Consider the following 56587-nt stretch of genomic DNA (forward strand, 5'->3'; position numbering starts at 1 on the left):
CTCTACGGCGTGCTCGTGCGTGAGCTCGCCGACGACTGGGACCGCGGCGGTGTCGTGCGCGAGATCCTGCGGGGGCGGGAGGATGCGCCGGCCGGCGACATGGTCCAGCTGCGGCTGCTCGCCGGCATCCACCGGATCGTGCTGCGTGGCGAGGCGCCCGGGCTGGCCTGCTTCTATCCCTCTGTGGGTGGAACTGCCGACCGGTATGCCGTGTGGCCGGCGTTGGAGCCTGTCCTGCGTGCGCACGTGGCCGAGCTGCGCGAGGGGCTGGACGTGGCGCCGCAGACCAACGAGGTCGGCCGGTCGGTCGCGCTGCTCGCCGGACTGTCGGAAGCGGTGCGACGGACCGGTCTGCACCGGGTGCGGCTCCTCGAGCCCGGGGCGTCGGCGGGGCTCAACCTGCTCGTCGACCGGTTCCGGTTCGTCGGGGACGGGTGGACGGCCGGGCCGAGGGACGCGCACCTGGTGCTCGAGGGCTGCGAGGCGCCGGGGTTCACGCCCGTCGAGGTCGAGGTCGTCGAACGACGTGGGTGCGATCTCGACCCGTTCGACGCGACGACCGACGAGGGCGCGGCCCACCTCCGGTCCTTCATCTGGCCGCACATGCCCGAGCGCGACGGGCGTCTGGTGGCGGCGCTGGCGACCCTGCGCGAGACACCTGTGATGGTCGACCGGGCGGGTGCGGCCGGCTGGGTGCGGGCGCAGCTCGCCGAGCCGGCGCCCGAGGGGGTGCTCACGGTGGTGTGGCACTCGATCACCCGGCAGTACTGGCCGCCGCAGGAGTACGCCGCGATGCTCGATGCGATCGAGGAGGCCCGGGTGAGGATGCCGCTGGCGCGGGTGGCCCTGGAGGACCCGCACCCGCTGCCGACGACGAGCACGTGGCGGCCGCAGGTCGAGCTCGACGACGAGGTGCTCGGCTGGTGCACCCACCACGGCCCACCCCTCGAGCTGGCCCGCCGGTGATCAACTCACCAATTCCCCTCGTTCGTCACCGGTCAGGCTGGTGACGGAGGGGAGGAATTGGTGAGTTGATCACGTCCCTCGGGGGAGGGGTGCTCGGGTCAGAGGGCGGCGTCGGGGGCGAGCCGTCGGGCCTGGTCGGCGCTCGCGTCATCGGGCATCGTCTGGCTCGACATCTCGGCCTCGACCCGGCGGTGGTAGATGTCGATCTCCTCGGCGACCCGGGCGTCGTCCCAGCCGAGGATCGGCGCGGCGAGCGCTGCGGCGTGTGGAGCGGCGCTCAGCCCACGGTCCCGCGCCTCGATCGAGATGCGCGTCCTGCGGGTGAGGATGTCGGTGAGGTGCATCGCTCCCTCGGTCGCGGCGGCATACACGACCTCCGCCCTGAGGTGGGTCTCGCCGCCGGGCAGGAGCTCGCCGAGCTCGGGCTGGGCATTGATGATCGCGATGATCTCCTTGGTGAGCGTGCCGTAGCGCTCGAGCAGCGTCTCGACGTGCTCCTGGTCGATCCCGGCCGACCGGGCGAGGATCTGCGGTCGCTCGCTCAGCCACTCCCAGCCGACGGCGCCGGCGAGGGGGACCTTGTCGGTCGAGGACGGCGCCACCTCGACGCCGAGGTCCTTGACGGCCTCGTCGACGGCGTCCTTGGCCATGATCCGGTAGGTCGTGTACTTGCCGCCGGCGATGAGCGTGAGCCCCGGAACCGGTGTCGCGACGACGTGCTCGCGCGAGAGCTTGGTCGTCTCGTCGGTCTCGTCGCCCGAGATCAGGGGGCGCAGGCCGGCATACACGCCGTCGATGTCGTCCCGGGTGAGCGGCGTGACGAGGACCGAGTTGACCGTGGCGAGGAGGTAGTCGATGTCGGCCGCGGTCGCCGCCGGGTGCGCCTTGTCGAGGGTCCAGTCGGTGTCGGTGGTGCCGATGATCCAGTGCTCGTCCCACGGGATGATGAACAGGACCGACTTCTCGGTGCGCAGGATGACGCCGGTCTCCGAGGTGATGCGGTCGCGCGGCACGACGAGGTGGATGCCCTTGCTGGAGCGGACCTTGAGCGGGCCGTCCTCGCCGAGCATCTGCTGGATCTCGTCGGTCCACACGCCGGCGGCGGCGACGACCCGGCGGGCGCGGATGTCGAACTCCTCACCGGTGGCGTTGTCGCGAGCCCGGACGCCGACGACGCGCTCGCCGTCGTCGGAGCGCAGCATGCTCACGGCGGCGACGCGGTTGACGACGTGGGCGCCGTGCATGGCTGCGGTGCGGGCCAGCTCGAGCACGAAGCGCGCGTCGTCGACCTGCGCGTCGTGGTACTGGATCGCGCCCGTGAGCGCATCGGGTCGCAGGCTGGGCATGAGGCGGAGCGCGGCCTTCTTGCCGAGGTGGCGGTGGCGGGGGAGGCCGGCGGTCTGGCGCACCCCGAAGGCGAGCCCGTCGTAGAGCGCGATGCCCGACCCGACGTAGAAGCGCTCCCAGGCGGGCTTGCTCAGCGGGTACATGAACGGCACCGGCCGCACGAGGTGCGGCGCGATCGTCGTGAGGAGCAGCCGCCGCTCCTGGAGCGCCTCGTGGACGAGCCCGAAGTCGAGCATCTCGAGGTAGCGCAGGCCGCCGTGGATGAGCTTGCTCGAGCGCGAGCTCGTGCCGCTGGCGTAGTCGCGGGCCTCGATGAGACCGGTCGACAGGCCGCGGGTGACGGCGTCGAGCGCGACGCCGCAGCCGACGACGCCACCACCGACGACGAGCACGTCGAGCTCCTCGCCGGAGCGCAGCCGCTCGAGGGTGGATGTCCGTGCCGCAGGTGAGAGGGTCACAGAAATGAGCATAGGCGGCGACCTCCGCCTACCCTGTGGTCCATGTCTGCCTCCCGCCCGCTGAGTCGCCGACTCGTCGTCGAGTCCGCCCTCGCCGGTGCCGCCGTCGGTGTGCCTGCGTGGCTCGCCCTCGGCCCGTCCGCAGGCGCTGCCGCCACCCACCCCGCTCGCCCGGCGCTCCCCGCCGTCGCGACGCTCGACAGGGCCGCCCTCACCGCAGCGCTGGACGAGCACCGTGCCGCACGTGGCGGGACGATGGGCCTCGTCGTCCACGACCTTCGCACCGGTGGCCGGTTCGCGTGGCGCGAGTTCGAGAACCAGACGCTGAGCACGGTCAAGGTCCTCATCCTCATGGCTTGCCTCAAGCGGGTCCAGGACAGCGGCACCCCGCTCACCGACACCCAGCACTCGCACGCGCGCCGCATGATCCAGGCCAGTGACAACGACGCCACCGACGCCCTGCTCGGGTGGGTGAGGACGCCCAGCGTGCAGCAGGTCGCCGACCTGCTCGAGCTGAAGGCCACGACCGTGCGCGGCGGCGGTCCCGCCGGCTCGGGCACGTGGTGGGGCTACAGCACCTCGACGCCCTCCGACCTCGTCAGGGCCGTCGACGCGGTCGTCTCCGGCACCCCGGTCATCCACGGCGGGCACCGGGCCTACATCCGCCACCTCATGTCGGGCGTCATCCCGGACCAGCGGTGGGGGGTCGCCGACCCGCCCCTGCCGTCAGGCACCTACACCGAGACGAAGAACGGCTGGGGCCCGATGCCTGACGGCTACCGCCTCAACTCGATCGGTCGGGTCCTCGGCAACGGGCGCAGCCACTCGATGGCGATCCTCACGCGCAGCCCCCGGGGCTTCCGCCACGGTAAGGAGACGATCAACGGTCTGTCGAAGATCGTCTACGACGCCCTCGCCCAGCCGCTCGCACCGGAGTAGCCGCGCCTCAGTCGACGTCGACCCAGTCCAGCGTCCGCTCGACGGCCTTCCTCCACCCGGCGTACCCGTCGCGGCGCTGGTCGTCCGACCACTGCGGCTCCCACCGCTCGGCCTCGGCCCACTTGGACCTGAGCTCCTCGGTCCCGGACCAGAACCCGGCCGCCAGCCCTGCGGCATACGCCGCTCCGAGCGCGGTCGTCTCGGCGACCACCGGCTTGCTCACGGGCACGCCGAGGATGTCGGCCTGGAGCTGCATGCACAGGCGGTTGGCGGTGACGCCGCCGTCGACCCGCAGGGTCTCGATCCGGACACCGGAGTCGGCGGTCATCGCGTCGGCGACGTCGCGGCTCTGGTAGCAGATCGCCTCGAGCGTGGCCCTCGCGAGGTGGGCGTTGGTGTTGAACCGTGAGAGCCCGACGATCGCGCCGCGCGCGTCGCTGCGCCAGTACGGCGCGAACAGGCCGCTGAACGCCGGCACGAAGTAGACGCCGCCGGTGTCGTCGACCTGCGCCGCGAGCCCCTCGATCTCGGACGCGCCCGAGATGATGCCGAGCTGGTCGCGCAGCCACTGGACCGCGCTCCCCGTGACGGCGATCGAGCCTTCGAGCGCGTAGACCGGTGCGGCAGAACCGAACTGGTACGCCACGGTGGTGAGGAGGCCGTTCTCGCTGCGGACGAGCTCGGTGCCGGTGTTGAGCAGGAGGAAGTTGCCGGTGCCGTAGGTGTTCTTGGCCTCGCCGGGCTCGAAGCAGACCTGCCCGACCGTCGCCGCCTGCTGGTCGCCGAGGACGCCGGTGATCGGCACCTTCGCGGTCCCTCGCTCCCCGGACGTCGTCCCGTATGCCGTGTCGTCGCTGCTCGCGTGGATGTCCGGGAGCATCCGCCGCGGGATGTCGAAGAAGCCGAGGAGCTCGTCGTCCCAGTCGAGAGTCGTGAGGTCCATGAGCATCGTGCGGCTGGCGTTGGTGACGTCGGTGGCGTGGATGCCGCCGCGGGGGCCTCCGGTGAGGTTCCAGACGAGCCACGTGTCGAGCGTGCCGAAGAGGGCGTCGCCGCGCTCGGCCGCCTCTCGGGCGCCGTCGACGTTCTCGAGGATCCACTGGACCTTGCCGGCCGAGAAGTAGGTCGCCGGCGGCAGGCCCGCCTTGTGCCGGATCGTCTGCCCGCGCTCGTCCGCATCGAGGGCCTTGGCGATCGAGTCGGTGCGCGTGTCCTGCCAGACGATCGCGTTGTGGAACGGGCGGCCGGTGCGCCGGTCCCAGACGATGGAAGTCTCGCGCTGGTTGGTGATGCCGATGGCGGCGAGGTCGCTGCCCGACAGCCCCGCCCTCGTCAGCGCGCTGCCGATGACGGTCTGGGTGCGGTCCCAGATCTCCAGCGGGTTGTGCTCGACCCACCCGGCGCGGGGGAGCACCTGCTCGTGCTCGAGCTGGTGGCGCGCCACCTCGGCGCCGTCGTGGTCGAAGACCATGAACCGCGTGCTCGTCGTGCCCTGGTCGACCGCTCCGATGAAGTCCGCCATGCCGCCAGAGCCTAGGTGGCCCGGGCCGACCTCCGCTCACACTCGTGGGGAGGATCTCGGGGACCAGAGCCCCTCGGATCCTCCACCCGAGCGCCGAGCGCCGAGCTCCGAGCGCCGAAGAGCCGGGGCCGAGCGGGGCTGTGAGGGAACGCACGCGGCAGACCCGCGCGCAGACGGACGGTCGCAGGCGAGGATGGGGCGCATGCAGTTCGGACGCAGCTATGAAGAGTTCGAGGTCGGAGCGACCTACAAGCACTGGCCCGGGAAGACGGTCACCGAGTTCGACGACCACATGTTCTGCCTGTTGACCATGAACCACCACCCGCTCCACCTCGACACCAACTACGCCGAGGAGACGACGCAGTTCGGCAAGAACGTCGTCGTGGGCAACTACGTCTACTCGATCCTGCTCGGCATGAGCGTCCCCGACGTCTCCGGCAAGGCGATCGCCAACCTCGAGATCGAGAGCCTGCGCCACGTCGCGCCGACCTTCCACGGCGACACGCTCTACGGCGAGACCCGCGTCCTCGACAAGTGGGAGTCGACCTCCAAGGACGACCGCGGGGTCGTGCACGTCGAGACGATCGGCTACAACCAGGACGGCAAGGTCGTCTGCATCTTCCGCCGCAAGGTCATGGTCCCCAAGGACAGCTACCTGCAGGCGCGCGGTGGCGAGCAGCCCGGCCGCCCCACCCCGCAGCCCGACAGGAACTGGCCCGGCCCCGAGGCGACGGAGGGCTGAGTTCCCTTCTCGCGCAACGGAAGTGGACGGCATACCCAAGGCAGTGGGTATGCCGTCCGCTTCCGTTCGCGGGTCGGGTCACCCCGCGCTGAGGGGAGCCAGGCTCGGCGTGACCACGCCGCTCGGCGTGCACACCCTCGCCCGCAGCTCCAACGACCGGTTGGTGTCCGGCAAGGGCTGGAGCTGCAGGGTCCAGCCACTGTCGAGTGCGATGTCGGTCGCGTCAGCGAGGTTCTGGCGACCCGTGAGCTCGGTGCCGGAGAAGTCGACATCGCACACGTCCTGCCCGGCGGGCAGGAAGAACGCGGCCACGAGCTGGTCACCAGCGTGGACGAAGTCCCAGAAGGCTGCGGTCGGGACCTCGGGCACGTCGACCTCGAGGAGGACGCCGGCGGTGGGGTCGGTCGGGCTCAGGGGCCCCTCGGTCACACCCTCGCCGGTGCACCCCGCGCCGGGGTGGGCCCGGACCTCGACGGCGACGTCGGCCTTGCCGAGGTAGGCGGGGACGGTGTGCCGGGCCCAGGTCCGGGCCGAGTCCTGCGCCGTGCCGAGCTCGTCGAGGTCGCATGTCGCCGGTGCACCCGCGCGGTCCGTCTTGGCCCCGAGGTCGTGCTCGCTGATCTGGGGGAGGTCGCGCGTGACCACCGAGTCGCCCTTGCAGATGTCCACGGTTCCGCTGGAGGCAGCCTTGTTGAGCAGCGAGGTGTCGATCGGCTGGACGACGACGTCCCACTCGCCGCGGGTGACGGTCACGCCGGCGGGGAGCGAGTCGGCGAAGGAGTAGCCGCACGGTCGCTGTCCCTTGGGAAGGATGAGGACGGCGGCGTTCGCGACGATCCACGAGGCCGTCGTCGGCCGCTCGGTGAGTCCCAGGGTGACCTCGGTCGCCCCCTTGCCCTCGGCGCTCTCTGACTGGGCGAGCACATTGGTGGAGCAGCCCGAGAGGATCTCGGCCGTCACGGTGACCGCGCCACCCGTCGGGAGCACGCCGGGCGCGGTGGCCGTGAGCCACGGGGTCCGGCCCGCCGACGAGTCGTCGGGGAAGCACTGCGTGGTCGCCCGCGTCGAGACCGACGCGGAGGGCGATGGCGAGGTGGACACCGACCCGGACAGAGACGGGCCGGCAGGAGCCACGGACGCGCTCGGCGTGCCCGGGAGCACCAGGGCGAGGGCCGTCGCCGCGGCGGCGAGGCCGACCACGCCACCGCCCGCAGCAGCGAGGCGCCGGCGCGCCCGGATCCGCTGTCCGGTGCGAAGCGTCGCGTCGAGGTCGTAGTGGAGCCGCGGCGCGGGGGCGCCCACGAGCAGGTCGTGGATGTCGTCGTGCTGGTCGAGGTCAGACATGGTGGCCCTCCTTGAGTTCCTGGGCGGCGAGCGCCTCACGGAGCCGGGCGAGGCCGCGGGAGGCGCTGCTCTTGACGGTGCCGACGCTGACGTCGAGGAGGTCGGCGACCTCGGCCTCGGTCAGCCCGGCGTAGTGGCGCATGACGACGACCTGCCGCTCGCGAGTGGGAAGCGTGGCGAGGAGGCGGACGATCGCATCGGTGTCCTCCGGCTCGCGGTCGTGGTGCTCGCCCTCGGGCAGCACGCTCACCGTGGTCTCGCGCCTGCGGCGGCGGTGAGTGTCGATGTGGTCGTTGAGGATGCAGCGGCGTGCGTACGCCATCGGCTGGCGGCCGCGCAGCCACCCCCACCTCACGTAGACCTTGAGCATCGCCGACTGCACCAGGTCCTCGGCCTGGGTCGCGTTGCCACAGATCAGCCATGCGGTGCGGAGCAGCCGTGGGCTCGCTCCCGTCGCGAACTCTGCGAACTCGTCATCGTGCCTGCCTGCCATCTCACCCCCCGTTCTCTCGCGTCATCATTGCCCCCCTACGACGGAGCAGCACCGCCAAAGGTTGAGTGTCGGCAATCCGGTGGCCGCGGCGCGTTCCACGGTGCGACAGTGACGCCCATGACCTCACGCATCTCGCACACGTCCGTCGACTCCCGCAACGCCCACGACCAGTCGCACTGGTGGAGCGAAGTCCTCGGCTGGTCGCAGGACCCGAAGGACCCGAACCTCCCCGGCCACGAGGAGTGCATGATCTTCAGCCCCGACGGTCGCCAGCGGGTTCTCTTCATCGAGGTGCCCGAGGGCAAGACCGTGAAGAACCGTCTGCACCTCGACCTCACGCCGACCGACCGCACACGCGACGAGGAGGTGGAGCGCCTCCTCGCCCACGGTGCGACCCTCCACCAGGACCTGCGCGACCTGCCGGGACGTCCGCCCGGCTCGGGCTGGGTGACGCTGCTGGACCCGGAGGGCAACGAGTTCTGCATCCTGCGCAGCGAGTCGGAGCGTCCCGACCCGTACGCGCACCTCGTCGTCTGAGCCCTACTTCACCGCTTCGGTATGCCGGGTGCCCGCCGCGTCGGTCCAGCTCACCGCGGTGACGCTAGGTCCGGCGCCGGCGCCGGGTGCCGACGCCTCGGCGAATGCGACCTCCGCGCTGCCGAGTGAGCGGACGGTGACGTCGGTGGTGCGGGTGGCGTTGGCCCACTCGAGCCTCACGTCGCGCGCGCCCTCCGGCAGCAGCGTCACCGAGCTCCAGGACCACTCGCCGTCGTCGGGCTTCTGCCCGTAGCCCATCGTCGTGCTCTCACCGGTGGTGAGCGGACGCGTCGACCCACCGCTGCCGTCGGCCATGAAGACACCGATGGTGCTGGCGTCCTGCGCGACGAAGAACCGGTCGCCGTCGTTGGTCGGCACGCTCGGCAGGAGGGATCCGGTCGCCGTGCGCACCTCGTCGTCGGCGTTGGTCCAGATCGTGTCGACGTAGGAGTCGACCTCCTTGGGGTCGTCGAACTTCAGGGCGACGGCCTGGTACGCGGTCCCCGGCAGCGGCTGCTGGTCGGTCTCGATCCCGCCGTGCGTGCCGTCGCGCGTGATGGTGAGGAACGCCGTGGCGTCGGCGGGGGCCGTGCCGAGCATGACGCCCTCGGCGCCCGAGCCGGTGCCCAGGGAGACGACGGTGGCGTCTGCGCTCGACCCTGCGAGCTGCTGTCGTGACGTGCCGGAGCCCTTGTAGAACATGATGTTGGGCTGGTCAGCGGGGGCACCCGGGCGCACCTCGACGGACCAGTCGCCGTCGAACAGGGCGGCGGACACGCGCCGACCGGCGTCGACGGAGGTCGAAGGTCCGGCTGGCAGGGCCTCCCCGCCGAGGCCGGAGCCAAGGGGGGTGAAGGCGATCGCGGCGGCGGCGACCGCGGCACCGGCGCCGAGCCCGGCCCGGCGCAGGTTGCGGCGGCGCAGGCGACGCCGACCGCCGGTGTGCACGGCGTTCTCGTCGACCGAGAGCGCGGGCGACGGGGGAGCGGCGAGGAGCTCGAGGATCGGGTCAGACATGACGGTCTCCTTCGGGGACGAGCAGCGTGCGCAGGCGGGCGAGGCCACGGGAGGTCGAGGACTTCACGGTCCCCGTGCTGATGTTGAGCGTGTCGGCGACCTCGCGCTCGGAGAGGTCGGCGTGGTGGCGCAGGACGACGCACTGGCGCTCGCGGACCGGCAGCTGGGCGAGCGCGGCCGTGAGGTGGTCGGCGAGGACGACCTGGTCGGTGCGGTCGGCGAGCGCCGTCTCGGGCACGTCCGAGGTGAGCGACTCGCGCCAGCGTCGGCGGTGGCTGTCGGTGTGGAGGTTGACGAGCACGCGTCGCGCGTAGTTGTGGGTCCCCCCGGCCTCGATCCGTGGCCAGGCGACATAGACGCGCTCGAGCGTCTCCTGCACGAGGTCCTCGGCGCTGTTCGCGCCGCCCGTGAGCAGCCACGCCAGGCGCAACAGCCGTGGGGAGCTCGACCGCATGAACTCGTCGAACGACCCGTCATCCCGCTTGCTCACGACACCACCTCTTCTCCATCACCATCGAACCGGACGCCCTAGGTACGGGCGTCCGGTCCGAAAGGTTGTCATGGTCGGTCCGGGATGTCGTCAGAAGCTCGGGTCGTCGACGCCGAGTCCTCGCCCTCCACGGGCTCGCCATTTCTCAGAGGCGACGTCCTGCACGCCCACTCCGGCGCCGGGTCCCCTCACCCGGTGCATGGCCCGCCTAGGGTACGGAGCGTGAGGATCGACCTGCACACGCACTCGACCGCGAGCGACGGCACCCAGAGCCCGACCGAGCTCGTCGCCGAGGCCAGGGCCGTGCGGCTCGGCATGATCGCCCTCACCGACCACGACACGACCGCGGGCTGGGAGGAGGCCGTCGGGGCCGCCCTCCACCACGGTGTCCGGCTCGTGCGGGGCATCGAGATCTCGTGCAGCCGCACCCACCGCAGCATCCACCTGCTCGGCTACCTGCCGAACCCGGACGACCCGCGGCTCGTCATCGAGCTGGCCCGGGCCCGCGACAGCCGGGTGAGCCGGATGGACCGGATGATCGAGCGGATGGCCGCGGACGGCATACCGGTGTCGGTCGAGGAGGTACGTGCCCAGCTGGCGCCCGGCGCGACGCTCGGCCGGCCGCACCTCGCCGATGCTCTCGTGTCCGTCGGGGTCGTGGCCGACCGCGACGAGGCGTTCCGGGACCTGCTCCACGACCGCGGCAGGTACTACGTCGGCCACTACGCCCCCGATCCCGTCGACGCCATCGAGCTGGTGCGCAGCGCCGGGGGAGTGCCGGTCCTCGCACACCCGTTCGCGATGCGCGGCGCGACCGTCTCGGACGACCTGGTGGCCGAGCTGGCGGCGGCGGGCCTGGCCGGGATCGAGGCCCACCACCGCGACCACGAGCCGGCCGACGTCGAGCGCGCCGTCCGCCTGGCGCAGCGCCACGACCTCGTCGTCACGGGGAGCAGCGACTACCACGGGACCGGCAAGCTCAACCGTCTCGGAGAGCGCACCACGGAGCCGCGCGAGTGGTCACGTATCGTCGAGCAGTCCTCAGGCGTGAAAGTGGTGGAACCGTGAGCGATGCCGTGACTCGGCGCATCAACATCGAGGACGAGGGCGACCTCGTCCTCACCCTGTCGTGCCCCGACCGTCCGGGGATCGTCGCGGCGGTGAGCCAGCACCTCTTCGAGCGGCAGGCCAACATCGAGGAGAGCCAGCAGTTCAGCGACCACCGCACCGGCCGCTACTTCATGCGCGTGCGGTTCGCCACGGGGCAGGTCGACCTCGACGTCGAGGCGTGGAGGAGCGAGTTCGCCTCTGTCGCAACGGACTTCGACATGACCTGGGAGCTGCGACCGGCGTCCACGGCATACCGGACGCTCGTCATGGTGAGCCGGTTCGGCCACGTCCTCAACGACATCCTCTTCCGCTGGAAGTCCGGGCAGATCAACGCCGACATCGTCGGCATCGTGAGCAACCACACCGACCTCGAGCCGATGGCGCGCTCGTACGGCATCCCGTTCCACCACATCCCCGTGACGCGCGAGACCAAGACCGAGGCCGAGGCGCAGCTGCGCGATCTCGTCACCGAGCACGACGTCGAGCTCATCACCCTGGCCCGCTACATGCAGGTGCTCAGCGACGACCTCTGCCGCGATCTCGGAGGGCGGGTCATCAACATCCACCACTCGTTCCTGCCGAGCTTCAAGGGCGCCAAGCCCTACCACCAGGCCTACGCGCGCGGCGTCAAGGTCATCGGCGCGACCGCGCACTACGTCACGGCCGACCTCGACGAGGGCCCGATCATCGAGCAGGACATCCACCGCGTCGACCACCGCATGGACGCCGAGGACCTCGTCGCCGCCGGCGAGGAGGTCGAGTCGCGGGTGTTCGCGCGCGCGGTGCGGTGGCACTGCGAGAGCCGGGTGATCCTCAACGAGGACCGCACGGTCGTCTTCAGCTGAGCCTGTGAACGACTCGCGAGGGATGTCGGCGCGGCTGACTAGGTTGGCGTCGTGACGCAGGTGGGAGCCGGGCGACCGGTGCAGGACGAGTTCGCGGGCATGCCGCCGAAGCTGTATGCCGCGAGCCCCTCACGCCTGCTCGCCCTCGTCGACTGCCCGCGCCGCTACCGGATGCAGTACCTCGACCGGCCACGACCCGAGCAGCGCCCGCAGCGCGCCCACACGTCGTTCGGGCTCGCGGTGCACAACGCCCTGCGTGACTGGTGGGACCTGCCCCGTGACCGGCGCACCGCGTCCGCGGGGCGTGAGCTCGTGCGCGAGTCGTGGATCGACGTCGGCTTCCGCGACCCCGAGCAGTCCGCGCAGTGGCGCCGGCGCGCGCAGGAGCACGTCACGGCATACCTCGCGGGCGTCGACCCCGACGACCACCCCACCGGCATCGAGCGCACCGTGTCGTTCGTCAGCGGGGCGCTGCGGGTCACCGGGCGCATCGACCGGCTCGACGACCGTGACGGCGAGCTCGTCGTCGTCGACTACAAGACGAGCCAGAAGCCGCTCGGTGAGACCGATGCGCGCACGTCACTGCCCATGGCCCTGTATGCCGCGGCCGTCTGGAAGATGTTCCGTCGCCCCTGCCTGCGGGTCGAGCTCCACCACGTGACCTCCGGCGAGGTCGTAGAGCACACCCACACGCCGGAGTCGCTGACCCGCAAGGTCGACGAGGCCAAGTCGATCGCCCGCGACGCGCAGCGCGCCGACGCGGACTACGCCGAGCGGGGTGTCGAGTCGACCCTCTTCCCGCCGGTCGTCGGGCCGTTGTGCACGTGGTGCGACTTCCGTGCCCACTGCCCCGAGGGCCAGACGGCAGGCCCCGAGAAGTCCGGGTGGGCCGCGCTCGAGCCCACCGAGGTCCCGCGGGCCGTCGAGGTCGGCTGAGGGCTCAGCCCCCCACGGGTCGGAGACGAGCCCAGATCGTGACGTCGTCCGGTGACAGCCAAGGCGCCACGACCCGGTGGATCTCGGCCACGGTGGCGGGATCGGCCAGGGTGACGCTCACGCCCAGCCGCCCGTCCGCGCCGGGCCCGCCACCCAGCCACTGGCCGGGGTCCTGCGGTAGGGCCAACAGCGCCTTCTGGGCGGACACCATCTCAGCGCGGGTCGCCCCGTCTCGCTGCTCCACGCAGAGGCCGCCGGACCACAGGGTGCGTGCCTCGGCATGGGCTCTCTCGGGGTCATCGGTGACGAGCACGTTCATGGTGGCTCCTCGACGGCCGGACACCCAGGAGCCGACGTAGCCCTCCATCGTCTCGAGGTGTCGGCTCAGTGCGTCGCTCGCCCTGGTGTCGGCTCGCACCCCCGAGGCCCGGCTGTCGGCAGCGCCGCGCAGCGGGTCGTCACAGAGCTGTGGGAAGGGGTCGCGTGCCGCCGGTGCCTCCACCACCGCCCCGGCCGGTGGGAAGTCGCTCGGCGGACGCTTCAGGGTGAAGGTCCCCGCCGCGTAGGTCCCGGTGACATAGGTCGTGTCGATCCAGGTGACGTCCCCCTCGACGGTCTCGTTCGTCACCTGGTCCCAGTCCCAGCCGACGAGGCGCAGGCTCCCCGCGCACTGGGGTGGGTAGGACTCCAGGATCGCGCCGACACAGAGCACGGGCTCCTGCGTGGGGGAGCCCTGGATGACCATCGCCGAGGTCCACACCAGGTCCGCGCCAGGGGACGGGGAGGCGCCGGTGCCGACGGTGCCGCCAGCAGGGGACGCCGCGTCGGCCGACGCGTGCGGAGCGTGCGAGCCGGCGTCGCACGACGCCAGCAGTGCCGACAACAGCAGCAGCAGCACCCCCGCCGCTGCGGTCCTCGCCCTCGTCGACATGCCCCTTCGACGGGACTCGGCGTTCGACGGTTCCCTGTCGGCGGACGGTGCGAGGCTGGGCCCATGATCGTCGACCACATCGGTATCACCTGCGCCGACCTCGAGTCCTCCAAGCGCTTCTACGACGCGGTGCTCGCCACCCTCGGCCACCGCCGGGTCATGGACGTCGGCGTCGCCGTCGGCTACGGCAGCGAGAGCCCCGACTTCTGGCTGGCGGAGCCGGAGGTCGAGGGTCCCAACCGCGAGACCCACATCGGCTTCACGGCGTCGGGCGTCGACGCGGTGCACGCCTTCCATGCCGCAGCCAAGGGCCTCGGTGCCGAGACGCTGCACGAGCCCCGGCTCTGGCCGGAGTACCACCCGGGCTACTACGCCGTCTTCGTCAGGGACCCCGACGGCAACAACGTCGAGGCCGTCTTCCACGGCGCGACGCCGGCGGGGGAGTGAGGCCGGGCATGGAGCAGCGTGTCTCGTTCGTCACCCTGGCCGTCGCGGACCTCGCCGCCTCGCACCGGTTCTATGTCGACGGGCTCGGCTGGACCCCGGAGTTCCACGACCCGTCCGAGGTGCTCATGTTCCGGGCAGGGCCGTTGACGGTGCTCTCACTCTGGGACCGCGCGCACTTCGAGGCCGAGGTCGGTGCGCCGGCCCAGACCGGTCCCGGAGTCGTCCCGATCACGCTGAGCCACAACGTGCACGAGCGCGGCCAGGTCGACGACGTGCTCGCAGACGCCCGTGCCGCCGGCGCGAGCGAGGTCTCCGACGGCGTCGAGCGCGAGTGGGGCGGCTACACCGGCTACTTCGCCGACCCCGACGGGTTCCGCTGGGAGATCGCCTGGAACCCTGGGCCGGTCGGGCAGTTCGTCCTGCCGCCCGTGGCCGACACCACCCTCGGGGTGGACACCGGGACCGGCGCGGACTGAGAGACTGGGGCGCGGGTCCCACGCTCTGCGTGGGCCGGCATACCCACTCTTCCCGCTAGGACACCACGTGCCCCCTCGCAAGCGCGCCGCCGGCGCCACGATCCTCGCCGTCGCCAACCAGAAGGGCGGCGTCGCCAAGACGACCTCGGTCGCCTCGCTCGGCGCCGCGTTCGCCGAGCTCGGCAAGCGGGTCCTGCTCGTCGACCTCGACGCTCAGGCGTGCCTGACGTTCAGCCTCGGTGTCGACCCCGACGAGGTCGAGGAGTCGATCCACCACGTCCTGCTCGGGCAGGTCGAGATCAAGGACGTCGTCGTCGAGTGCGAGGACGGCGTCCACCTCGTCCCCAGCTCGATCGACCTCGCCGGCACCGAGGCCGTGCTGCTCGGGCGACCGGCCCGCGAGTACGTCCTGCAGACCGCGCTCGAGCCGGTGCGCAAGGAATACGACGTCATCCTCGTCGACTGCTCGCCGAGCCTCGGGGTGCTCACCCTCAACGCCCTCACCGCGGCGAGCGGGCTCATCATCCCGATGCCGTGCGAGATGCTCAGCCACCGCGGCGTCGGCCAGCTGCTCGACACCGTCGCCGACGTCAAGCGCTTCCTCAACAAGAAGCTCAAGGTCGTCGGCATCCTGCCCACCCTCTTCGACGGTCGCAGCAACCACGCCCAAGAGGTCCTGTCCGACGTGGGCGAGCGCTACCAGCTGCCGGTGCTGTCGCCGCCGATCCCGCGCACCGTGAGGTTCGCCGAGGCGCCCGCCGTGGGCCGGTCGATCCTCGCGACGTCGCGCACGTCCAAGGGCGCGCGCGCCTACCGCGAGGTCGCCAAGAGCCTGCTGCCGCAGCTCTAGCCGGGCCGAGATCCCGCCCTCGGCCGAATGTCGGAGGGGGTCGTGAGCGGGGTTACGGTGGAGGCATGCCCACCACCACACGAGCTCTGTCCGTCCCCTCTGCCGGCGCTCCCTTCGAGGCCGTGGACCTCGAGCGCCGCGACCTGCGCGACGACGACGTCCGGATCGACGTCGCCTTCGCCGGCATCTGCCACAGCGACATCCACACCGTCCGCGACGAGTGGGGTGCCGCGCACTACCCGATCGTCACCGGCCACGAGATCGCCGGCACCGTGAGCGCCGTCGGCGACGGCGTCACCAAGTACAAGGTCGGCGACCGGGTCGGCGTCGGCTGCCTCGTCGACTCCTGCACCGAGTGCGAGAACTGCAAGAACGGCCAGGAGATGTTCTGCTCCAACGGCTCGGTCGGCACCTACAACAGCCAGAACTACGACGGCGAGTGGGCTGCCGGCGGCTACAGCCAGCAGATCGTCGTCACCGAGCGCATGGTCCTGCGCATCCCCGACGGCATCGAGCTCGACGAGGCCGCGCCGCTGCTCTGCGCCGGCATCACGACCTACTCGCCGCTGCGCCGCTGGGGCGCCGGCCCGGGCAAGAAGGTCGCCGTCGTCGGTGTCGGCGGCCTCGGACACATGGCCGTCAAGCTCGCCGCCGCCATGGGCGCCGAGGTCTCGACGCTCTCGCGCTCGTCGGCCAAGGCCGACGACGCCAAGGCGCTGGGCTCGAGCAACCACATCGCCACGAGCGACGACGACGCGATGAAGGCGGCCAAGGGCAGCTTCGACCTCATCATCAACACGGTGAGCGCGGACCTCGACATGGAGACCTACGTCCGGCTGCTCCGTCCCAACGGCGCCCTCGTCAACGTCGGCCTCCCGCCGAACAAGCTCTCGGTCAACCCCGGTGCCCTCATCGGCGGCAACAAGGTGCTCACCGGCAGCAACATCGGTGGCATCGGCGAGACCCAGGAGATGCTCGACTTCTGCGCCGAGCACGGTCTCGGTGCGACGATCGAGACGCTCGACGCGAGCGACACGACGACGATCGACGCGGCATACGACGAGGTCGTGGCGGGCAAGGTCCGCTACCGCTACGTCATCGACACCTCGACGATCCCCGCCTGACCGGCACCCGCCACGGCGGGTCGTCACACGCGACCGTCGGCGTCCTTGGGACGCCGGCGGTCGCTGTGCGCGACGGACCCGACGCTCGACCCGCCCACCCGGATGGCGCCGCGCAACGCACGAGGCCCGCCCCGCACAGTGCGGGACGGGCCTCGTGTCGGGCGGGGCAACAGCGGCCGTATGCCGGCCGGTCACCCTCGCGGGGTGGGTCTCAGTCGGTCGCGCCGGCCGGCTTGCCACCGCGGGTGCGGCGACGGCTCCGGTTGCGGCGCGGGGCGTCGGAGCCCTCGGCGGACCCGCCGGTGCCGGTGCGCGCCTCGCCGCCACGGGACCGGTCGCCGTCGCGCGAGCCACCGTCGCGCGAACCGCCGTCGCGCGAGCCACGGCCACGGCCGCCGTCACGGGACCCACCGTCACGCGAACCGCCACGGCCACCGGCCGGGCGACGGCCACCGGACTTGCCGGTCTCGCCGAGGTCCTCGAGGGTCTCCGCGTCGAGTCCGGCGCGGGTCTGGGCCGACTTGGGCAGGCGACCCTTGGCGGTGCGCGGGATGTCCATCTGCTCGTAGAAGTGGTCCGAGGAGGAGTAGGTCTCCTCGGGGTCCGGGATGCCGAGGTCGAGGGTCTTGTTGATCATCGTCCAGCGGTGCAGGTCGTCCCAGTCGACGAAGGTCACGGCGATGCCGGTCTGGCCCGCGCGACCGGTGCGGCCGATGCGGTGGATGTAGGTCTTCTCGTCCTCGGGGCACTGGTAGTTGATGACGTGGGTGACGTTCTCGACGTCGATGCCGCGGGCCGCGACGTCGGTGGCGACGAGGACGTCGACCTTGCCGGAGCGGAACGCACGCAGGGCCTGCTCGCGAGCGCCCTGGCCGAGGTCGCCGTGGATGGAGGCGGCGGCGAAGCCGCGCTCGACGAGGTCGTCGGCGACCTTGGCGGCGGTGCGCTTGGTCCGGCTGAAGACGATGGTCAGGCCGCGGCCGTTGGCCTGGAGCATGCGGGCGAGCATCTCGACCTTGTCCATGGCGTGCGCGCGGTAGACGTGCTGGGTGACGGCCTTGACGGTCTGCGAGGTGTCACCCTCGCCCTCCTGCATGGCGCGGATGTGGGTCGGCTGCGTCATGTAGCGACGGGCCAGCGCGACGACGGCACCCGGCATCGTGGCCGAGAAGAGCATCGTCTGCCGGGCGGGGGAGGTCATCGCGAGCAGCTTCTCGACGTCGGGCAGGAAGCCGAGGTCGAGCATCTCGTCGGCCTCGTCGAGCACGACGGTCTTGCAGCGCGACAGGTCGAGGTGACCCTGCTTGGCGAGGTCGATGAGACGACCCGGCGTGCCGACGACGACCTCGACGCCCTTCTGGAGGGCCTCGATCTGCGGCTCGTAGGCGCGGCCGCCGTAGACGGTCAGGACGCGGATGCCACGGGTCTTGCCGGCGCGCTCGAGGTCCGCGGCGACCTGCACGGCGAGCTCGCGGGTCGGGGCGACGGCGAGCGCCTGCGGCTTGCCCTGGTGGGCGAAGCCCTCCCAGGCGTCGTCGCCGCGGGCGATGGTCTTGTTGAGCAGCGGGATGCCGAAGCCGAGCGTCTTGCCCGTGCCGGTCTTGGCCTGACCGATGATGTCGTGCCCGGAGAGCGCGACCGGCAGGGTCATCGCCTGGATCGGGAACGGCGTCGTGATGCCGTGCGCGGCGAGGGCCGACACGATGTCGGGGTGGATCGGGAAGTCGGCGAAGGTCTGCTCGACCGCCGTCGCCTGCTTGGTCGCCTCGATGGCGGCCTCGTCGGGGATGGCCTCCGCGGTCGCGGGGTCGGCAGGGATCGTCTGGCTGTCAGTCATGGGAACTCTCTGATCGGCGGCATCACGCGCGCAATGCTCGTCGCCGCTGTGGCGGGCCGATCGGAGGTCTTCGGGCGGGCGCTCACGTGAGGCCCTCACACTGATGTTCGTCGTGCCGACCGGGCACCGTGGACCTTCCCAGCCTACCGTGCGTATGCCGTCCGCCCGGCCACCGGCGGATCGCTAGGCTGCGCGTCATGGAGACGAACCCGCCCGAGGGACTGGACGACCCGGCATACCGCGCTGCCGTCGTGGACCTCCTCGGGGTGCTCGCCTACGGCGAGCTCACGGCCTGCCTCCGGATGGCGACCGACGCCGACCTCGCGCCGTCGCTGCGGATCAAGGCGCAGATGGCCGGGTTTGCCTCGACCGAGTACCGCCAGTACGAGCTGCTCGTGGAGCGGCTCGACGACCTGGGGATCGACGCCGAGGTGGCGATGCAGCCGTTCGTGGCGCCGTTCTCCGCCTTCCACGACCGCACCAGGCCCCGGAGCTGGGTCGAGGGACTCGTCAAGGCCTACGTCGGCGACGGCATCGCCAAGGACTTCTACCGCGAGATGGCCTCGTTCGTGGACCAGCGCACGCGCGACGTCATGGACCACGCGCTCGACGACGCTGGCACGGGCGAGTTCATCGTCGGTGTCGTGCGCGACACCCTCAAGACCGACCCCACGGCCAAGGGGCGGCTGAGCCTGTGGGGCCGTCGCCTGCTCGGCGAGGCGCTGAGCCAGGGGCAGTCGGTCGCCGTGGAGCGCGACGCCCTCACCGCCCTGCTCGTGGGTGGCGGAGCCGACCTCACCGAGATCGGTGAGATGTTCACCCGGCTCACCGACCGGCACACCGAGCGGATGGCGCGGCTCGGCCTCACCGCCTGACGCTTCGGGTCCGATCCTCGGCCCACGGCGTCGCACACACGTGTGCGACGCGCGCTAGGCGCTCCTTCGTCGCACACGCACGCATCGCCCACGTGTGTGCTCGTTCCCGCGGACGGCGAAGGCCCCAACCGTCTTGCGGTCGGGGCCTTCGTCATGCGTGCTGGTGTGCGCCGGAGCGTCAGACCTGCTTCTTGCCGGTGGCCATGCCGTAACCCACGATGAGGAGGGCGGCCACGACGATGCCGGCGAGGAACGGGATGAACTGGAACCCGCCGTTGCCGTTGTTGTAGCCCAGCTGGTAGACGAGCCAGGAGGCGATGAGCGAGCCGAGGATTCCGAGGATCACGGTCACCAGGACCGAGATGCTCTGTCGTCCCGGAAGGACGAGCCGCGCCAGCGCTCCGATGATGGCACCGACGATGATGGCGCCGATGATGGTTCCGATCACGGGAACCGCTCCTTTCTGGCCCTGTCGGGCACGAGGTCGGCCACCTGGATGGTGGCCTTGAACTCTTCGACCATATGCCACAAATTGCTCTGACGACGGGGAGCGCGTGGGCTCATTTTCGAGCCGGCGCGATCGTCATCGCGGCAGGTCAGGCCGGTTTTCCAGGAGCCGGTCTCACTCGTTGTGGTCGGGGCGGATCTGGCCGAAGCCGACCCGGCTCTTCTCGGACTCGCCGACCTGGACCCAGCCCAGCGCGCGGCCGGGGACGAGGACCTGTCGGCCCTTGGAGTCGGTGAGCCGGAGCACCCCTCCGTCGACGAGCGCGGCGTCGATGGCCTGCGCGACCTCGTCGGCGGATGCGTCGGTCTCGAGTGCGATCTCGCGTGCGACGTTCTGCACGCCGATGTTGACCTCCACGGTCTGCTTCCCTTCGGTTCGTGATGGTCGCGCGGCGAGGGCCGTGGACCTGTTCACGAGAGGCTAACCGTGCGCGGCCTCCGAACGTTCCCCGCCCGTCCGGGGCAGCGACCCGATGCCGCGCCACGCGAGGGCGCTCACGAGCGCGCAGGCGTCGTCACGGGCGAGGTCGGACTCTGCGGCGAGCCAGTGCCGGGCGGTGATCTGGGCCATGCCGGCGAGGCCGACACCGAGGAGCATCGCCTGCTCGTCGGGGATGCCGGAGTCCTCGGCGATGACGTCGGCGATGGCCTCGGCGCAGGACAGCTCGAGACTGTCGAGGCGGGCGCGGACCTGCGGGACGCTCGTGAGGTCGGACTCGAAGACCATCCGGAAGGCCGCACCCTCGCGCGACACGAAGTCGTAGTAGGCGCTGATCGTCGCCGCGACGCGGTCCTTGTTGTCCTCGGTGGGGCGGGCCAATGCCTCGCGGACGAGCCGCTCGAGGGTGTCGCAGTGCTGGTCCAGCAGCGCGAGGTAGAGCTCGAGCTTGCCGGGGAAGTGCTGGTAGAGCACGGGCTTGGAGACACCGGCGTGCTCGGCGATGTCGTCCATCGCCGCCGCGTGGTAGCCGCGCTCGACGAAGACTGCCTGCGCCGCCTCGAGGAGCTGGGCGCGGCGCTCGGATCGTGGCATGCGCTGGCCGCGGGGAGTGCTCGGGTCCATGACATTCCTGTCTGCCGTGTCGTTCTCCTGTGGTCCGCGTCATCGTACGGTCCGCGAAGGGGCCTGCGGAGCCAGCGACGTATCGTGACCTGTGTGGACGCCTCCGGCGGGCCGAGCGCCCGTATGCCGCTCGCCCCCGTCGGCGAGGAGCTCTCACCTGCCGAGCGGACGAGGTTCGCACGCCACGTGATCCTCCCGGGGGTCGGGGACCGGGGGCAGCGCCGTCTGCGGTCGGCCCGGGTCCTCGTCGTGGGCGCCGGAGGACTGGGGTCGCCGGTCCTGCTCTACCTCGCCGCGGCCGGCGTCGGGCGACTCACCGTCGTCGACGACGACGTGGTCGAGGCGACCAACCTCCAGCGCCAGGTCCTGCACGGCATCGCCGACGTCGGACGCGCCAAGGTCGACTCCGCCGTGCAGGCGCTCGCCCTCCTCGCACCCGAGGTCGAGGTGCGGCCCGTCTCGCAGCGGCTCGTCGCCGACAACGTCCTCGACCTCGTCGCCGACCACGACGTCGTCGTCGACGGGGCCGACAACTTCCCCACGCGCTACCTCGTCGGTGACGCCTGCGCCCGCCTCGGCGTGCCGCACGTCTGGGGCTCGGTGTACCAGCACGACGCGCAGGTGAGCGTCTGGTGGTCCGGGGTGGGCCCGTGCTACCGCTGCGTCTTCCCGTCGCCCCCACCCCCGGGTGCGGTGCCGTCGTGCTCGACCGGTGGGGTCCTCGGTGCGAGCGTCGGGACGATCGGGTCGGTCATGGCCGAGGAGGTCGTCAAGCTCCTCATCGGCGGTGGCGAGCCCCTCGTCGGACGGCTCCTGGTCCACGACGCCTGGCGGCAGGAGTGGAGCACCCTCCCGGTGGCGGCGAACCCGGACTGCGTCGTCTGCGGTGCCGGTGCGGACCCGCGCCGCCCCCTCGGCATCGGTGCGACGGAGTCCTCGCAGGACGGGGCCGAGGAGGCGTCGGGCGACGGGGCCGGCACCGCGAGGCCCTCGCTCCCGTCGATCTCGGTCGTCGACCTCGCCACCCGGCTGGCTGCGCGGGAGTCGGGCTCGGACGAGTTCGTCCTCGTCGACGTGCGCGAGCCGGGGGAGCGCGACGTCGTCGTCATCCCCGGCGCGCTCGCCGTGCCCTTGGGGGAGGTGCGCGCACGCGGTGGCGAGGCGCTCGCGGAGGTCGCGCACGGCATACCTGTGCTCGTGCACTGCAAGAGCGGCGCGCGGTCCGCGGAGGCGGTGGAGCGGCTCCGGGCCGAGGGCGTCGACGCCGTCGACGTCACCGGTGGGGTGCTCGCGTGGGTGCGCGACGTGGACCCGACGCAGCCGACGTACTGACCACTCGAGGGCTTGCGGCCGTGTCGGTCGGACGTGATGGGATCAGTCGGTGCTGACCCTGCGACGCGCTGCGACCACCGAGGTCGTCGTGCCCACCCTCGACCCCGTGCAGCAGTCCGTCGTCGACTGGCGGGGGAGCGGCGTGCTGCGGGTGCTGGGGGCTCCGGGCACGGGCAAGACCACCGTGGCCGTCGAGCTCGTCGCCGCGCAGGTCCGTGACGGCCTCAGGCCCGAGCAGTGCCTCGTGCTCGCGGCCTCGCGGCGAGGGGCGGCCCGCCTGCGCGACCGCGTGACCGCCCGCGTCGGTGGCACGTCGACCGAGCCGCTCGCCCGGACCTTCCCGTCGTTCGGGTTCGGCGTGCTGCGTGCGCACGCCGCGCTCACCGGGGACCAGCCACCGCGCCTGCTGAGCGGACCCGAGCAGGACGTCGTGCTGCGCGAGCTGCTCGCCGGCCACGCCACCGGTGAGACGCCGGGCCCGCGCTGGCCCGAGCGGGTGCGTCTCGCCCTGCCGACTCGCGCCTTCCGGGCCGAGCTGCGTGACCTCCTCATGCGCACCGTCGAGCTGGGGCTCGATGCCGACGACCTCGAGCGCCTCGGCCGCGAGCACGACCGTGACGAGTGGGTCGCCGGGGCCTACCTCCTGCGTGAGTACGACGAGGTGACCGCGCTGCTCACGCCGGGCGCGTTCGACCCCGCCCTCATCCTCGGCGCGGCCGCGGGTGCCCTCGACGACGACCCGGACCTCGCCGACGCCGCGACCGGCTCGTTGCGGCTCGTCGTCGTCGACGACGCCCAGGAGATGACACCCGCCGCGCTGCGGCTCCTCGAGGTCCTGCGGCGCGTCGCCCCCTCGGCGGGGATCGTCCTGCTCGGCGACCCCGACAGCGCGACGCAGACCTTCCGCGGCGGTGACCCGTCGTTGCTGGCCCGCGAGTGGGCCGTGCTCGGCGACGGCCCGACCGTCGTCCTGCCCTCGAGCCACCGCCTCCCCGAGCGCCTGCTCGAGGTGACCGGTGCGGTCGCGGGCCACATCGGCGTCCTCGGTGACGCCTCGCACCGCCGGGTCGAGCCCGCTGGTCCGGGGGGTGGGGCCGAGGTGCACCTCCTGCGGTCGGCAAGCCAGGAGGCCGGGTTCGTCGCGTCCCGCCTGCGGGCGGCGCACCTGCTCGACGGGGTGTCGTGGGCCGACATGGCGGTCGTGGTGCGTGGCCAGGCGCGCAGCGCCGCCCTGCGGCGGGCGCTGCAGTCGGCGGGGGTGCCCGTGAGTGCCGCCGAGGCCGAGCTGCCCGTGCGCGACGAGCCCGCCGTGCGACCCCTCCTCGCTCTGCTCCGGGTCGTCATCGACCTCGGGCTCGGTCGCACCGACGCGGTGCCCGTCGACGTCGCACTCGACGTCCTCGTGTCGCCGCTCGGTGCCGCCGACCCGGTCGAGCTGCGGCGGCTGCGACGTGCGCTGCGCCGCGACGAGCTCGACGCCGGTGGGTCACGCACGAGCGACGAGCTGCTCGCCGAGGTCCTGCTCCGCCCGGCGGTGCACGGCCGGCTCGGCGGCGAGGGCCGGTCGGTGCAGCGCGTGGGCCGCATGATCCTCGCCGGTGTCGCCGCGTGTGCCTCGCCGGACGGCACCTGGGCCGTCGGGACGAGTGCCGAGGCGATCCTCTGGGCGATGTGGGACGCCTCCGGGCTCGCGGCACCGTGGCGGGAGTCCGCGCTGGCCGGGGGAGCCGCCGGTGCACGCGCCGACCGTGACCTCGACGCGGTCCTGGCCATCCTGCGCGCCGCCGCGACGTTCGGTGAGCGGCTGCCCGGGTCCTCGCCCGAGGCCTTCCTCGAGCACGTCCTCGGACAGGACGTCCCCGGTGACACGCTCGCGGCCCGCGCGCCCGCCGGTGACACCGTCTCCCTCCTCACCCCCCAGGCCGCAGCCGGGCGGGAGTGGCCGCTCGTCGTCGTCGCCGGTGTCCAGGAGGGCAGCTGGCCCGACCTCCGGCTGCGCGGCTCGCTGCTCGGCTCGACCGACCTCGTCGATGTGGTGCGCGGACGTGCCGGTGGTCACCGTGCCGCGCTGGCGGCCGTGCGCCACGACGAGACCCGTCTCTTCCACGTGGCCGTGTCGCGTGCCACCCGCGAGCTGCTCGTCACCGCCGTGCGCAGCGAGGACGAGCAGCCCTCTCCCTACCTCGAGGTCGTCTCGCCGCTGCCCGACGACGTGGAGCGCCGGGAGGTGAGCGACTGGGCCCGGCCGATGACCCTGCCCTCGCTCGTCGGTGCCCTGCGGCGCGACATCGTGTCCGACGACGCCCCGCGCCGGGGAGCGGCCATCACCGCCCTCGCGCGCCTGGCGCGCGAGGGCGTGCCCGGCGCCGACCCCGCCAGCTGGTGGGTGCTCCACGGCATCTCCGACGAGCGGCCGCGCCGGGGTCCCGACGACGTCGTGCGGGTCCGGCCCTCGACCATCGACGCGTTCGGCTCCTGCCAGCTCAAGTGGGCGCTCACCTCCGCCGGCGGCGACGGCCCGATGATCGGGCAGCGTGACGTGGGCACCCTCATCCACGAGATCGCGGCCGAGGGCGATGCCGACGCGCCCACCATGCGAGGTCTCCTCGACGAGCGGTGGGCGCGCCTCGGGCTCCCGCCCGGCTGGTCGACCGAGCTCAAGCGACGCGAGGCCGGACGGATGCTCGACCGCCTCGCCCGCTTCTTCGACGAGAACAGCGCAGCCGGGTGGCGCCGGCTCGCCGCCGAGGAGTCGATGAGGGTCGAGCTCGGGCGGGTGCAGCTGCGGGGGAGCGTGGACCGGCTCGACGTCGACCGCGACGGCGCCGTCCGGGTCATCGACTACAAGACCGGCTCGAGCAAGCCCAGGGCCGACGACGTCCCCCGCCACGCCCAGCTGGGTGCCTACCAGCTCGCCGTGACGACCGGCGCCTTCGGCCACCTCGGGGTCGAGCCGACGTCCGCGGGCGCGGCCCTGCTTCACCTCGGCAAGGCGGCCGGCCAGAGGACGACGATCCAGGTCCAGCCACCGCTGTCGCGCGACGAGGACCCCGGGTGGGCCGAGGACCTGGTGCGCGAGACCGGCGAGGCGATGGCGGGCGCGACCTTCACCGCCACCCCGAGCGACGACGTGTGCCGCACCTGCCCGGTCCGCAGCTCCTGCCCGGCGCAGCCCGAGGGGAGGGCCCTGTGACGAGCCCCGCTGTGGCGCTGCGCTACTCCGCAGCCGATGTCTCGCAGGCCATCGGTCTGCCCCACCTGCCGACCCCGGAGCAGACGGCCGTCATCGAGGCGCCTCTCAAGCCGCTCCTCGTCATCGCCGGCGCCGGCTCCGGCAAGACCGAGACCATGGCCGCCCGCGTCGTGTGGCTCGTCGCCAACGGGCTCGCCGAGCCCGACGAGGTGCTCGGCCTCACCTTCACCCGCAAGGCAGCGACCGAGCTCGCCGACCGCATCGGCAGCCGTCTCGCGCAGCTGCGCCGGGTCGGCCTGTGGACCCCCGCCGACGACGACGGCGCGCCGTCCCTCGGTGCCGACGTCAGCGTCTCGACCTACCACTCGTATGCCGGCCGGCTCGTCCGCGAGCACGGCCTCCGCCTCGGCTACGAGGCCGACACCCGCCTGCTCTCCGAGGCGGCCGCCTGGCAGACGGCGCACGAGGCCGTCGCGCGCTACGACGGCCCGATGGACGACGTCGAGAAGGCCGAGTCCACGGTCACCGCCGCCGTCGTCGACCTCGCGGGTGAGATGGCCGAGCACCTCCAGAGCGCCGAGTCCGTTGCGGCACACCTCGACCGGGTCATCTCGCACCTCGAGGACATGGAGCGCGGGGACACCCGCAAGAAGGCACACCCGGCGCGGGCCGAGCTCGACAACCTCAGGCTGCGACGGGCCGTCGTGCCCATCGTCGAGGACTACGCGCGGCTCAAGCGCACCCGCGACGCCATGGACTTCGCCGACCAGATGGCGCTCGCGGCCAGGCTCGCGATGACCTTCGACGACATCGGGGCGATCGAGCGGGCCCGCCACCGCGTCGTCCTGCTCGACGAGTTCCAGGACACCTCCGAGGCGCAGCTGGCGCTGCTCAAGGCGCTCTACGTCGCGCCCGGTGAGACGTCGGCGGTCACCGCGGTGGGCGACCCGCACCAGTCGATCTACGGCTGGCGCGGAGCCAGCGCGACGACCCTGACCCGCTTCGCCGAGGAGTTCGCCGACCCCGAGCCGGCCCAGAAGCGCGACCTGTCGACGAGCTGGCGCAACGACTCCGCGATCCTCGACGTCGCGAACCACCTCGCAGGGCCGTTGCGCGACACGTCCCGGGTCCCCGTCGAGCCGCTGTCGGCACGGCCCGGCGCCGGGCCGGGGTCGGTCGAGGCGTCCCGGCTCCTCACCTCCGCCGACGAGGCCGACCACGTCGCCCGCTGGCTGGCGGCGCAGCGGGCCCGGGGGCAGGTCAGCGCCGCAGTGCTGTGCCGCAAGCGCGCCGAGTTCGCCACGGTGACGGCGGCGCTCGAGGAGCACGACATCCCCCACGAGGTCGTCGGGCTCGGTGGCCTGCTCCTCACGCCCGAGGTCGAGGACGTCGTCGCCCTCCTCCACGTCGTGCAGGACCCATCGCGTGGCGACCACCTCGTCCGCCTGCTGTCGGGCCCCATGATGCGGCTGGGCATCGCCGACCTCGACGCGCTCGCGGCCTGGTCGCGCGACCAGCAGCACCGTCGCGGTGGTCCCGTGGCGCGGCACGAGAAGGACCTCGCGCCGGACGCCGCCGACGCCCCGAGCATCGTCGAGGCCCTCGACTCCCTGCCGCCGGCAGGATGGGTGGGCCCGGAGGGTGAGCATCTGTCCGAGGTCGCCGCCGCCCGTCTCGCCGGGCTCGGCAGGACGGTCCAGCGCCTGCGTGGGCTGACCTTCCTGCCGCTCGCCGACCTCGTGCTCGAGGCCGAGAAGGCGCTCGGCCTCGACATCGAGGTCCTCTCGCGGCCCAACTACACGCCGGCGGCAGCACGGGCACACCTCGACGCGTTCGGCGACGTCGCGGCCCAGTTCTCGATGAGCGCCGACCGGGCCACGCTCGGCGGGTTCCTCGACTGGGTCAAGGCTGCCATCGACGAGGAGCGCGGTCTCGACCGCGGCTACGCCGACGCGACGCCCAACGCCGTGCAGGTCATGACGATCCACGCCGCCAAGGGCCTCGAGTGGGACGTCGTCGCCGTCCCGGGGATGGTCGAGAGCACCTTCCCCGCGCACAACCTCCACACGTCCGCGTTCCAGGACGGCGAGTGGCGCATCTCCTCACCCAAGGACAAGGGGTGGCTCGCCGGCCTCAAGGACGGCGGCCTGCCCTACGAGCTGCGTGGCGACCGTGACGGTCTCCCCGACCTGGGGTGGCGCAGCGCCGACGGGTGGGACGACCTCGCCGAGCGCCTCGAGGACTTCGCGGTCGCCGGGGGGCGGCACGCGATCGCCGAGGAGCGGCGCCTCGCCTACGTCGCGGCCACCCGCGCGCGGCACGCGCTCCTGCTCACGTCGAGCGTGTGGAGCCGCCCCAAGACCCCGCGTGTGACGTCGCGCTTCCTCGAGGAGGTGCTCGAGGTCGCCGAGGGAGGTGCCGGTGCCGCGGACAGCACCCGAGTGGGCGACGCGGACGACGGCGCGGTCGGTCCCGTCCGGCGCGGCCTGTGGGTGGAGCTGCCCGAGCCGCCCGAGGACGGGTCCGTGCTCGTCAAGCCCGGCACCGAGGAGGGCGCGGAGTTCCACTGGCCGGTCGACCACCTCGACCACCGTCGACGTCGGGCGCTCCCGGCTGCCAGGGCCGTGCTCGACGCGGTCCCGGACACCGACCGTGACCCGGGCGACGGGCCCTGGGGACAGGAGCTCCAGGTCCTCCTCGCCGAGCGTGCCGCACGCGCCGCCCGGCACGCCGACGTGGTCGAGCTCCCGTCGCACCTGTCGACGTCGTCGCTCGTCGCCTTCGCCACCGACCCCGGACGGTTCGCCTCCGAGCTGCGCCGTCCGATGCCGTCGGCACCGGCCAGGGCAGCGCGTCGCGGCACGGCGTTCCACGCGTGGGTCGAGGAGCACTACGCGCGGGCGGCCATCGTCGACATCTTCGAGCTGCCCGGCAGCGCCGACGAGGACCCGCTGTCCGACGACGAGCTGCCGGCGATGCGCGAGCGCTTCCTCGCCAGCCCTTGGGCGGACCGGCAGCCGGCCGAGATCGAGACCTCGCTCGAGACCGTCGTCGACGGGGTGGCCATCCGCGGGCGCGTCGACGCGGTCTTCCGCGACGTCGACGACGCCGACTGGGTCATCGTCGACTGGAAGACCGGGAGCAGGCCCACCGGCGAGGTGGCTCGCACACGTGCACTGCAGCTCGCGGCATACCGGATCGCGTGGGCGCGCCTGCGCGAGGTGGACCCGGAACGGGTCCGCGGCGCCTTCTACTACGCGGGGACCGGTGAGACGGTCTGGCCCGAGCTGGCCGGAGAGGCCGAGCTCAGCGCTCTGCTGTCGGAGGTGCCGTCGGGCTGACGGGGGCGTCCGCGGGCTCGGAGCGGGCGAACGTGCGCGGCGTCCACGTCACCTCGTCGTCGTGCTCGTCGTCCGAGTCGTGCCACTGCGGTGCCGGCTCCGGGGTGGCGCCGGTGGCCGGCTCGTCGACGTCGCGGTCGGATGCGGCGTCGTCCGCGGTCGCGACGTCGTCGGGGACGACGTCGGAGCCGCTCGAGTCGTCGGGACCGTCCTCGTCGGACTCGTCGTCCGGGCCGGCGTGCGGACCGGCGTCCGGCTCCGAGGCCTCCGGCTCCTCGCTGTCCGCCGCGTCGTCCGCGGCGTCCGTCGCCACGGGTGCGAACTCGACCTCGACGTCCTCGTCGTCGTCCTCGTCGGCCACCACGGGCGGGGGAGTTGCCCGTCCGCGCAGCGCCACCGGGGTGAGCGAGCTGCGGCGGTAGTCGTCGTCGGCGTCCTCGGCATGGACCTCGTCGTCGAGCCGGCGCAGCCTGCTCGAGAGGCCCTCGACGGCGGCCTCGTCGCCCCGCGCATCGGCGCGCATGAGCTCGGCGAGGACGCCGAGCTCGGCAGCCAGCCGGGCGCGCACGAGGAGGTTGCCGTCGGGCCGCTCGACGCGGGCGTGGGCGTAGGCCTCGAGCACTGTCTCGAGGGCGGCGGGGTCCGCCTCGTCGACGAGCGCGGCGAAGTCGTCAGCAGGGTCGGCGACCTTGGCGTCCTCCCACCCCGTGAGTCCGCGGATGCGCCCCGTCGAGGCGTCGCTGTCGTCCTCGAAGACGGCGAGCACCTGGTCGCCCGTGAGGTCGCCGTGCACGCACGTCGGCGCGAAGCGCCAGAGCGCGACGTCCTCGAGCGCGTGCTCCCACCGGGCGAGCAGGGCCGTCGGCACGCGGCCGGACTCGGCGGCGCGGTCGAGCTCGGTGAGCCGCCGGCGGCGGTAGGAGTCGGTGTCGTAGGTCGGCATGCCGGCCTCGTCGAAGAGGCGCACGTCGGTGTTGTGCAGGGCGGCGAGGGCACGCCCGAGCTCGGCCGCGGGTCCGGGGCCGGGGGGCATCTCGTCGAAGGCGAGGTTCTGGCCGGGCAGGAACGCATAGATCATCGCGCGGCCACCCCCCTTGAGCTCGACGAAGCCCTTGGGCGAGGGGATCGAGAAGGGCAGCCGCCGCGCGAGCATCTGCAGCAGTGGCACGGTGAGGTCCATCCGGGCACCCGCGGCCTCGCTGCGCGGCGCGCGGACGACCCAGCGGCGGTGCTCGCTGTCCTGGACGAACGCGACGTCGTAGTCCTGGTCGGGGACGCTCGGCAGGGCCTCGACGCTCACCGGGTCCAGGCCCGGGACGGCAGCGCTGGCCAGGGCGGCAAGGAAGGTCGGGGTGCGTTCCACCCGTTCACCGTATGCCGTGAGCGCACCCTAGGGTGGTCAACGTGGCCCGAGCAGCAGCGAGTCTTCCGTCCCTGGCCCTTTCTCGCGGGAGTCTGGACCGCCACGGCGAGCTGCGAGGCGACCCGGGCCTGCTCGCCTCGCTCCTCGACGACCCCACCACCCGGGTGCTCGAGCTCGTCGACGGTCGCACCGCCGTCACCGAGGAGGACGGGGGCCGGGTGCGCCTGGGCTATCGATCACCGGTGCCCGAGGACCGCGACCGATTCACCGCCTACCTCGGTCACGCACCGACGGGCGGGGCGGCATACGTCCTGTCGGTGGCCCACGACGGCAGCGCGACCGGTGGCACGAGCGCACCCGGCGGCGACGCACCGCAGCGCCAGGGCCTGCGCGGGGTCGGGGCCCGGCTCGACGACCTCGACGCGGGGGTCCTCACCACGGCGACCGGGCTGGCCAACTGGCACGGGCGCCACGGCTTCTGTCCCCTCTGCGGCTCACCGACGACGCCGGCGCAGTCCGGCTGGATCCGGGTCTGCCCGGCCGACGGGAGCGAGCACTACCCGCGCACCGACCCGGCCGTGATCATGTCGGTCGTCGACGAGAACGACCGGCTGCTGCTGGCTCGCGGTGTCGGCTTCGCGGCGCAGGGCATGTCGGTGCTCGCGGGCTTCGTCGAGCCCGGCGAGAGCCTGTCCGCCGCCGTCGCGCGCGAGGTCCACGAGGAGGTAGGGGTGCGCGTCACCGACGTCACCTACCTCGGTGACCAGCCCTGGCCCTTCCCCTCCTCGCTCATGATCGGGTTCACCGCACGGGCGGTCTCGACCGAGCTCGTGCTCCAGCAGGACGAGATCGAGGAGGCGCGCTGGTTCGAGCGCGAGGAGCTCGCCCGGGCGGTCGCCGACGGGTCGCTGCGCATCTCGGGCCGGATCTCGATCGCCCGACGGCTCATCGAGCACTGGTACGGCGAGGAGCTCGACGCCCCGGAGGCCTCGCTGCGCGCCTGACTCCGGGGGAGTCAGGCGCCGAGGCGCTGCTTGACCTCGCCGATCGACGGGTTCGTGGCCGCCGTGCCGTCCGGGAAGACGACGGTCGGGACGGTCTGGTTGCCACCGTTGACCTGCATGACGTAGACCGCGGCGTCCTCGTCGCGCTCGATGTCGACGACGTCGTAGGCGATGCCCTCACGGTCCATCTGCGACGAGAGGCGGCGGCAGTAGCCGCACCAGCTCGTCGAGTACATCGTCACGGTGCCGGCGGCGGGGGTCGGGGTGCTCATGGCGCTCCTGTGGAAGGCGAGGTCGGGCGGTCGGGCCCGACACCTAGGATCGCACCGATGCCCACCCTGCCTGCACACCCCTCCGCCGATGCGATCCTCGACGGCCTCGACCCGCAGCAGCGGGAGGTCGCGGCCAACCCCACCGGGCCGATGGTCGTCCTCGCCGGTGCCGGCACGGGCAAGACCCGCGCGATCACCCACCGGATCGCGTATGCCGTCCTCTCCGGTGCGCAGCAGCCGCAGCGCACGCTCGCGGTCACCTTCACTGCCAGGGCGGCGGGTGAGATGAGGACGCGGCTGCGCGACCTCGGCGTCGGTGGCGTGCAGGCCCGCACCTTCCACGCGGCCGCGCTGCGGCAGCTGCACTACTTCTGGCCCCAGGCCATCGGCGGGGCGGCGCCCGAGGTCATGCCGCACAAGGCCGGGGCCGTCGCCGAGGCCGCTGGCCGGCTGCGCATGCGCTTCGACCGCACGGGCATTCGTGACCTGGCGGCCGAGGTCGAGTGGGCCAAGGTCAGCATGCTCACCTCCGAGACCTATGCCGCGGCGGCGCGCGCCGCCGGCCGCGAGGCGCCCGGGCTCGACCTCACCGCGATGGCGCGCGTGCTGGCGGCCTACGAGGAGGTCAAGGCCGAGCGAGGGGTCATCGACTTCGAGGACGTCCTGCTCGTGCTCGTCGGCATCCTCGAGGAGAACGACGCCGTCGCGCGGGCGGTGCGGGAGCAGTACCGCAGCTTCGTCGTCGACGAGTACCAGGACGTCAACGCCCTCCAGCAGCGGCTGCTCGACCTCTGGCTGGCCGACCGCAAGGACATCTGCGTCGTGGGCGACCCCGCCCAGACGATCTACTCGTTCACCGGCGCCTCGCCGGCGCACCTCCTCGGCTTCCGGTCCCGCCACCCCCGGGCCCGGCAGGTCGAGCTCGTCCGCAACTACCGGTCGACGCCCGAGATCGTCGGTCTCGCCAACCTCGTGCTGCGCTCCCCGAGCGGTGGCCGGCGCAGCGGCTCGGTGGTCCTCGAGGCCCAGCGCCAGACCGGGCCGACGCCGACGCTCGCCCACCACGACGACGACCCCGCGGAGGCCGCTGCGGTCGCCGCGCAGATCGCCGACCTCGTCGCCGGCGGCACGGCCCCTGCTGACATCGCCGTCCTCTTCCGCACCAACGGGCAGTCCGAGGTCGTCGAGTCGGCGCTCGCGGACCGCGGCATCCCCTACCTCGTGCGAGGCGGCGAGCGCTTCTTCCAGCGCAAGGAGGTCCGCGACGCCGTCGTGCTCCTGCGCGGCGCGGCGCGCTCCGACGACGGCTCGGTGCTCCTGCCCGAGCTGGTCAGGGACGTCCTCCTCGGGGCCGGATGGTCCCGCGAGGTCCCGGTCGCCGGGGGCGCCGCCCGCGAGCGGTGGGAGTCGCTCGCAGCGCTCGCGGCCCTGGCCGACGACCTCTTCGCCGCAGACGGCGAGGCGCGGATGCCGGCCTTCGTGCGTGAGATCGACGAGCGGATGGCTGCGCAGCACGCCCCCTCGGTGCAGGGGGTGACGCTCGCATCCCTCCACGCGGCCAAGGGTCTCGAGTGGGGGACGGTCTTCCTCATCGGCTGCTCCGACGGCTACCTGCCGATCGCGATGGCCGACACCCCCGAGGCGATCGAGGAGGAGCGCCGCTTGCTCTACGTCGGCGTGACCCGGGCCCGCGACCGGCTCGTCCTCTCGTGGTCGGGGGCGCGCACCCCGGGCGCCCGGGCGACGCGCCGCCCCTCACGCTTCCTCGACGGCACGGCGAGCATCCTCGGCGAGGGCGCCCGGTCGCAGCCCAAGCGGTCCTCGCGCGTCGGCGGCTCCGGCGCCAAGACGCCCAAGGTTGCCCGGCGCAGCACCTGCCGCACCTGCGGCAAGGACCTCGAGACGGCGGGGGAGCGCACGGTCGGACGCTGCTCCACGTGTCCGGCGACCTACGACGAGGCGCTGTTCGAGAGCCTGCGCGAGTGGCGGCTGGCCACGTCACGCGCGGCGAGCGTGCCGGCCTTCGTCGTCTTCACGGACGCGACCCTCACCGCGATCGCGGAGCAGGCGCCGGCCGACGTGGCCGCGCTGTCGGCGATCAGCGGCGTGGGCCAGCGCAAGCTCGACCTCTACGGCCCCCAGGTCCTGGCAATCCTGGGTGGCGCGACACCGTCGTCCGTCATCGAATCCGCGACAATTTTTTCCGACGAATCCGGTTCTGCTGCAACGGATTCCGGCGCCTAGGCTGCGCCGTCGACAAATCACCTCGTTAATTCCGTTGCACGCGCTCTCGCGCACCCCCTAGCCTGATCTCACACAGCACGGCAGTCGTCGTGCCACGACAGCACCATTTCAGTGAGGAGGGTTGGCCGCATGGAGACCACGAAGAGCATCGCAACGGGCTACGACGTCCCGTTCCGCACGCGTGAGCACCAGGGCGCTCTGCCGACCCTCGCGCCCATCAGCGTTCCGGTTCAGGGGACCAGTGTGTCCGCTGCCGGCATGGGTGCCCCGATCGGCACCGGTGTCCGCGCCGATGCCCCCTTCGACCTCACCACGGGTGTTCTCTCCGCCTCCTGCCAGGCGTCGCCGCTGTAGCCACAGCAGCGACAGGCCTCAGGCCGCGGAACCCACCCGGGATCCGCGGCCTTTTTCGTTGTCCGTCGATCCACAGACCACCGCACACCCGACGCAACACAACCCCCACCCAGACCGGGTGGGAGAAGGAGGTGACACCCCGTGCAGCTGACCGACCTCATCGACGCACAGGAGTGCACTGCCGACCTCGGTGACTCCGTGCCCTGTCGCGAGAACGACGCCGAGATCTGGTTCGCCGACACCCCCGCAGGAGTCGAGTTCGCCAAGGCCCTCTGCGCCACCTGCCCGATCAGGAGCGCCTGCCTCGCGGGTGCCCTCGATCGGCAGGAGCCGTGGGGTGTCTGGGGCGGCGAGCTCTTCGAGCAGGGAGTCGTCATTCCCCGCAAGCGGCCCCGTGGCCGCCCGCGCAAGGACACCGTCGCCGCATGACCGGCATCTCACCCTCCGCGATCGGTCCGTCCGATCGCCACCCGACCTCATGACCACCCACCTGGATCCTTGGAGGAACCATGTACCGCAGGCGAATGCAGCAGGTTCGTCGCACCCTGCACGAGCGGAACGTGCACGAAGCACACCGCCGCGCGCAGATGCACCTCGAGCGAGAGCGCATGCTCGCCGAGGTCCGCATGATCGTGCGATGACCGACCAGGATCGGCGCCGCTCCCACGCCGGGGGCGGCGCTGTTCCATGTCCGGGGCCGGTGCGTCCCGGTGCGTCCCGGTGCGTCCCGGTGCGTCCCGGTGCGTCCCGGTGAATCCCGGTGCCTCGGTGCCGGTATGCCGTTCTCTGACCACGTCCTGAGACGCGTCCCTGTCGCGGTGGACCGGTAGGGGCCGCCGTGGTTCGCTCTTTCCATGTCGTCGACCGCAGCCGCCCGGATGTTCCCGGTGATGCCCGCTGCCGTCATGTGCTGTCGCTGTTGCCGCTGACGCGAGTCACCCGCACCCCACAGCCCCTGGTCGCCTCTGCGCGCGACCTCCCCTGACGACACCTTTCTCGGAGAGACCCATGACCCTCGCACGTCCCGCATCCACCCTTCCCGGCGTCAACACCTTCACCCCCGTCCAGCTGCTGCGGGTGGCCCGCCTGTTCGCCGCCGACCCCGACCTGCCCGACCTGCTCCCCGAGCGGGCCGAGGACCCGGGTGGCCGGCGCTGGCACCAGCTCGCCGAGACCCATCACCTCCAGCTCTGGGTCATCGAGTGGCCACCCGGCGCCGGCACCGGCTTCCACGACCACGGCGGCTCCCGTGGCGCCTTCACCGTCGTCCGGGGCTCGCTCACCGAGCGCCAGGTGGTGCAGGGGACCTTGCACCAGCGGGTCCTCGCTGACGGGGAGGGCCGGGCCTTCGGTGCGAACCACCTGCACGACGTCGCCAACGACGGCGACGAGACGGCGCTCAGCGTCCACGCCTACTCGCCGCGCCTGGACCAGATGACCCACTACGACCTCGTCGACGGCGCCCTCGTGCCGTCCGGGGTCGAGCAGCGGGGAGTGGGCTGGTGAGCGGCACCGGGATCGACGAGCTGCTGGCAGAGGCGAGGAGCCGGCTGGAGCGTCTGTCGGCGCGCGAGGCCTGGCGTGAGGTGCGTTCGGGCGCCGCGTGGCTGGTCGACATCCGCCCGGCGGCCCAGCGGGCGGAGGAGGGGGAGGTGGCGCCGGGTCTGGCGCCCCTCGTCGTCGAGCGCAACGTCCTCGAGTGGCGCTTCGACCCGCGCCAGGACGCCGTCCTGCCCGGCGTCGGCTTCGACACGCGCGTCATCGTCCTGTGCCAGGAGGGCTACACCTCCAGCCTCGCGGCCGACGCCCTCCGGTCGCTGGGCCTGTCCCGGGCAACGGACGTCGTGGGCGGGTTCGCCGCCTGGCGTGGTCAGGGGCTACCCGTGGCCCGCACGACCGAGCTGCTCAGGGCCTGACCTCGCAGCGCGCGGCACCCCGTTGCCGGCGCGGCGGACACGGGCCGGCTGTCTCCGTGGGCGATGGACGGTGGTCCTAGGCTGGGCGCATGCCCACGCTGACGATCGCCCAGGACCCGGCCGCCGACAAGGTGCTCAGCGAGGACCCGTTCGCCCTGCTCACCGGCATGCTGCTCGACCAGCAGTTCCCCATGGAGCGCGCGTTCGCCGGTCCGGCCAAGGTGCTCGAGCGGTTCGGCACCCTCGACGTCGCCGAGATCGCCGCTGCCGAGCCCGAGGCGTTCGCCGACCTCTGCTCGACCCCGCCCGCGGTGCACCGGTACGGCCGCTCCATGGCCGCACGCATCCAGGCGCTCGCCACGGTCGTGCGCGACGAGTACGCAGGCGACGCGAGCCGGATCTGGTCCGACGCGGGCACCGGAGCCGAGCTGTTCGCCCGGGTCAAGAAGCTCCCAGGCTTCGGTGAGCAGAAGGCCAAGATCTTCGTCGCCCTGCTCGCCAAGCAGCTCGACGTGCGCCCCGACGGCTGGGAGAAGGCGGCCGGGGCCTACTCCGAGACGGGCAGCTTCCGCTCGGTCGCCGACGTCGTCGACGCCGAGTCGCTCCAGAAGGTCCGCGACTTCAAGAAGTCGGCCAAGGCCGCCGCCAAGGCCGCGGCCGCCGCCAAGGACTGAGCGCCATCGCGGCCGGGCCCGGGGCCATCCGGGTGACGTCCATGGTCATCCTGCCCAGCGACGACGGCACCAGGCACGCGGTGGCCGGGTTCGGGCCCACGCTCGAGAACCCTCTCGGGTTCCACCGGCTCGTCGGTGGCGGCGTCGAGCCGGGCGAGACCGCCCGTGACGCTGCCATCCGCGAGGTCCACGAGGAGCTCGGGGCTGGTCTCGTCGACGTCGAGCTCCTCGGTGTCCTCGAGAACATCTTCGAGCTCGACGGGGAGCCCGGGCACGAGGTCGTGTTCGTCCACACCGGCCGCCTCGACCCCGCCGGGGCCATCCCGCCGGAGGGAGGCATGTTCGTCGACAACGGCGACCCGATGCCCGTCGAGTGGCGACCCGTCGACGACGGTGACGTCACGGTGCCGCTCCACCCGCCGGGCGCCTCCGCGCTCGCGAGGCGAGCCGCGCGACGCGCCTGAGCGCGACGGCATACCGACGACGCCCGTATGCCGTCCGGCTCACCGAGGCGGGGGGACCGCGTCCTCGTCGATGCCGGGCACGTGCGCGAAGACGAGGTCACGCATCGGCACAGTGCCACCCACCTGGCAGAGGACGCCGATGCAGCCCAGCCACACCCGGTGGATGAGGAGGTACTCGGGCGGCAGGTTGAAGCGCAGCCCCACGAGGAACTCCTCGCGCCGTGGGTCCTGGATCGTGCCCGACACCGAGCGCAGCCAGCTGCGGCTGAACGTGAAGCTCTCGTGCTCGAGCGGCTCGACGAAGGTCCGCAGGTAGTGCAGCAGCGCGATGTCGGAGACCTCGACCCCCGGCCGGATGAAGCCCTCACGCCGCAGCACCTCGCCGAGGGCCACCTCGTCACCGGCGAGCGTCTGGGTGATGAGCTCGCCCATCGACCGTGGCATGCCGGCCGGCAGTCGGTTGACCGCTCCGAAGTCGAGGACGCCCAGACGGCCGTCGGGGGTGATCCGGAAGTTGCCGGGGTGCGGGTCGGCGTGCAGGAGCCTGGCCCGGTTGGGTCCGCGCAGGAGGAACTCGAGGTAGAGACCCGCGGCCTCGTCGCGCTCGGAGGGAGTGCCGTCGGCGATGACCTGCGAGAGCGGCCGGCCGTCGACCCACTCGGAGACGATCACCTGGGAGGAGTGGGCGAGGACGTCGGGGACGAAGACGTCGTCGTCGCCGCGGAACGCCTTGGCGAACACCTTCTGGTGGCTGGCCTCGAGGTCGTAGTCGAGCTCCTCGCTCATCCGGGCCTTGACCTCGTCGAGGATCGGCCCCATGGCGATCCCCGGGACCATGGCCCCGGCGAGCCGGGCCACCCGGGAGAGCTGGTTGATGTCGGAGAGCAGCGCCTCGCCGGCGCCGGGGTACTGCACCTTGACCGCGACCTCGCGGCCGTCGCGCCACACGGCGCGGTGGACCTGGCCGATCGAGGCGGCGGCGACGGGCCGGTCCTGGAAGGACTGGAACTTCGAGGTGCGCCAGCGCGGGCCGAGCTGCTCGGCGAGGATCGCGTGGACCCGCTCGACGGGCATCGGCGGCGCGGCCTCCTGGAGCTTGGTGAGCGTCGCGCGGTAGGGGCCGGCGAGCTCCTCCGGCATCGCCGCCTCCATGACCGACAGGGCCTGCCCGAACTTCATCGCGCCGCCCTTGAGCTCGCCGAGCACGGCGAAGAGCTGCTCGGCGGTGCGCGCCTGGAGCTCGGCCGCGATGGCCTCGGCGGGCGCGCCACCGACGCGCCGACCCAGGCCCACGGCGGCGCGACCGGCGTGCCCCAGGGGCAGGCCGACGAGCTTGGCGGTGCGCGAGAGGGAGCGTCGGGGGATGTCACTCACCCCGCCATTGTGTCGGGTCCACCTGACAGTGGGGCTGGGACTCCCGAACGAGGGCACACGGGGCACAGCGGGTGGCGGTCCCAGTGCCGGTGCGAGATGGTCGGGCCGTCCACCTCGATCTCGGTCGAGACGCCGACGAGACGGCTCGCGCCGGCGATCCCCGCGAGGACCACGGTGGCGGTGACGGCGGCGGTGAGGACCCCTAGGCCACCGGGTGGCAGGGCGACCGGGTCGAGGGCGAGCCGGCTGCTCGGCGCCGCGCCGACGGCGTCGAGGTCGTGCGCGGTGAGGGCGTGGCAGCGCCAGCACGCCCCGATGCCGGGGACGACGAGGGGGCCGATGGTGCTGACCCGGCCGTCGCACGTCACCGGCAGGTGCGGCACCCCCGCCCGCTGCCACGGCGCGGCCGCCTCGACCGTGACCGTGGAGCCCGCCACGAGGACGACGGCAGCCGGACGGTCGCGCGGACTGGCCGACAGCAGCGCCTCGGCGGCGTCGGCGGCGAACGGTCCGCCGTGCACACGGGCGGCACCGGCCAGTCGGAGCTGGCGGGTGATCTCGCCGGGGAGGCCGCCTCGGCCGTCCACGACGACGAGCGGCTGTGGCATCGGTGCCTCCGGGATCGGGTGGTCCCGCCAATCTGGCACACCCGCGCCGACCCGCCGTGGAGTCATCCACAGGCACAGCGGCACGCGCGTGAGCGGCGCCGACCCCGGACGTGCAGCGGCCCCCGGTGACGAACCGGGGGCCGCGGGAAAACGAGAGGGGCTCGAGCGCTCAGGCCTTGCCGAGGATGCGGTTGAGGTTGGTGCCGCACACGGGGCACTTGCCCTTGGCCATGCGGCGGCCGTTGTCGGAGACGACGACGTTGCCCTCGGCCTCGCGCTTCTCCTTGCACTTCACGCAGTAGAACTCGCCCTTGTAGGTCTCGTCAGCCATTGCAACTCCTTGGTCGTGGTGCCGCGGATGAGCGGCGATGACGCTTTCACCCTAGACCGGACGAGCACGCGATCGTGCTCAGCCACGCTCGCCCCAGCGGCGTCCCACGGGGGGTTCTGGGCGGTCCGATCGCCCCACCGGCCCCAGGCGAAACACCAGCCCCACAAGCCCCATCGGGAGGGTCATCCGCTCCCTGCAAGTCTCCCATCGCGCTGCGCGCACTCCCGCACCGGGGAGAGGGTCCCCACCGCGCGCCACCAGCACGTTGTCGGGGCGCTGGCCTACCGTTGAGGGGTGAGCACCGAGGACATCGAGGTCCGGCGCAGCCAGCGACGCCGCCGCACCGTGAGCGCGCGCCGCGAGGGCGACCGCGTCGTCGTGCTCATCCCTGCCTCGATGTCGCGGGCCGAGGAGCGCGTCTGGGTGGCTCGCATGGTCGACCGGCTCAAGGCCGGGGAGCGACGCCGCCGACCGAGCGACGTCGACCTCATGTCCCGCGCCACCGAGCTCTCCGAGCGCTACCTCGGCGGCCATGCCCGCCCGCGCTCGATCCGGTGGGTCACCAACCAGCGCTCGCGGTGGGGCAGCTGCACCCCCTCGGACGGCTCCATCCGACTGTCCGACCGGCTCCAGGGCATGCCGACCTACGTCGTCGACTACGTCATCCTCCACGAGCTCGCGCACCTTCTGGTGGGCGGCCACAACCGCGACTTCTGGACGCTGCTGCGCTCCTACCCCAAGCTCGAGCGCGCTCGGGGCTTCCTCGACGGCGTGGCCCTCGCCAAGGGCATCGACGTCTCCGACGCGGACGACGACGTCGAGGACGCGTCGGCCTGACCGACCCCGGCGCTCAGAGCCGCAGGGCCCGCCGGGTCGCCTCGACGAGCGCTGACAGCTCGGTCCGCGTGTCCTTCGGCAACGCGTCGACCGGCCACCACGCGACGTCGAGGGACTCCTCGCTCGTCGCGGGGACGACCGCCCGGTCCACGACCGCGGCGTAGCGCACGTCGAGGTGCGCGCGGCACCGGCCGAAGTCGCCGCTCAGCGTGTGCCGGTCGAGCTGGACGATCACCGGATCGACGTCGAGCGTGGCGATGCCGGACTCCTCCCGGCCCTCGCGCGTCGCGGCCGCGTGCAGCCCCGCATCGGTGGCCTCGAGGTGCCCGCCGAACTGGAACCAGGCCCGCGCGCGGCGGTGGTGGGTGAGCAGCACCTCACGACCGTCGGGGGTGATGACGAGGCAGCTGGCGGTGAGGTGCTCCGGTGGGCCGGCCTTCGCGACCCCGTCCGGGTGCCGCTCGAGATGAGCCAGGTATGCCGTCCGCAACCGTTCCTGCTCTGCGTCCGGTGCGCTCCACGCGCCGAGCACCTGCACGGCGTCGGCGTGGAGGTGGGCGAACGCGCGCACGACATCGACCTCGGGACCGCCACGGGAGTCGGTGGCGGCGCCCTGTCCCTGCGCGGTCGTCGCGGGACGCTCCGTCACGAAGCGGTGGGGGAGTCGGGGGAGGACCCGTCGGGCCGGCCCTCACCCGTGTCGCCACCCAGGAGGGCCGACAGCTCGGCGTCGAGGTCGTCGCCAGTCGCGGCCGAGCGCTGGCGCTCGACGTAGCCCAGCGGGTCGTCGAGGTCGGCAGCGTCGGGCGCCACGTCGGGGTGGGCCCACGCCGCGTCGCGCGCCTCGGCGCCGCCCGAGGCCTCGAGGGCCGCGAAGAGGTTGGCGGCGTCACGCAGGCGGCGGGGTCGCAGCTCGAGCCCGACGAGGGCGGCGAAGGTCTTCTCGGCCGGGCCGCCACTCGCGCGGCGTCGCCGGATCGCCTCCCCGAGCGCCTCTGCCTGGGGCAGGTGCGGTGCGACCGCGGCCGCGGCGACGACGTCGACCCAGCCCTCGATGAGCGCGAGCAGGGTCTCGAGGCGCGAGAGGGCAGCCTTCTGGGAAGCGGACTGCTGCGGCGCGAACAGGCGTCCGGCGAGGGCCTGCTGCATGGCCTCGACGTCGGTCGGGTCGATCGAGCGCAACCCCTCCTCGATGGCGTCGGTGTCGATCGTCGTGTCGCGCGCGTAGTCACGGACGGCGCCGAGGACCTGCGGGGCGAGCCACGGGACGGAGTGGAAGAGCCGGGTCCGCGCACTCTCTCGCACGGCCAGGTGCAGCCGGGCTTGGGGCTCGTCGATCTCGAGCCCGGCGGCGAAGGCGCTGATCGCCTGCGGCATGAGGACGACGTCGGGGGCCGGGACGAGCGGCAGCGAGACCTCGCTGCCGGTGAGGACCTCGCCGGCGAGTGCGCCGACGGCCTGGCCGAGCTGCACGGAGAACATCGAGCCCTGCATGCGGCGGAGCATGGGCGCCATCTGGCCCATCATCGCGGCGGGGTTGGTGCCGGGCGGGACGAGCCCCTCGGGCAGGCCGCCCTCGCCGAGCTCACCGAGCTGCTTGGTCATCGCGGCGCCCATGGCGTCGCCGACGCCCACGGCGATCGGGTCGACGAGGTCGCGCCACACCGGCATCGTGGCCTCGACCCACTCGGCCCGGCTCCAGGCGCGACCGAGGAGCCCGGAGTGGTCGAGGTCGGTCACGGCGTCGAGCCAGAGGTTGGCGACGTCGACGGCCTCGCGGGCCTCGGACGTCACGGTGGCGGTGACCGACGGGTCGCCCTCGGCGGCGATCGTCTTGCGGGCGATGTCGGTGGCGACGGTGACGTCCACCGACCCGCTCTCGTCGGCGCCGGCGAACATCGCCTGCACCTGTCCGGCGACCATCTGCAGCATCTGCGGGTCGACGTCGTCCAGACCCATGGTGCGCATCATCTCGACCATCTGGGGGTCCAGCTCGGCACCGCCGGTGAGGCCGCGCAGCACCTGCTCGAGCTCCGGCGGGAGGCCCGGCTCCTCGGAGTCGTCGGGACGGTCGTGCGAATCGGTCACTGCGGGGCTCCTGGGGCGGCGGTGCGATGATGTGGTCTCATCAGTACCCAACCACGGATGGCCCGGGGATAGTTCCGAGGAGGAGCGCGTGCAGCACGACGTCAGGACCGACTCGGCCCTCTCCGGCACGGTCGTCCTCGCCGAGATCCGGGACGCGGCCCTGTCCGTCGACGAGGTCGTCGCGAGCGTCCAGGACCCGACCTGTGGCGGCATCACCCTCTTCCTCGGGGTCGTGCGCGACCACGACCGTGGCCAGGAGGTGTCCTCGCTCGACTACTCGGTGCACCCGACGGCGGCAGCGCGCCTCGTCGAGGTGAGCCACGCCGTCGCTGCCCGGTCGGGTGCGGTCCGTCTCGCCGCGCTCCACCGCAGTGGTCATCTCGACGTCGGTGACGTCGCCGTGGTCGTGGCCGCCGCGGCCGCGCACCGCGATGCCGCCTTCGCGGCCTGCCGCGACCTCATCGACACCCTCAAGGCCGAGGTCCCCATCTGGAAGCACCAGCACCTGGGCGACGGCGGCACGGAGTGGGTCGGCCTTCCGTGAGGTTCCGCAACCCCGCCGCCTCGAGCGGTGACGGCCAGTCCGCGCCCCACGACCTCGGGGCGATGCCCACGACGAACCCGTATGCCGTGAGCCGCCGGAGTGGCGGCCTGCTCTCCTCGCTGTTCCTCGTCATCGTCATCGCGGCCGGGCTGTCGTTCATCCCGCTGCCCTACGTGATCTTCCAGCCCGGACCCATCACCAACACCCTCGGCGACCTCGACGGCAAGCCGATCATCCAGGTCAAGGGCGCCACGGCATACCCGGCCAAGGGTGCTCTCGACTTCACGACGGTGCGCGTCAGCGGGGGACCGGGGGTCCGCGTCAACGTCTTCGAGCTCGCCGAGGCCGCGCTGCGCAAGGACTACGAGATCTACAAGCGCGAGGAGATCTACCCCACCGAGACCACCCGCGAGCAGGTCCAGCAGGAGAACGCCGCCGAGATGGTCGACTCCCAGGAGGTCGCCGCGGCCATCGCGCTGCGCGAGACCGGCCGGACCGTCCCGGAGCGCGTGGTGGTCTCCCAGCTCCCCGAGGGCTCACCCGCCAAGGGCGTGCTCGAGCCCGGTGACGAAATCGTCTCCGTGGCCGGCACGGCCACGCCCGACGCCGCCGCCGTCCAGGCCGCGGTGCGCGCGCAGAAGGCCGGCACGCCCGTGTCGATCGTCGTGCGGCGCAGCGGCAGCGAGAAGACCGTCTCGGTGACGCCGCGCGACGTGCAGGGCCGGACGGTCATCGGCGTCGCGCTCGGTCGGGACTACGAGCTCCCGGTCGACGTGACCATCACGGCCGGAGGCGTGGGTGGACCGTCGGCCGGCACGATGTTCACCCTGGCCGTCTACGACGTGCTCACCCCCGGCGACCTCACCGGCGGCAAGCGCATCGCCGGCACCGGCACGATGGAGCCCGACGAGTCCGTGGGCCCGATCGGCGGCATCCGCCAGAAGCTGTCCGGCGCGCGCAACGGAGGGGCCGACTACTTCCTCGCGCCCGCCGACAACTGCGACGAGGTCGTCGGACACATCCCCGACGGCCTCCAGGTCGTCAAGATCGGCACGTTCGCCGACGCCCTCGGTGCGGTCAAGGCGATCGCCGCCGACGACGTGTCGTCGCTGCCCCGCTGCTGAGAGCGCCGGCCGGCCACCCGGTCAGTCGGTGAAGGTCGACCGCAGCGCGGCGACGAGGCCGGGTGCGATGTCGGCGCCGGTGGCGACCCGGTCGTCGCTGTCGTGCTCGCGCTGGCGCAGGAGGCAGATGCTGCGGCCGTCCCGCGTCACGGCCGCGAGGAGCCGGACGTCGCGGCGGTCGGGGTGCTCGGCGAGGGCGGCGACGGCCGCCTCCCGGTCGCGGGGCAGGTCGCGCTCGGCCTCCGGCGGGACGACGAGACGCTCGACGACGATGGCGCAGCCGAGCACGGTGTCGGGCCAGGCGATCTGGCCGAGGAGCGACTCGATCGACTCGTTGTCGGGCAGGTCCTCCTGCTCGATGGCGGTGAGCGCGCCGTCGACCTGGTCCGAGACCGTGAGCCCTGCGGCCAGCTGCGGCTCCCGGCTGACGAGGTCGGCCGTGGACACGAGCGCGAACAGTCGCGGCGGCTGGTCCCATCCCGCCGACGCGACGTGGCGTTCGGTGTCGAGGGCTGCGAGGGAGAGGGGTTCGGTCACGGGCTGCGAGGCGGAGGTCACGGGGCCATCCTCGCGCACACATGTCGGGAAGATAGGTTGACCCTTCAGCCCGGGTCCTCCCGGGGAGTTCACGGACCTGGAGTGAGCGAACAGTGAGCCGGCCAGAGTGGTTCGACGGTATCGACCCCGACGACGCAGACAAGCAGTCCGGGGGGTCCGGTCCGCGTGACCCGGGCGGGCCCGCGCGCGGCTCCGGACCGGGGGGCGGAGCGGGTTCGGGTGGTCGCATCCGACGGCCCGGCCGTCCCGGTGGCGCGGGGGTGCCCCCCAAGAGGGGACCCCTCGGCACCACCCTCGCCATCCTCGCCGGGGTCGCGATCCTCGCGCTCATGGCGGCCGGCGTCCTCACCGACGTCTGGTGGTACGACTCGGTCGGTTTCCGCGACGTCTTCCTCACCCAGCTCGGCACCCGGGTGCTGCTCTTCGTCGCCGCCTTCGTCATCACCGCGGGAGCGGTCGCGGCGAGCCTCGTGGTCGCCTACCGCGCCCGTCCGCGGCGCATCCTGCCCTCGCCGTCGGCGCAGGTGCTCGACCAGTACCGCCAGGTCCTCGACCCGCTGCGGCGGCTCGCGACGATCGTCGTGCCGTCGGTGCTGGGACTCCTCGCCGGTGCTGCCGCGATGGGTGCCTGGCGCACGTTCCTGTTGTGGCGCAACGCCGTTCCCTTCGGGACCAAGGACCCCCAGTTCGGCCTCGACGTGGGCTTCTTCGTCTTCACGCTCCCGTGGCTGCGCTTCCTCGTCAGCTTCTTCACGGTCGTCCTGCTGCTCGCCCTGCTCGCCGCGGCGTTCACCCACTACGTCTACGGCGGCCTCCAGCTGCCGGGCCGCGGTGAGACCACACGTGCAGCCTTCATCCAGGTCGCGACCCTGGCCTCGCTGCTCGCCCTGGTGCGTGCGGCCGCCTACTGGCTCGACCGCTACAGCCTCACGACGAGCGAGTCCAAGCTCATCACCGGCATCACCTACACCGACGCCAACGCGGTGCTGCCGATCAAGGCGATCCTCGCGGTGGCGACGGTGATGTGCGCCGGGTTCTTCATCGCCTCGATCTGGACGCGCAGCTGGCGTCTGCCGCTCATCGGCGTCGGGCTGCTCACGGTGCTCGCGGTCGTCGCCGGCGGCCTCTACCCGGCTGCGGTCCAGTCGCTCAAGGTCCGCCCGTCCGAGAAGTCGCTCGAGGCCCAGTACATCCAGCGCAACATCGACGCGACGCGTGCCGCCTTCGGCATCGACGGCATCAAGAAGACGCCGTACTCCGCGACGACCGACGCCGAGCCGGGCCAGCTGCGCGAGGACGCCGAGACCATCCCGGGCATCCGCCTCGTGGACCCCAACGTCGTGTCGCCGACCTTCCGCCAGTTCGAGGGTCTGCGCCAGTACTACGCCTTCCCCGACATCCTCGACGTCGACCGCTACGCCATCGACGGCAAGAAGAGCGACTCCGTCGTCGCCGTGCGCGAGCTCAACCTCAGCGGTGTCCCCGAGAACCAGCGCAACTGGCTCAACGACCACACCGTCTACACCCACGGCTTCGGCTTCATCGGCGCCTACGGCAACAAGCGCACCACTGAGGGCGACCCGCAGTTCTTCTCGAGCGGGTTCTCCACCAAGGGCCCGATGGGCGTCGACTACGAGCCGCGCATCTACTTCGGCGAGGAGTCACCGCAGTACTCCATCGTCGGCGCCCCCGAGGGGGCCAAGCCGCGCGAGTTCGACTTCCCCGACGACCAGGGCGAGGGCGGCCAGGCCAACAACACCTACGAGGGCAGTGGCGGCGTCGCCATCGGCTCCTTCGGCCGCAAGCTCGCGTATGCCGTGAAGTACCGCGAGCCGAAGTTCCTCCTCTCGGACGCGGTCAACAGCGACTCGCGCCTGCTCGACCACCGCCTTCCCCGCGAGCGCGTCGAGCGGGTCGCCCCGTGGCTCACGGTCGACGGCAACGCCTACCCCGCCGTCGTCGACGGCCGGGTCAAGTGGATCGTCGACGCCTACACGACGACGGCCCGCTACCCCAACAGCCGCCTCACCGACCTCGCCGAGGCGACCTCCGACTCGGTGAGCGAGCGCTCGAGCGTCGTCGTCGCCGGCGCCGGGCGGGTCAACTACATCCGCAACTCGGTCAAGGCCACCGTCGACGCCTACGACGGCCAGGTCAAGCTCTACGGCTGGGACACCAAGGACCCCATCCTCAAGGCGTGGAGCAAGGCCTTCCCCGGAGCGGTCTCGCCGATGTCCGAGATGTCGGCACAGCTCATGAGCCACGTCCGCTACCCGCAGGACCTCTTCAAGGTCCAGCGCCAGCTGCTCTCGAGCTACCACGTCACCGACGCCAACTCGTTCTACGGCGGTGGCGACTTCTGGCGGGTGCCCAAGGACCCGACGCACGCGACCCAGGACCAGCCGGTCTACTACCAGTCGCTCGCGATGCCGGACCAGACCACGCCGGCCTTCTCGCTGACCACGACGTTCATCCCGTCGGGCTCGGGCCGAGAGATCCTGCGTGGGTTCCTCGCCGTCGACTCCGACGCGGGTGGCACGGCCGGCAAGCAGGCGGACACCTACGGCAAGATGCGGCTGCTCGAGCTGCCACGCAACTCGGCGGTCGACGGGCCCGGCCAGGTGCAGAACCAGATCGAGGTGAGCACGGCTCGCTCGCAGAGCCCGAGCGAGCCGCTCAACCTCAGCCAGTTCATCGCGCAGAACCGTCAGTCGGGCAAGCAGCTGACCTACGGCAACCTGCTCACGCTCCCCGTGGGTGAGGGCCTGCTCTACGTCCAGCCAATGTACGTCCAGGCCTCCCGCGAGGGCGGCTCGTTCCCGCAGAACAAGGCGACGGTCGCCGTGTTCGGCAAGCGGATCGCCTGGGGCGAGACGCTCGACCAGGCGCTCGACGGCCTGTTCGGTGGCAACTCCGGCGCGAGTGCCGGCGACAGCGGCACCGACTCGGGTGGCACGCCGGCCCCGGGTGGTCAGACGCCACCCGACCAGACGCCGACCGCCCAGCTGGCCGAGGTCATCAAGGACATCGAGGCGGCCAACGCGGCCGGTCAGGCGGCACTCAAGAAGGGTGACTTCGCGGCATACGGCGTGGCGCAGAAGGACCTCCAGGACGCGATCGCGCGTGCGGCGGCACTCAGCCCGCAGCTCGCGACCCCCGCTCCCGGTGCGTCGGCCAGCCCGTCGGCCACCCCGTCGCCGAGCCCCTCGGCGTCGCCCTGACCCGACCGGTCGAACCCTGCGTCACGAGGGCCGCCGCGCTCACCACTGGTGGGCGCGGCGGTTCTCCATTGCGAGGAGAGCGATGGCGACGACCGCTCCGATGACCGTCTCGACGCCCCGGTCGAGGACGAGGTCCGGCGCCGACTGCGAGGCCCCGAGCTGACCCATGAGCAGCGCCATCGGGGTGATGAACAGCAGGGCCAGCCCGTAGTTGCGACCGACGAGGAGCTCGGTGACGATCTGGAGCGCGACGACGACGAGCACGAGCGGCACCGGGTCGAGCCCGAGCAGGAGCAGCGGGATGCTCGTGAGGAGCCCGAGGATCGTGCCGGCGATGCGGTGACCGGCGCGCAGCGCTTGGTGGGCCCGGCCACGCACGCTCAGGGGTGCTGCCGCCGCAACCATCGCCCACCAGGAGTGGCCGAGACCGGCGCTCGTGGCGACGGCTCCCGCGACACCCACCGCGACCATGTAGCGCAGGGGGTCCGGGCTCCACGGTGAGACCAGGGCGGCGTGGGGCTGGCGCGCGATGCGGGCCACGACGGCCCCGACGTTCCCCACGACGAGCGCGAAGGCGGCGCTCGCCGCACTCACGGCCAGGGCCACGGGGACGTCGGACCAGGACGCGTGCGTCGCGGCCACGGTCCCGAACGCGAAGATCAGGAACAGTGGGCCCGGCGGGTGCCAGTCGAGCACCGTGGACACCATCGACCCGGCCCCGGCCACGGCGACGGCCACCAGGACGCGCGTCCACGGCCCGGCACCCGAGGCCGAGACCGCCGCGCCCAGGACGACGCACGTCACCAGCGCCACGCCGGCGCTCGCCTGCATGACGGCGCGGGGGACGTGGACCCGGTTGCGGCCGTACAACGAGGTGAAGGCGCCGAACGCGGCATACACCGCCCACGGCGTCCGGTCGAGTGCGATCACGGTGAGCAGGGGGACCGCGACGCTGAGACCAGCTCGGATTGCGACCCGGTGCGAGCCGGCCGGGACGGGGTTGAGACGCACGAGGTCCCGGACCCCGAAGTCGAGGGTGGGCGGTCGCGACGTCGGGGAGGTCGCCCTCCTGTCACCGGTCCACATGCGAGCCATCGTCCCACTGCCGCAGCGCAGCCCGGCCCGCAGCGGGGGAGTCCCCGGTTCCCCAGCGCGGCCCCCGGCACCATGTCGTCCCCACGTACCGACCCTGATTTGGTCCTGCCGCCGGCGTCCCGTAACCTAGTGATCACCGAGCGACCGCAAGGTCCTCACTCATCGCGGGGTGGAGCAGCTCGGTAGCTCGCCGGGCTCATAACCCGGAGGTCGCAGGTTCAAATCCTGCCCCCGCTACCAACCGACAACGGCGGGTCGTCACAGACGGCCCGCCGTTCGTCGTTTTCCGGCAGGGTGGAGGTCATCCGGCCAGTTTCGAGGAGGCACAGCATGACCGCGCACCGCGTCGTCGTCATCGGTTCGGGCTTCGGAGGGCTCTTCGGCACGCAGGCACTGCGTCGCCGCAAGGACGTCGAGGTCACCCTCATCGCCAAGACGACCCACCACCTGTTCCAGCCCCTGCTCTACCAGGTGGCGACCGGCATCCTGTCCGAGGGCGGCATCTCGCCGAGCACCCGCGAGATCCTCGCCGGCCAGAAGAACGCCCGCGTCATCCTCGGCACCGTGGTCGACATCGACCTCGAGGCCAAGACCGTGCGCAGCGAGGTCCTGGGCCGCGAGACCGTCACGCCGTTCGACACCCTGCTCGTCGCCGCCGGCGCCGGCCAGTCCTACTTCGGCAACGACCACTTCGCCGAGTACGCCCCGGGCATGAAGAGCATCGACGACGCGCTCGAGCTGCGCGGCCGCATCTTCGGCTCCTTCGAGTGGGCCGAGCTCGCGACCGCTCCCGCCGAGCGCGACCGCTACCTCACCTTCGTCGTCGTCGGCGCCGGGCCCACCGGTGTCGAGATGGCCGGCCAGATCGCCGAGCTGGCGCACCGCACCCTCAAGCGTGACTTCCGGGCGATCGACACCCGCGAGGCCCGCATCGTGCTGCTCGACGCCGCGCCCAAGGTGCTGCCCTCGTTCGGTGACCGCCTCGGCGGCGCCGCGAAGGACCGGCTCACCAAGATGGGCGTCGAGGTCGAGCTGGGCACCAAGGTCGTCGGCGTCGACTCCACGGGCATCGACATCGAGAAGGCCGACGGCACCCGCGACCGGATCGAGGCCGCCACCAAGGTGTGGGCCGCCGGTGTCCAGGGCTCCGAGCTCGGCGCCATGCTCGCCGCGCAGTCCGACGCCGAGCTCGACCGCGCCGGCCGCGTCAAGGTCAACCCCGACCTCACGCTGCCCGGCCGCCCCGACGTCTACGTCGTCGGCGACATGGCCGCCCTCGACAATCTCCCCGGCGTCGCGCAGGTCGCGATCCAGGGCGCCCGCTACGCCGCGAAGCACCTCAAGGCGCGCCTCGACGGCAAGCCCGCCCCCGAGAAGTTCTCGTACTTCGACAAGGGCTCGATGGCGACCATCTCGCGGTTCAGCGCGGTGGCGAGCGTCGGCAAGCTGCGGTTCTCCGGCTTCCTCGCGTGGGTGCTGTGGCTCGCGATCCACATCGTCTACCTCATCGGGTTCAAGCAGCGGATCACCACGCTCCTGCACTGGATGGTGAGCTTCATCGGGCGTGGGCGCTCCGAGCGCACCGTGACGGCCCAGCAGATCCTCGCGCGCAACATCATCCGCAACATCCCGCCCGAGGACCTGCCCAAGCTCCCCGTCGTCGAGTCCGACCACGTCCCCACCCCGGCGTCGTCGGCGTCGGCCAGCACGACCGCGGCCGAGGCCGAGCACGCGAGCTGAGCCCACGGCATACACCGGGGGTCGTCGACGACCCGCGAAGCCGCGGGGCGGGCACACCCTCGGCACGTAGGGTGGCGGCATGCCGCTCGACTACCCGGTCCACGAGCGCACCCTCACCAACGGGCTGCGTGTCGTCGTCTCACCGGATCCCAGCGTTCCGAACGTCACCGTCAACATCTGGGTGGGAGTCGGCTCGCGCCACGAGGCGCCCGGGCGCACCGGGTTCGCGCACCTCTTCGAGCACCTCATGTTCCAGGGCTCGCGCAACGTCGCCAGCGGTGAGCACTTCGAGGCGCTCATGGCGCAGGGCGGACGGCTCAACGCGACGACCTGGTTCGACCGGACCAACTACTTCGAGACGGTGCCCAAGGGTGCGCTCGAGCTCGCGCTGTGGCTCGAGGCGGACCGGCACGGTCACCTGCTCGACGCGGTGAACCAGGCGAACCTCGACAACCAGCGGGACGTGGTCAAGGAGGAGAAGCGCCAGCGCTACGACAACCAGCCCTACGGCAACGCGCTCATCGACGTCTATGCCGCGACCTTCCCCGAGGGGCACCCCTACCACCACCCGACCATCGGCTCGATGGAGGACCTCGACGCCGCGAGCCTCGAGGACGTCCACGCGTTCTTCCGCCGCCACTACGCACCGGACAACACGGTGCTCACGCTCTGCGGCGACGTCACGCCGGACGACGGATTCGCCCTCGTGGAGCGCTATTTCGGCTCCATCGAGGCCAGCGAGGAGCCGCGACGTCCCCCCGTCGCACCGCTGACGCCGCTGACCGAACCGGTCCGGGTCGAGCGCCGCGAGGACGTCCCCAACGACCGTCTCCACGTCGCCTTCCGGCTGCCCGTCGACGAGACCGAGGAGTTCAACGCCGTGAGCCTCGCGCTCGACGCGCTCGGCGGGCTGGCCTCGTCACGTCTCGTCCGGCGGCTCGTGCGCAAGGAGCAGACCGCCCTCGGCGCACACGCGACCTCGTGGGGCTTCGTCGACGGAGTCTCCCTCGGGTTCTTCGTGCTCGACATCGCCGACGAGGTCGACACCGACGCCGTCGAGCGGGCCCTCGTCGAGGAGCTCGAGCGGTTCGCCGTCGAGGGCCCGACCGAGGCCGAGATGGATGCCGCCCTCGCCCAGGCCGAGCGCGGCTGGCTGTCGATGCTCGCGAGCCAGGAGGAGCGGGCCGACGCCCTGTCGCACTACACCTCGCTCCACGGCGACCCGAACCTCGTCAACACCCACCTCGACCGCCTGCGTGCGGTGACGCCGGAGCAGGTGCGGCTCGCGGCCGCCACCTGGCTGCGTCCCGAGAGCCGCGCGGTGGTCGCCTACCGCGCCGACGTCGAGACTGAGGAGGTCGCATGAGCACCACGACCGTGCCCCGTCCGGAGGTCGCGGCCCCCGAGCCGTGGGCCTTCCCGCTGCCACAGGAGTCGGTGACGGACAACGGCATACGACTTCTCACGTATGCCGTCCCCGGCCAGTACGTCGTGTCCCTGCGGCTCGTCGTCCCGCTGTCGCTCACCGACGAGCCGGCCGACCGCGAGGGCGTCGCGGCCATGACCGCACGCCTGCTCGACGAGGGCACGGCGGAGCACTCGAGCGAGGAGTTCGCCGAGCTCATGGAACGCACCGGAATGGTGCTGGGCGCCGCGGTGACCGACGGCGCCCTGAGCGTGGACGTCGACGTGCCGCAGCGGTTCCTGCCCCAGGCGCTGGACCTGCTGCGCCAGACGCTGGCCGAGCCGGCGTTCCCGCAGGACGAGGTACGCCGCATCCTGCGCAGCCGCCTCGCGGAGATCGAGCAGGAACGGGCCTCGGCACCGCACCGCGCCGCCCGCGAGCTCACCGCCACCCTGTGGGCCCCGACCGAGCGCGCCTCCCGCCCGGCCGCCGGGACGCCCGCGACCATCTCCGCGATGGGCCGTGACGACGTCGTCGAGTTCCACCGCAGGCACATCGGCCCGCGCGGCGCCACCCTCGTCGTCGCCGGTGACCTCGACGGCGTCGACGTCGCCGACGTGGTCGCGACCGGGCTCGGTGGCTGGACCAACCCCGACCACGTGCCGGCCACGCCGGCCCGACCGCCCGTTCCCGCCGGGGGAGGGGCCCGCGTGGTCCTCGTCGACCGGCCGGGATCGGTGCAGAGCGAGCTGTCGGTCGCGGTGCCCGGTCCGGACCGGTCGGTCGCGACCGGCTGGGCGCCCTACCCCGTCCTCAGCTTCATGGTCGGGGGGTCGCCGAGCGCCCGTGTCGACGCCGTCCTGCGCGAGGACAAGGGCTACACCTACGGCATCCGCGCCGCCTTCCGGCCGCGTGCCCGGGGCGGGTCCTTCGTCACCGCGGGCTCGGTGCGTGCCGACGCCACCGTCGATGCACTCAGGCTGCTCGTCGAGATCCTCGGTACGGCGCGAGAAGGGTTCTCGCAGGCCGAGATCCGCAGTGGGGTGGACTACGTCGTGCAGACGGCGCCGGGTCGTTATGCGACGGCGGACGCCGTCGCCGACGAGGCGTCGGCCCTGGCCATCGAGGGCCTCCCGCTCGACTTCCAGACGACGACGCTCGCCGCGATGCGCGAGCTCGACGACGCGGCCCTCACCACGGCATACACGGACGTCGTCACGGGGGAGTGGGTCGTGGTCGTCGTGGGCGACGCCGCGAGCCTGCGCGAGGGCATCGAGGGGCTGGGCCTCGGACCGGTGACGGTGGTCCCGGCCTGACGCCGGGTCCACCGGGCGGGTGACGGCTCAGAGGCCGATGCGCGCCAGGACCTCGTCGTGGAGCAGACCGTTGGTGGCCACGGCGTTGCCACCGAACGGTCCGTCCTCACCCTTGAGCGACGTGAACCGGCCGCCCGCCTCGGTGACGATCGGGACGAGGGCGACCATGTCGTGCAGGTTGAGCTCCGGCTCGGCCGCGATGTCGACGGCTCCCTCGGCCAGGAGCATGTAGGACCAGAAGTCCCCGAAGGCGCGCTCGCGCCAGCAGTCGCGGGCGAGGTCGAGGACCGCCTCCTGACGGCCGACCGCCTCCCACGACGTCGCCGAGCTGTAGGACAGCGAGGCGTCGGAGAGCGTGGAGACCTGCGAGACCGAGATGCGCTTCGCCGACGTGAGGCTGCGTCCTGCCCAGGCCCCGCTGCCCACGGCGGCCCACCACCGGCGGTTGAGTGCGGGTGCGGCGACGAGGCCGAGGACCGGCTGCCCGGCGTCGATGAGTCCGATGAGGGTCGCCCACACCGGCACGCCACGCACGAAGTTGTGGGTGCCGTCGATGGGGTCGATGACCCACTGCCGTGGACCGTGTCCGGTGGCCTCCATCTCCTCGCCGATCACGGCGTCGCGCGGGCGGGTCCTCTTGAGCTGTGAGCGCACCAGCTCCTCGGCGCTGCGGTCGGCGTCGCTCACGAGCGTGAGGTCGGGCTTGGACTCCACCCGGAGGTCCTCGGCCCGGAAGCGGGAGACGGTCACCCGCTCCACGGCGTCGGCGAGGACATGGGCGAGTCGCAGGTCGTCGTCGTAGGTCGGCACGCCCGTCACCGTAGCCCCTCACTACGGTCACAATCGGGTCTCGTGTCGGTCACGCCCCTCCCGCGAGTCGCCGATGTGGTCTTACATGGGGACCGCGTGCCTCCCATGGCACGCGGGGGCCACCCGACCGGGACCGGCTCTCACTTGATGTCCGTTCACTTTCCCTGGAACGGATCGACACGTAGGAGGACATCCATGCGAGGAACCACTCGCACGGTGGCCGTTGCCGGTATCTCGGCGGCAGCACTGCTGCTCGCTGGTTGTGGCGGCGGCGGCGATGAGGGCGGCAGCACGGACAGCGGCGCCGCGGCCAAGACCGGCGGCGCCATCACGGTTCGTGGCTGCAACCCGGAGAACCCCCTGATCGCGGGCAACACGTCCGAGACGTGTGGCGGCAACGTGCTCGACGTCATCACGGCCAAGCTGGTCAAGTACAACGTCGACACCGCTGCTCCCGAGAACGACATCGCAGAGTCGATCGAGACCTCGGACAACCAGAACTTCACGGTCAAGCTCAAGAAGGACTACAAGTTCCACGACGGCACGGTCGTCAAGGCCAAGAACTTCGTCGACGCCTGGAACTACACCGCTTACGGCCCCAACGCCCAGCTCGGTTCCTACTTCTTCGAGCCCATCGAGGGCTACGCGGACCTCCAGTCCGAGGACCCGGACGGCGACGGCCCGCAGAAGGCCCCGACGCCCAAGGCCAAGGAGCTGACCGGCCTCAAGGTCGTCGACGACACGACCTTCACCATCAAGACGACCGAGAAGGTCTCGAACCTCCCCGTCCGCCTCGGCTACACGGCGTTCTCGCCCCAGCCCGACGCGTTCTTCGCGGACCCCAAGGCCTTCGGTGACAAGCCGATCGCCGCCGGCCCCTACAAGGTCGACTCCTGGACCAAGAACGCCGAGATCAAGCTCTCGAAGTTCGCCGACTACAGCGGCGCGCGCAAGGGCAACCTCGACAACATCACGTTCAAGATCTACCAGGACAGCAACGCGGCCTACGCCGACGTCCAGGCCAACCAGCTCGACGTGACCGACGAGGTCCCGGCCAGCGCCCAGATCGACGACAAGTACAAGACCGACCTTCCGGACCGCAACCTCCAGAAGCCGGTCGGCGTCATCCAGACGATCACCACGGCCCCCGCCAAGGTGGACCCGAACTACGGTCCGGAGATCCGCAAGGCCATCTCCATGGCGATCAACCGTGAGGCCATCATCAAGGCCATCTTCAACGGCACGCGTGAGCCCGCCACCGGCTGGGTCTCCCCGGTCGTCGACGGCTACAAGGCCGACGTCTGTGGCGAGTTCTGCAAGTACGACCCGGCCAAGGCCAAGGAGCAGCTCGCCAAGGCGGGTGGCTTCAAGGGCGGCAAGATCACCCTGTCGTACAACGCCGACGCGTCGCACAAGGAGTGGACCGAGGCCACCTGCAACAGCATCAAGCAGGCTCTCGGTGTCGACTGTGTCGCCACCCCCGTGGTCGACTTCTCCACCTTCCGGACCCTGATCCACGACCGGAAGATGAAGGGCATGTTCCGTACCGGTTGGCAGATGGACTACCCGTCGATCGAGAACTTCCTCGCGCCGCTCTACGGCACGGGCGCCTCGTCCAACGACGGTGACTTCTCCGACCCGGCGTTCGACGCCAAGCTCAAGGAGGCCGCTGCGGCCACCGACGCTGCCGCCTCGAACAAGCTCTACCAGGAGGCCGAGGGCATCATCGCCAAGGACATGGCGACCATCCCGCTCTGGTACTCCACGACCACCATGGGCTGGTCGGACAAGGTCACCAACGTCAAGGTCACGCCGTTCGGTGTGCCGGACTACGCGGGTATCTCGCTGAAGTGACCCCAGCGTGTCGGGTGAGCACCTGACCCGACATCAGCAGGCTGTCGGCCTGCCGGCACTCGCCGGCAGGCCGACAGCATGCCGGGGGTACATTTCCCCCTACGGGGCGCCCGCCCCATCCTGAGCTCCAGCTCGCCCGATGCCCTCTGCCGCGTCAGGTATGTTGCAGTTCTGGCCCGGCTCACAAGGCCATACCCGACTTCACGAGACGCGCGTGTGCCGTCTCGCCGTGCCCCTCCGCCACCGCGGACTGGGCCGAAAGTGACCCAGGAGGTGACATGGGCAAGTACATCGTCAGGCGACTGCTGCAGATGATCCCGGTGGTTCTGGGAGCAACCTTCATCATCTTCGCCATGGTCTTCGCCCTGCCCGGAGACCCGACCGCCGGCAAGTGCGGTGAACGCCCCTGCTCCCCGGAGTTCGTTGCGAAGTTCCGCGAGGAGCACAACCTCAACGACCCGCTCCCCGTGCAGTACGGCAAGTACCTCGGCAAGTTCGTCCAGGGCGACCTCGGGACCAACTACTACGGGATCCCGGTCAAGGACGACCTCGCCAAGCGCTACACGATCACCGGCCGGCTCGCGCTCATGGCGATCGCCTTCGAGGCCATCATCGGCATCCTCGCCGGTGTCCTGGCCGGTGTGCGCAAGGGGAGGTTCATCGACAACC

The 56587-nt window shown here is 72.1% G+C and carries 53 protein-coding genes and 1 tRNA gene (2 of these 54 only partly in view); 33 read left to right on the forward strand and 21 right to left on the reverse strand.

Annotated elements, in window-relative coordinates:
- Positions 1–966, forward strand: the 3' portion of a protein-coding gene (locus tag KLO01_RS10950) for a DUF2332 domain-containing protein (protein ID WP_147064961.1). Its footprint begins 69 nt before the window's first position; the window shows 966 of its 1035 coding nt (coding positions 70–1035); its start codon lies beyond the left edge, outside the window; its stop codon occupies positions 964–966.
- A 98-nt stretch (positions 967–1064) separates the two neighbouring features.
- Here the strand turns inward: KLO01_RS10950 and KLO01_RS10955 are convergent, their stop codons facing one another.
- On the reverse strand, positions 1065–2783 hold the full coding sequence (locus KLO01_RS10955) for a glycerol-3-phosphate dehydrogenase/oxidase (protein ID WP_186828007.1): 1719 nt from the start codon (positions 2781–2783) through the stop codon (positions 1065–1067).
- A gap of 30 nt (positions 2784–2813) precedes the next feature.
- Here KLO01_RS10955 and KLO01_RS10960 point away from each other — a divergent pair, with 30 nt between their 5' ends.
- On the forward strand, positions 2814–3710 hold the full coding sequence (locus KLO01_RS10960) for a serine hydrolase (RefSeq protein ID WP_147064965.1): 897 nt from the start codon (positions 2814–2816) through the stop codon (positions 3708–3710).
- Positions 3711–3717: 7 nt separating this feature from the next.
- Here the strand turns inward: KLO01_RS10960 and glpK are convergent, their stop codons facing one another.
- Positions 3718–5232, reverse strand: coding sequence for a glycerol kinase GlpK (gene glpK / locus KLO01_RS10965; RefSeq protein WP_147064967.1), 1515 nt, complete (start codon positions 5230–5232; stop codon positions 3718–3720).
- Positions 5233–5425: 193 nt separating this feature from the next.
- On the opposite strand from glpK, the gene KLO01_RS10970 reads away from it, so the two are divergent.
- The gene (locus tag KLO01_RS10970) at positions 5426–5974 is read left to right on the forward strand and encodes a MaoC family dehydratase (RefSeq protein WP_345119118.1); all 549 of its coding nucleotides are present in this window, start codon (positions 5426–5428) and stop codon (positions 5972–5974) included.
- Between the two features lie 78 nt (positions 5975–6052).
- Here the strand turns inward: KLO01_RS10970 and KLO01_RS10975 are convergent, their stop codons facing one another.
- Both KLO01_RS10975 and KLO01_RS10980 read right to left on the reverse strand, forming a co-directional pair.
- Positions 6053–7318 carry a hypothetical protein gene (locus KLO01_RS10975; protein WP_147064972.1) on the reverse strand — a complete coding sequence of 422 codons (1266 nt, stop codon included), beginning with the start codon at positions 7316–7318 and terminating at the stop codon, positions 6053–6055.
- Entirely contained in the window at positions 7311–7811 is a 501-nt protein-coding gene (locus KLO01_RS10980) for a SigE family RNA polymerase sigma factor (RefSeq protein WP_147064974.1), read from the reverse strand. Before KLO01_RS10980 ends, KLO01_RS10975 begins: the two co-directional genes overlap by 8 nt.
- A 117-nt stretch (positions 7812–7928) precedes the next feature.
- On the opposite strand from KLO01_RS10980, the gene KLO01_RS10985 reads away from it, so the two are divergent.
- Positions 7929–8348, forward strand: coding sequence for a VOC family protein (locus tag KLO01_RS10985; protein WP_147064976.1), 420 nt, complete (start codon positions 7929–7931; stop codon positions 8346–8348).
- A gap of 3 nt (positions 8349–8351) precedes the next feature.
- On the opposite strand, the gene KLO01_RS10990 is transcribed toward KLO01_RS10985, so the two are convergent.
- The gene (locus KLO01_RS10990) at positions 8352–9365 is read right to left on the reverse strand and encodes a hypothetical protein (RefSeq protein ID WP_147064978.1); all 1014 of its coding nucleotides are present in this window, start codon (positions 9363–9365) and stop codon (positions 8352–8354) included.
- On the reverse strand, positions 9358–9855 hold the full coding sequence (locus KLO01_RS10995) for a SigE family RNA polymerase sigma factor (protein WP_222611967.1): 498 nt from the start codon (positions 9853–9855) through the stop codon (positions 9358–9360). Before KLO01_RS10995 ends, KLO01_RS10990 begins: the two co-directional genes overlap by 8 nt.
- A gap of 222 nt (positions 9856–10077) precedes the next feature.
- Here KLO01_RS10995 and KLO01_RS11000 point away from each other — a divergent pair, with 222 nt between their 5' ends.
- From KLO01_RS11000 to KLO01_RS11010, 3 genes are read left to right on the forward strand one after another with little or no spacing between them, the layout of a single operon-like run.
- Complete coding sequence (locus KLO01_RS11000) at positions 10078–10923, forward strand: PHP domain-containing protein (protein ID WP_147064980.1); 846 nt, start codon at positions 10078–10080, stop codon at positions 10921–10923.
- The gene (purU, locus tag KLO01_RS11005; protein WP_147064982.1) at positions 10920–11810 is read left to right on the forward strand and encodes a formyltetrahydrofolate deformylase; all 891 of its coding nucleotides are present in this window, start codon (positions 10920–10922) and stop codon (positions 11808–11810) included. Before KLO01_RS11000 ends, purU begins: the two co-directional genes overlap by 4 nt.
- 51 nt (positions 11811–11861) lie before the next feature.
- On the forward strand, positions 11862–12746 hold the full coding sequence (locus KLO01_RS11010) for a RecB family exonuclease (RefSeq protein ID WP_222611968.1): 885 nt from the start codon (positions 11862–11864) through the stop codon (positions 12744–12746).
- A 4-nt stretch (positions 12747–12750) separates the two neighbouring features.
- Here KLO01_RS11010 and KLO01_RS11015 read toward each other — a convergent pair whose 3' ends face one another.
- A complete protein-coding gene (locus KLO01_RS11015) occupies positions 12751–13677 on the reverse strand; it encodes a hypothetical protein (RefSeq protein ID WP_147064984.1) in 927 nt (308 codons plus the stop codon).
- A 63-nt stretch (positions 13678–13740) separates the two neighbouring features.
- On the opposite strand from KLO01_RS11015, the gene KLO01_RS11020 reads away from it, so the two are divergent.
- From KLO01_RS11020 to KLO01_RS11035, 4 genes are all read left to right on the forward strand, one after another.
- Positions 13741–14124, forward strand: a complete 384-nt coding sequence (locus tag KLO01_RS11020; protein WP_246136151.1) for a VOC family protein — start codon at positions 13741–13743, stop codon at positions 14122–14124.
- An 8-nt stretch (positions 14125–14132) separates the two neighbouring features.
- Entirely contained in the window at positions 14133–14600 is a 468-nt protein-coding gene (locus KLO01_RS11025; RefSeq protein WP_147064986.1) for a VOC family protein, read from the forward strand.
- Between the two features lie 67 nt (positions 14601–14667).
- On the forward strand, positions 14668–15450 hold the full coding sequence (locus KLO01_RS11030; RefSeq protein ID WP_147064988.1) for a ParA family protein: 783 nt from the start codon (positions 14668–14670) through the stop codon (positions 15448–15450).
- A 65-nt stretch (positions 15451–15515) separates the two neighbouring features.
- Positions 15516–16574, forward strand: coding sequence for an NAD(P)-dependent alcohol dehydrogenase (locus KLO01_RS11035; RefSeq protein WP_147064990.1), 1059 nt, complete (start codon positions 15516–15518; stop codon positions 16572–16574).
- A 211-nt stretch (positions 16575–16785) separates the two neighbouring features.
- Here KLO01_RS11035 and KLO01_RS11040 read toward each other — a convergent pair whose 3' ends face one another.
- Positions 16786–18411 carry a DEAD/DEAH box helicase gene (locus KLO01_RS11040; RefSeq protein ID WP_147064992.1) on the reverse strand — a complete coding sequence of 542 codons (1626 nt, stop codon included), beginning with the start codon at positions 18409–18411 and terminating at the stop codon, positions 16786–16788.
- Positions 18412–18608: 197 nt separating this feature from the next.
- Between KLO01_RS11040 and KLO01_RS11045 the strand changes: the two genes are divergently transcribed.
- On the forward strand, positions 18609–19286 hold the full coding sequence (locus KLO01_RS11045) for a ferritin-like fold-containing protein (RefSeq protein WP_147064994.1): 678 nt from the start codon (positions 18609–18611) through the stop codon (positions 19284–19286).
- Between the two features lie 178 nt (positions 19287–19464).
- On the opposite strand, the gene KLO01_RS11050 is transcribed toward KLO01_RS11045, so the two are convergent.
- The 3 genes from KLO01_RS11050 to KLO01_RS11060 form a co-directional block, all read right to left on the reverse strand.
- On the reverse strand, positions 19465–19734 hold the full coding sequence (locus tag KLO01_RS11050) for a GlsB/YeaQ/YmgE family stress response membrane protein (protein WP_147064996.1): 270 nt from the start codon (positions 19732–19734) through the stop codon (positions 19465–19467).
- Positions 19735–19908: 174 nt separating this feature from the next.
- The gene (locus tag KLO01_RS11055; RefSeq protein WP_147064998.1) at positions 19909–20151 is read right to left on the reverse strand and encodes a DUF3107 domain-containing protein; all 243 of its coding nucleotides are present in this window, start codon (positions 20149–20151) and stop codon (positions 19909–19911) included.
- 63 nt (positions 20152–20214) lie between these two features.
- Complete coding sequence (locus KLO01_RS11060; protein WP_147065000.1) at positions 20215–20856, reverse strand: TetR/AcrR family transcriptional regulator; 642 nt, start codon at positions 20854–20856, stop codon at positions 20215–20217.
- Between the two features lie 93 nt (positions 20857–20949).
- On the opposite strand from KLO01_RS11060, the gene KLO01_RS11065 reads away from it, so the two are divergent.
- The 3 genes from KLO01_RS11065 to KLO01_RS11075 are packed head-to-tail and all read left to right on the forward strand — an operon-like array spanning position 20950 to position 28722.
- Complete coding sequence (locus tag KLO01_RS11065) at positions 20950–22188, forward strand: ThiF family adenylyltransferase (protein ID WP_307725666.1); 1239 nt, start codon at positions 20950–20952, stop codon at positions 22186–22188.
- A 49-nt stretch (positions 22189–22237) separates the two neighbouring features.
- On the forward strand, positions 22238–25381 hold the full coding sequence (locus KLO01_RS11070; protein ID WP_147065003.1) for an ATP-dependent helicase: 3144 nt from the start codon (positions 22238–22240) through the stop codon (positions 25379–25381).
- Positions 25378–28722 (forward strand): ATP-dependent helicase, encoded by a 3345-nt coding sequence (locus tag KLO01_RS11075; RefSeq protein WP_147065005.1) that lies wholly within the window; start codon positions 25378–25380, stop codon positions 28720–28722. The genes KLO01_RS11070 and KLO01_RS11075 overlap by 4 nt, the downstream gene beginning before the upstream one ends.
- Here the strand turns inward: KLO01_RS11075 and KLO01_RS11080 are convergent.
- Positions 28688–30085 (reverse strand): macrolide 2'-phosphotransferase, encoded by a 1398-nt coding sequence (locus KLO01_RS11080; protein WP_186828008.1) that lies wholly within the window; start codon positions 30083–30085, stop codon positions 28688–28690. The genes KLO01_RS11075 and KLO01_RS11080 overlap by 35 nt on opposite strands.
- A gap of 41 nt (positions 30086–30126) precedes the next feature.
- On the opposite strand from KLO01_RS11080, the gene nudC reads away from it, so the two are divergent.
- Positions 30127–31089 (forward strand): NAD(+) diphosphatase, encoded by a 963-nt coding sequence (gene nudC / locus KLO01_RS11085; protein ID WP_147065007.1) that lies wholly within the window; start codon positions 30127–30129, stop codon positions 31087–31089.
- Between the two features lie 11 nt (positions 31090–31100).
- On the opposite strand, the gene KLO01_RS11090 is transcribed toward nudC, so the two are convergent.
- Positions 31101–31361 carry a mycoredoxin gene (locus KLO01_RS11090; protein WP_147065009.1) on the reverse strand — a complete coding sequence of 87 codons (261 nt, stop codon included), beginning with the start codon at positions 31359–31361 and terminating at the stop codon, positions 31101–31103.
- Positions 31362–31418: 57 nt separating this feature from the next.
- Here KLO01_RS11090 and KLO01_RS11095 point away from each other — a divergent pair, with 57 nt between their 5' ends.
- The 7 genes from KLO01_RS11095 (at position 31419) to KLO01_RS11125 (ending at position 37013) form a co-directional block, all read left to right on the forward strand.
- Positions 31419–33605: an ATP-dependent DNA helicase UvrD2 gene (locus KLO01_RS11095; RefSeq protein WP_147065011.1), complete on the forward strand. Its 2187-nt coding sequence runs from the start codon at positions 31419–31421 to the stop codon at positions 33603–33605.
- A gap of 129 nt (positions 33606–33734) precedes the next feature.
- Positions 33735–33959: a hypothetical protein gene (locus tag KLO01_RS11100; RefSeq protein WP_147065013.1), complete on the forward strand. Its 225-nt coding sequence runs from the start codon at positions 33735–33737 to the stop codon at positions 33957–33959.
- Positions 33960–34100: 141 nt separating this feature from the next.
- Positions 34101–34388 (forward strand): WhiB family transcriptional regulator, encoded by a 288-nt coding sequence (locus KLO01_RS11105; RefSeq protein ID WP_147065015.1) that lies wholly within the window; start codon positions 34101–34103, stop codon positions 34386–34388.
- 579 nt (positions 34389–34967) lie between these two features.
- Positions 34968–35465 (forward strand): cysteine dioxygenase, encoded by a 498-nt coding sequence (locus KLO01_RS11110; protein ID WP_147065017.1) that lies wholly within the window; start codon positions 34968–34970, stop codon positions 35463–35465.
- Positions 35462–35875: a rhodanese-like domain-containing protein gene (locus tag KLO01_RS11115; protein ID WP_147065019.1), complete on the forward strand. Its 414-nt coding sequence runs from the start codon at positions 35462–35464 to the stop codon at positions 35873–35875. Before KLO01_RS11110 ends, KLO01_RS11115 begins: the two co-directional genes overlap by 4 nt.
- An 89-nt stretch (positions 35876–35964) precedes the next feature.
- Positions 35965–36549 carry an HhH-GPD-type base excision DNA repair protein gene (locus KLO01_RS11120; RefSeq protein ID WP_147065021.1) on the forward strand — a complete coding sequence of 195 codons (585 nt, stop codon included), beginning with the start codon at positions 35965–35967 and terminating at the stop codon, positions 36547–36549.
- 41 nt (positions 36550–36590) lie between these two features.
- Complete coding sequence (locus KLO01_RS11125) at positions 36591–37013, forward strand: NUDIX hydrolase (protein WP_147065023.1); 423 nt, start codon at positions 36591–36593, stop codon at positions 37011–37013.
- 39 nt (positions 37014–37052) lie between these two features.
- Here the strand turns inward: KLO01_RS11125 and KLO01_RS11130 are convergent, their stop codons facing one another.
- From KLO01_RS11130 to KLO01_RS11140, 3 genes are all read right to left on the reverse strand, one after another.
- On the reverse strand, positions 37053–38387 hold the full coding sequence (locus KLO01_RS11130) for an ABC1 kinase family protein (RefSeq protein ID WP_147065025.1): 1335 nt from the start codon (positions 38385–38387) through the stop codon (positions 37053–37055).
- Positions 38384–38995 carry a hypothetical protein gene (locus KLO01_RS11135; RefSeq protein WP_147065027.1) on the reverse strand — a complete coding sequence of 204 codons (612 nt, stop codon included), beginning with the start codon at positions 38993–38995 and terminating at the stop codon, positions 38384–38386. The genes KLO01_RS11130 and KLO01_RS11135 overlap by 4 nt, the downstream gene beginning before the upstream one ends.
- A gap of 169 nt (positions 38996–39164) precedes the next feature.
- Positions 39165–39326: a DUF5679 domain-containing protein gene (locus tag KLO01_RS11140; protein ID WP_009775774.1), complete on the reverse strand. Its 162-nt coding sequence runs from the start codon at positions 39324–39326 to the stop codon at positions 39165–39167.
- 294 nt (positions 39327–39620) lie between these two features.
- Here KLO01_RS11140 and KLO01_RS11145 point away from each other — a divergent pair, with 294 nt between their 5' ends.
- Complete coding sequence (locus KLO01_RS11145) at positions 39621–40163, forward strand: M48 metallopeptidase family protein (protein ID WP_147065029.1); 543 nt, start codon at positions 39621–39623, stop codon at positions 40161–40163.
- A gap of 13 nt (positions 40164–40176) precedes the next feature.
- On the opposite strand, the gene KLO01_RS11150 is transcribed toward KLO01_RS11145, so the two are convergent.
- Both KLO01_RS11150 and KLO01_RS11155 read right to left on the reverse strand, forming a co-directional pair.
- The gene (locus KLO01_RS11150) at positions 40177–40812 is read right to left on the reverse strand and encodes an NUDIX hydrolase (protein WP_246136152.1); all 636 of its coding nucleotides are present in this window, start codon (positions 40810–40812) and stop codon (positions 40177–40179) included.
- Positions 40809–42251 carry a zinc-dependent metalloprotease gene (locus KLO01_RS11155; RefSeq protein ID WP_147065032.1) on the reverse strand — a complete coding sequence of 481 codons (1443 nt, stop codon included), beginning with the start codon at positions 42249–42251 and terminating at the stop codon, positions 40809–40811. The genes KLO01_RS11150 and KLO01_RS11155 overlap by 4 nt, the downstream gene beginning before the upstream one ends.
- A gap of 88 nt (positions 42252–42339) precedes the next feature.
- Here KLO01_RS11155 and KLO01_RS11160 point away from each other — a divergent pair, with 88 nt between their 5' ends.
- Complete coding sequence (locus KLO01_RS11160; protein ID WP_147065034.1) at positions 42340–42795, forward strand: molybdenum cofactor biosynthesis protein MoaE; 456 nt, start codon at positions 42340–42342, stop codon at positions 42793–42795.
- Positions 42792–43919: a YlbL family protein gene (locus KLO01_RS11165; protein ID WP_246136153.1), complete on the forward strand. Its 1128-nt coding sequence runs from the start codon at positions 42792–42794 to the stop codon at positions 43917–43919. The genes KLO01_RS11160 and KLO01_RS11165 overlap by 4 nt, the downstream gene beginning before the upstream one ends.
- Before the next feature lie 21 nt (positions 43920–43940).
- Here the strand turns inward: KLO01_RS11165 and KLO01_RS11170 are convergent, their stop codons facing one another.
- Complete coding sequence (locus tag KLO01_RS11170) at positions 43941–44477, reverse strand: PPA1309 family protein (RefSeq protein ID WP_307725667.1); 537 nt, start codon at positions 44475–44477, stop codon at positions 43941–43943.
- 92 nt (positions 44478–44569) lie between these two features.
- Between KLO01_RS11170 and KLO01_RS11175 the strand changes: the two genes are divergently transcribed.
- Positions 44570–47698, forward strand: a complete 3129-nt coding sequence (locus KLO01_RS11175) for a UPF0182 family membrane protein (RefSeq protein ID WP_147065038.1) — start codon at positions 44570–44572, stop codon at positions 47696–47698.
- A 39-nt stretch (positions 47699–47737) separates the two neighbouring features.
- On the opposite strand, the gene KLO01_RS11180 is transcribed toward KLO01_RS11175, so the two are convergent.
- A complete protein-coding gene (locus KLO01_RS11180) occupies positions 47738–48784 on the reverse strand; it encodes an FUSC family protein (RefSeq protein WP_186828009.1) in 1047 nt (348 codons plus the stop codon).
- A gap of 172 nt (positions 48785–48956) precedes the next feature.
- Between KLO01_RS11180 and KLO01_RS11185 the strand changes: the two genes are divergently transcribed.
- The 4 genes from KLO01_RS11185 (at position 48957) to KLO01_RS11200 (ending at position 53254) form a co-directional block, all read left to right on the forward strand.
- Positions 48957–49033: transfer RNA gene (locus KLO01_RS11185), tRNA-Met, on the forward strand.
- A gap of 90 nt (positions 49034–49123) precedes the next feature.
- Entirely contained in the window at positions 49124–50533 is a 1410-nt protein-coding gene (locus KLO01_RS11190; RefSeq protein ID WP_246136155.1) for an NAD(P)/FAD-dependent oxidoreductase, read from the forward strand.
- 79 nt (positions 50534–50612) lie between these two features.
- Complete coding sequence (locus KLO01_RS11195) at positions 50613–51899, forward strand: M16 family metallopeptidase (protein ID WP_147065042.1); 1287 nt, start codon at positions 50613–50615, stop codon at positions 51897–51899.
- Positions 51896–53254, forward strand: a complete 1359-nt coding sequence (locus KLO01_RS11200) for a M16 family metallopeptidase (protein ID WP_147065044.1) — start codon at positions 51896–51898, stop codon at positions 53252–53254. Before KLO01_RS11195 ends, KLO01_RS11200 begins: the two co-directional genes overlap by 4 nt.
- A 27-nt stretch (positions 53255–53281) precedes the next feature.
- Here KLO01_RS11200 and hisN read toward each other — a convergent pair whose 3' ends face one another.
- A complete protein-coding gene (gene hisN / locus KLO01_RS11205) occupies positions 53282–54064 on the reverse strand; it encodes a histidinol-phosphatase (RefSeq protein WP_186828010.1) in 783 nt (260 codons plus the stop codon).
- A 195-nt stretch (positions 54065–54259) separates the two neighbouring features.
- On the opposite strand from hisN, the gene KLO01_RS11210 reads away from it, so the two are divergent.
- Positions 54260–55918, forward strand: coding sequence for a peptide ABC transporter substrate-binding protein (locus KLO01_RS11210; RefSeq protein ID WP_147065048.1), 1659 nt, complete (start codon positions 54260–54262; stop codon positions 55916–55918).
- Between the two features lie 278 nt (positions 55919–56196).
- Positions 56197–56587, forward strand: the beginning of a protein-coding gene (locus tag KLO01_RS11215; protein WP_147065050.1) for an ABC transporter permease. 539 nt of this gene lie beyond the right edge of the window; only the first 391 of its 930 coding nucleotides appear in the window; its start codon is at positions 56197–56199; its stop codon lies beyond the right edge, outside the window.

The organism is Knoellia locipacati (assembly GCF_007992835.1).
GTDB lineage: Bacteria > Actinomycetota > Actinomycetes > Actinomycetales > Dermatophilaceae > Knoellia > Knoellia locipacati.

What these genes read in the sequence shown, in the direction of transcription:
- KLO01_RS10975 (WP_147064972.1), bottom strand. Translation starts at nt 7,318, where the DNA reads ATGTCTGACCTCGACCAGCACGACGACATCCACGACCTGCTCGTGGGC.
- KLO01_RS11015 (WP_147064984.1), bottom strand. Translation starts at nt 13,677, where the DNA reads ATGTCGACGAGGGCGAGGACCGCAGCGGCGGGGGTGCTGCTGCTGCTG.
- KLO01_RS10990 (WP_147064978.1), bottom strand. Translation starts at nt 9,365, where the DNA reads ATGTCTGACCCGATCCTCGAGCTCCTCGCCGCTCCCCCGTCGCCCGCG.
- KLO01_RS11045 (WP_147064994.1), top strand. Translation starts at nt 18,609, where the DNA reads ATGGAGACGAACCCGCCCGAGGGACTGGACGACCCGGCATACCGCGCT.
- KLO01_RS11140 (WP_009775774.1), bottom strand. Translation starts at nt 39,326, where the DNA reads ATGGCTGACGAGACCTACAAGGGCGAGTTCTACTGCGTGAAGTGCAAG.
- KLO01_RS10970 (WP_345119118.1), top strand. Translation starts at nt 5,426, where the DNA reads ATGGGGCGCATGCAGTTCGGACGCAGCTATGAAGAGTTCGAGGTCGGA.
- KLO01_RS11195 (WP_147065042.1), top strand. Translation starts at nt 50,613, where the DNA reads ATGCCGCTCGACTACCCGGTCCACGAGCGCACCCTCACCAACGGGCTG.
- KLO01_RS11025 (WP_147064986.1), top strand. Translation starts at nt 14,133, where the DNA reads ATGGAGCAGCGTGTCTCGTTCGTCACCCTGGCCGTCGCGGACCTCGCC.
- KLO01_RS11100 (WP_147065013.1), top strand. Translation starts at nt 33,735, where the DNA reads ATGGAGACCACGAAGAGCATCGCAACGGGCTACGACGTCCCGTTCCGC.
- KLO01_RS11200 (WP_147065044.1), top strand. Translation starts at nt 51,896, where the DNA reads ATGAGCACCACGACCGTGCCCCGTCCGGAGGTCGCGGCCCCCGAGCCG.
- KLO01_RS11210 (WP_147065048.1), top strand. Translation starts at nt 54,260, where the DNA reads ATGCGAGGAACCACTCGCACGGTGGCCGTTGCCGGTATCTCGGCGGCA.
- KLO01_RS10985 (WP_147064976.1), top strand. Translation starts at nt 7,929, where the DNA reads ATGACCTCACGCATCTCGCACACGTCCGTCGACTCCCGCAACGCCCAC.
- KLO01_RS11125 (WP_147065023.1), top strand. Translation starts at nt 36,591, where the DNA reads ATGGTCATCCTGCCCAGCGACGACGGCACCAGGCACGCGGTGGCCGGG.
- KLO01_RS10980 (WP_147064974.1), bottom strand. Translation starts at nt 7,811, where the DNA reads ATGGCAGGCAGGCACGATGACGAGTTCGCAGAGTTCGCGACGGGAGCG.
- KLO01_RS11040 (WP_147064992.1), bottom strand. Translation starts at nt 18,411, where the DNA reads ATGACTGACAGCCAGACGATCCCTGCCGACCCCGCGACCGCGGAGGCC.
- KLO01_RS11135 (WP_147065027.1), bottom strand. Translation starts at nt 38,995, where the DNA reads ATGCCACAGCCGCTCGTCGTCGTGGACGGCCGAGGCGGCCTCCCCGGC.
- KLO01_RS11020 (WP_246136151.1), top strand. Translation starts at nt 13,741, where the DNA reads ATGATCGTCGACCACATCGGTATCACCTGCGCCGACCTCGAGTCCTCC.
- KLO01_RS11110 (WP_147065017.1), top strand. Translation starts at nt 34,968, where the DNA reads ATGACCCTCGCACGTCCCGCATCCACCCTTCCCGGCGTCAACACCTTC.
- glpK (WP_147064967.1), bottom strand. Translation starts at nt 5,232, where the DNA reads ATGGCGGACTTCATCGGAGCGGTCGACCAGGGCACGACGAGCACGCGG.
- KLO01_RS11060 (WP_147065000.1), bottom strand. Translation starts at nt 20,856, where the DNA reads ATGGACCCGAGCACTCCCCGCGGCCAGCGCATGCCACGATCCGAGCGC.
- KLO01_RS11120 (WP_147065021.1), top strand. Translation starts at nt 35,965, where the DNA reads ATGCCCACGCTGACGATCGCCCAGGACCCGGCCGCCGACAAGGTGCTC.
- KLO01_RS11095 (WP_147065011.1), top strand. Translation starts at nt 31,419, where the DNA reads ATGCCCACCCTGCCTGCACACCCCTCCGCCGATGCGATCCTCGACGGC.
- KLO01_RS11035 (WP_147064990.1), top strand. Translation starts at nt 15,516, where the DNA reads ATGCCCACCACCACACGAGCTCTGTCCGTCCCCTCTGCCGGCGCTCCC.
- KLO01_RS10960 (WP_147064965.1), top strand. Translation starts at nt 2,814, where the DNA reads ATGTCTGCCTCCCGCCCGCTGAGTCGCCGACTCGTCGTCGAGTCCGCC.
- KLO01_RS11090 (WP_147065009.1), bottom strand. Translation starts at nt 31,361, where the DNA reads ATGAGCACCCCGACCCCCGCCGCCGGCACCGTGACGATGTACTCGACG.
- KLO01_RS11190 (WP_246136155.1), top strand. Translation starts at nt 49,124, where the DNA reads ATGACCGCGCACCGCGTCGTCGTCATCGGTTCGGGCTTCGGAGGGCTC.
- KLO01_RS11180 (WP_186828009.1), bottom strand. Translation starts at nt 48,784, where the DNA reads ATGTGGACCGGTGACAGGAGGGCGACCTCCCCGACGTCGCGACCGCCC.
- KLO01_RS10955 (WP_186828007.1), bottom strand. Translation starts at nt 2,783, where the DNA reads ATGCTCATTTCTGTGACCCTCTCACCTGCGGCACGGACATCCACCCTC.